This window comes from Grimontia marina, assembly GCF_900060185.1.
GTDB lineage: Bacteria > Pseudomonadota > Gammaproteobacteria > Enterobacterales > Vibrionaceae > Enterovibrio > Enterovibrio marinus.
Genome location: NZ_FIZY01000037.1, coordinates 1 through 54,656 on the forward strand (window position 1 = coordinate 1; position 54,656 = coordinate 54,656).

A 54,656-nucleotide genomic window follows, 5' to 3' on the forward strand; every position below is an offset into this window, starting at 1 on the left:
GTGCCGCCGGTCGTTTGAATGTCCGGAAATGGGCAGTCAGTCTGGGGTGTATTGCGACATGCTCGAAGGGGTATTCAGTGAGTTAACGGGGCTGAATACTAGGCTTTAATCAGTTACGTAACTTATGTAAATGAAGTAAAGGGCATAACTTATGTAAGTTATGCCTGTTTCTTTTAGCTGCCTTTGAAGCCTGGTAAGCCTTCTGAGGCTCTCCATTCCTTCACAATACGAACGATATTCTCAGGGGTGCCGTTTTCTTCTACTTCTGGGTAGTAGATGAGATCAGAGCCGTCAGGGTGTTCAGTTATTTCTTCGAAGTGATCAACCAATGCATCCAGTTCATTTTCTGATGGCGCATCAGCTTTACAAATCTTGATAAGAAGATCTAAGAATTCGTCTTCTGTGTATTCTGTTATCGTCTGCTTTGTCATTTAGAACCTCTATGAATTTCAATATGATGCTTTGGAGTAATGACCCGCAAATTATCAACATTGTAAACTTCACCGCCGTATTGGATCTCTTTTATATGGTGCAGTTCGAAGGCTTTTCTGCCTTTTTTACCACCACTGTGATCTGCTTTTCTGGCCCTTGGTGCGTAACCTTTACTCATTCTTTCTTTGTTTGAATCTATAAACTGGCTTGAAAGTCGTTCATCTTTAGACACCTCAATCCAAAACGCTTCTCTGAATTTATCAAAGCTAGAGAACTCGCGCCCCCGCATTTTGTCTGCAATTTGTGAAGGGATGGGAGAGCCGAGCTCTTTACCCGCATTTTCTAACCAGATGCCTGTAATGTCTTCGCCTTGTCCCGTCACGCCACCTGGCTTATTCCTCGGTGAACTAAACACCAGGTAAAGCGGCGGTATGCCGCTGTCTGCCGGAAAGGTAACGATCAGCTCTATGTGTTCGGCTTCTGGGTTGGGGTAGACAAGGGTAGTCAGCTCCTGCCCGTCATCTTCTATCGGGCGCACCAGAATGTTGCTGATTTCCAGCCCGCTGGTATCGGGGAAGGAGGTGCCAGCAGTGAGCACGTTGTCGCTGTCGTCGGGGAACCAGGTCAGCGTGATCTCTTCATCAACCTTGGCTTCGAACCTGTCTTCGACGGCTTCTGCAGAAATCCGTCTGACGGTATCGCCGTAAGGGTTCCCTTCGCCGGTGTGAATGCCTATCGCCTGCGGGTTGCCGTGCTCGTCTTGGTAGAGCCGGAACCGCACTCGGGTGGCCGCTTCTGGCAGTTGTGCCAGCTCTTCGTCTGTGTAGAGGGTCCCGTCTCCCAGTTGTGAAGGCCAGAACGCGAGGGCAAGAAAGTTGGCGCGTTTGGCGGCGCTTTTGGCTATCTCGCCCGTCAGTCCCCAGTTCAGCGGCATCCGTGTTGTGTTGCCGGTGAGTTTTGTCAGGGGCAGTCGCCCGCTGGCGTCTAATGCCTGGGCGGGCACCATGGCCGCCATCATGCCGAAGTTGGGCGCTTTCAGTGCTTCTTCGCATGCCTGTGTGTCGCCATAAGGGCGGGTGCAGGATTTGGCGAACACTTTATCGGCCTGTGCCGGTTTGCCAAAGTTCTCTGAAATCTTGGTCGGGGCGATGGGCTCAGGCGGGGGATCCGCGACGACGGCCTCGGGCGTATATGGCGGCTATGGTAATGGCGGGTTCAGTGAACCGCCGCCGGAAGCGGGTGCACCTTGGACTTTGGTGCGGGACACCATGGCTTGTTGTGCCTGTGGCGAAAGGTGATTGCTGGCTTCTGGGTTGACGCGCCAGGTGGTGTTGCCCATGGCGCCTTTCTGGGCTTGCAGGGCGGGTACATTGGGGGCGTCGTTGAGCAGCACGAGTTGCCCGTCGTAGAGCTTGTTTTTGAACACATCGATGGCCATGCCGTCGGGGATGACGCGCTCTAGATCGCGTGCGCTCATCTGCTGAAAACCGCCTTCGACTTTGCCAAATTCATACGCCATTAAATCGGTGGCTTTCACTACCCGTAAACTCACAGTCTTCCTTTTCTCTCTCTCCCTGAGTGCTGGTTGTTATCTTAAAGGAGCGTCCACGGCGCACACAGGTAACTATGCATTTTTTCAGATTGTTATCTAACTATTGAGACAGTCTGGGTGGGGGAACAGGTCGGTGAAATAACGGGCTATAGCCCGCATCCTAGCCAGAAATCGGCGAGTAACTGACTGACACGGTCAATATCAGCGCCACGGTGTGTCGCAGCAATGGCTGCAATAAAAGGGTCCGGTTTATCGTGAACCGTTGTGACAGCGTCAAGCGTCGACGTCGTGAGTAACGGTTTCAAGTCAAAGCCCAGCAAGTAAGCGCCTTGTCTTTCAACATCGTAGCCGAGTGCTTCACCAGGAACGTAATCCTCCCATAAACGCCCGTCATGAATTTCGTGGTAGCGGCTAAGTACCGTGAAAAAATCCGTCGCATCTTTACGGTTTTCTGCCCCGCGTTCGAGCCAGGCAATCAGCTTCAAAAGCGCGATCCCAGGCAGGGAAGCTACCTGAAAAGTGAGATCGTTCCAGACCACGGTCAGGGAGGAGTCATAGGCTTCCTGAAATCCGGCCACCGACATGGTGATATCAAAATGCGGTGGCCAGGTGATATCACCTTGTGGATCTGCCACTGCGCCGAACGGAATAATATCAATCGGTAGCTGCGTCTTAGGCTCAGTTAAGCGGTGTTCAACACGGGAGGATTTTAAGCCAGCTGCCAGCAGCTTCTCTCTGGTTGCATGAAAAGCGTCCCAGCTGTCGACCAAAATGGCGGTATCAATATCCCGGGTGGCGCGGATTGGCGGGTAGCCATGAATACCGTGCAACACGACATCACGGGCGGTGGCACCGGCAATGAAATAAGGGACGCCAAGCCCGTTGATGATCCGTACCAGGCTATCAAGCGCATACTCAAACTGCGGGTTAAGGGAGTGAGTGAAGGTGTAGGTATTGATCATTTAAGATCTCTGCGGCTTCGCGGTTGCGACTGTCGTTGCTGGCCAGCAGCTCTGCCACGGTGAGCAGAGCCTGAGTGGCCGTGTTTACACTCAGGCTTTTTCCCCAAAAAGGAGCAGCAATCAGGAGCTGCCCGTCAGCTGAGGGCCTAGCCTCAAGCTCGCGCATTTTTTTCTGTATCGGATCGCGGGTAAACAACCAGTACTCTTCTGGCTCAAGGTAATTTGTCAGCATTGCTGCAGCGACTTCTCCCCCCCAGATCTCTCCCTCTTCCAGCGTCATGGCTTGCCAGTGCAGCGGCGTTTTTACCCGAAAGGGGGCCAGTTTTTTTCTGAGTACTTGAGGGTATGCCGCCAGCCATTGCTGAATAAGGGGAGATCTATCCAAAAAGCGTCGGGACTTTTTGTCTTTGGGGATAGCCTGAATATCGATAAGGTACTTCAGCGTTTTACTGACCATCCCCAATGAAACACCGGACTTTTCGGCTATCACTTCATAGGGTTGATTGAGGAGCGTATCGTCAGCCAGCAGGGCAAACAGGCATTTCATGATCCCCACACTCAAGGTGGGGCGCGTGTCCTGAATCTTTTCCTGCTTCTTTCCTTCTATATGGAGGAAAAATCCGGGCTGAACAATATGGGCGTTACCGGCTTCATCTATATAGTTGATGCGTTTCTCTTCACTGTACTGTCGCAAGAAAGCGCTGAGTGGATTGCAGATCAGCAGGGTTTCACGCTGGCGTTGTGTTTGTAGAAACGCATCCAGTGTTGCTTTGCGGTGAATACGTTTGATATCGGCATCAAATGTCCGTGCTTCCCCTGCTATTTTCAGGGTCAAGGTGGCATCTACGCCACTGTCTCGCGCATCATCATCATCCTGGTATTGGATGTCGGTGATCTCGATGTGCTCAGGCAGTGCATCCAATGCCTGACTCAATATCTGCTGTTCCATTTTTTCACGATAAGAAAGTTTTCATGATTCATGAAATATATCATTGGGGTGATATATTTTCCAGTTGGATATAGCCTCCTTCGAGGCTTTAAGCAGTGCTGTCAGTGGGTTGAATGTCTGGAAATGGGTAGTGAGGATGTTCAGGTATAGGACGGAAAATTATCTGACTAAAAGGTCAATCAGTGAAAATAGCATCGTTAGCAGAAATCAAAGCCGCAATTTTCTTATATCGTGAGGGCATGGTTCACAACTAAGGAGAAAGCCATGTTAAACATGTTCAGCAAGAACGAAGTCATTGTGATTGCAGCAGTCGTCGTCGTATTTTTATACCTGCCCATCTTGTTAGAGTTTTTAGCAAGATAACTTTGAAAGCCGGAGAGATTCCGGCTTTTTTCTCCACAACCCAACCTTTCTACTCTGTCTTTTCAGACACTCTGATTTGCTCGATTTTCCAGCTGTCAGAAAAGCTGGATCTTGCCAGTGAGACAGAAAGAGATAGAATAAATACTGTATATATAAACAGTATTTTTAAATGAACGTTATCCCTATTTTTGCCAGTGCCGGTATCACCGGCTTTGAATCTCCGGCGAGCGATTATCGCCAGCTACCGCTGAGCTTGGATGAGCTGTTGGTCGAGCATCCCAGCGCGACCTTTATTGGCCGCGCGTCGGGGGAGTCGATGCAGGGCGTCGGTATTTTTGATGGCGATATCCTAATCGTTGATAGGCACGTCACCGCGAGGGACGGGGACGTCATTGTGGCCAACTTTAACGGGGAGTTTGTCTGTAAGCTTCTCGATGTGTCCCGCCGTTTGTTACTGTCGGCCAATGACACTTACGCCTCTGTGCAAATCACGAAACACGATACGTTCTCTATTGAGGGTGTCGTCGTCCGCTCTATCCGCTGTCACCGTGAGAGTCCTTTGTTATGTTCGCGCTAGTCGATGCCAATGCGTTTTACTGCAGTGCTGAGCAGGTGTTTAGGCCAGACTGGCGGGGAAAGCCGGTGATTGTGCTGTCGAATAATGATGGTTGTGTGGTAGCAGCAAACCGTCAGGCCAGGGAACTAGGGGTAGAGAAGTTTAAGCCGTTTTTTCAAATGCGGACCCTGTGTGAAATGAAGGGGGTGATCGTCTGTTCATCGAACTATGAGCTCTATGGCGATCTGTCCGACAAGATGATGCAGGTGATAGGGCGTTTTGCGCCTGAGCAGCATGTGTATTCGATTGATGAATCCTTTCTGTCTTTTCACCGCTGCGCAGCTATTCCGGATTTACGTGTGCATGCTGAATCTTTGCGTCGGGCGGTATGGAAAGAGTGCCGGCTGGCGGTCGGGGTCGGTATGGGGGAAACCCTGACCTTGGCCAAGGCGGCAAATCATGCGGCGAAGAAGTTAGCCGGTTATGCCGGTGTCTGTGTGTTGGACTCGGAGGCTGAGCGTTTCGATGTGTTGGGGCGCATGGCCGTTGGGGATGTCTGGGGTGTCGGTCGGCGGATTTCTGAAAGGCTGAAACGTCAGGGCATTGAAACCGCGCTGCAGCTGTCGCGCCAGAAACCAGCGTTGATGCGTCGTGAGTTTAATGTGGAAATGGAGCGCACGGTGCGGGAGCTAAACGGCGAGGTGTGTAAAGGCTGGGATGTGGCCAGGGCCGATAAGCAGCAAATCTTTTCTACCCGCTCGATGGGTGAGCGGATTGTGGAGCAGGAAGCCCTTCACCAGGCATTGTGTAAGCATGCAGGGATTGCGGCGGCGAAGCTTCGGGCACAAGGGTCGGTGTGTTCGGTGTTGATGGTGTTTGCGGGGAATTCGCCGTATGACGAGAAGCCAAGAAGTTTTAAACAGCTACACCGCTTTGCGTTTCCGGTGGACGATACCACGGTGATCACTGCGGCGGTGTCGGCCTTGGTGCCGTTGTTGTATGAGCTGGGCGTGCAGTATTACAAGGTCGGGGTGGGGCTATTGGATCTAGCCAGGGCCGAGCATGTACAGCCAGATTTGTTTGACACCCAGTCAGGGAACCCAGCGTTAATGAAGGCGTTTGATGGGCTGAATCAGCGATATGGTGCCGGCACGGTGTTTCTGGCGGCGGAGGGGATTGAGCAGAAGTGGGGTATGCGACGGGAGTTTTTGTCACCGCAGTATACGACTCGGTGGGGAGATGTGCCGAGGGTGAGGTGTTGAGGGAGTTTTGGACAGAAGCACGTTAGAGTATGGATACTAACGTGCCAAAATTGGATTAGAAAAAGTATCTTGAAGCCTTAAATTGCTTGTAGGTTTATATTTCATTGCTATTGATTAATCAAGACAGAGCCCCCATATGGTATAAGGATAAGAACACGCCTTACCACTCAGAGCATACATTCACTAACTGAGACAACTGGAGCGTGAAAATAAATATTCCAGATTTCTCAAGGAATGATCTAATGATTGCTTATCTTATTCTCGTTCACCGCTATCCAGATCAATTTAAACGGTTATTTCATGCCATATACCATCCAAATAATCACTACGTTATCCATGTTGACAAAACTTCTGGCAAAGAAATTTTAGATGAAATATCTTTGTTTATAGGTGATTACAAAAATGCAGAAATTCTTGAATCAGAAGATGCGCTATGGGGTGGGTATAGCCTAGTTAATATTGAACTTCGTGGTATGGCTAAGTTATTAAAAATGAATAAAAGCTGGACTCATTTTATAAACCTAAGTGGACAAGATTTTCCATTGAAAACTCAGCCATATATTCATGACTTTTTGTCAAATAATCCAGACAAGGAATTCATTCGAGCACTAGACCAAAATGAAGCTAGGCCCGAAACGATGAATCGCATAGAAAATATGTGTTTTGAATATAAAGGACATATTTACCGACCTAAAATAGCCAGAAAATTCATGTCAGGAATAACACCGTTTATAGGCACTCAATGGATGATTGTGTCGCGACAGTTCTGTGATTTTGTCTGTAATTCGGATGCATCTCAGCCCTATAAAGAATTTTATAAAAATACTTTTATTGCTGATGAGGGATTTTTCCAAACGGTTATGATGAATAACGATTGTCATGGTGAAATAGTTCAAGATGATTTGCGTTTTATCGATTGGGTACCAGATGGAGACATAAAGCTAAGGCCAAGGACATTTACAATGGCCGATATTTCCAACTTAATATCGAGCCCTAATCTTTTCGCTCGAAAATTTGATCTGTTAGAGGATGCTAAAGTGGTGGATAGAATTGAACACCACCTCGGTGCAACTGTCTAGTCTTTAATTAACCACCCTGTATTTACGGGGTGGCTCAAAGAAACCTAACGCTTATTAGACCACAAATTGTCGTCTTTCATCTTTCGGTAATGCCATCGTTTTCATATTAACTCAACTTATAATCAATAAGTTATGGCACATGACGAGACTGCAAGATGTCGCCTAATGACGAGAATGAACAGTTATCAACTCAATCGAATAAGTTTTAGTAGGGTAAACGCACGTCCTCTCAATTGTGCAGAGTATTTAATCTAAATGTTTTTGGGGCATATGTGTTATAACGATTTCTTCAAGCCTTGATGAACATTTCCTACAACTTCAAATTGGCTCTGTTCAAACTCTATTGACGGAATATCAGCATGTCCGTTTAACCATGGCCAAACCTCGTTGGTTTTACCGTTATTCTGATGAGCCACATATACGCTTGTTATATTTTTTTGAATTCAATGCTGTAATAATCCATATTTCTTGTCGCTTTCCAGATATCTAAGTAACCAGTAGAGAGAGCATGACTACCTTGCACATCAGCTTTAGTCGTTTCCGATTTTAAACCGATTAGACAATTGTTTATTGCGCTCGATGATAATTTCATCTGATATATAACCTGGGGATTTTGGCTAAGCTTAGCCAGTGCCATTGCAACAGATATTCTCTCAGCATCATCAGTAATTTCATAAAGATTTACAGTACATGAACTATTCTCAGAATTTACCACTGAGTATGATGAAATCACTATTTTATTTTTGATGCGTTCGTCGCGGATGGCATTAAGATCTGGAATTATTACCCTATCAGATTGCTCCAACCTAAGAATAACTCGATGTTCTTGTTCATAAATCCACTCATCACTCTTTTGTAAAAACACCTCGTAAAGAACTCTGTCAGCGCCTTCCGCCGATATATTTGAATAGTCATAGTCAAATTTATCATTCCGATATCGTAGCCCTTTTCTATAAGAAATAGGTTTCGGTACGCCATCGAACTGCGACCATTCTTCGCCCCAAGCGGAGTTTATCAGAGAGTCAGCTCTAAATAACTTTTCAAAAATTGAACCATGTTGTGGGAAATGTGCCACACCTGCGACTATTCCCTTATGCTCATTTGCGTAGTGCGCCCACATTAGAAGGTTTTCTTTATTTTCGGTAAAGCTTATGACGCCTATATGGTGCATTCTAAAATCGACGTACTGCGAGAATTTCAACTCACCAAATTCTGGATCCCAAGAAGTTGACTCGTCAAATTCGCTAGCCAATTCATCTAAACTATTTCGGCAAAAAGCAGCTTCAAAAGGGGCATTTAGCGCACTTAGTTGTGAAAGACGAATAAAACCCTCTTCGAAGAAGTTTCGTGGTTTACTCATGTATTTAAAGAGCTGCTTCAAACGGTGCCTCTACTTAGGGTGTAAAAATATAACAATTTATTAGATCTCAAAGTGGGGTGATTAAACATCCCACTTTAGGGTTTTCTATGCGTGTGACGGATATGTAGCGTAACGCGTTCACCTTGATGTTTTATGCTTTTGCCTGTGACTTACGTCTAAAGTGGTGATTAGGCGTACAGATCGTATTAGTGTTCGAACTAATTTTATGAGTAACCGCATACACTGAGTTTAACTGCGTCAAAACACCAGTAATAGCGGTATAGAGCTGAAATAAAGACACTTGCTCTGAAATCGACTGATTAATAACACTCAACTTTTTACGCTTATCAACGTCTGAATGAAAAAAGTCAGAATTAAACCAAAGATTAATTATTTCTCGGTTGCTTACAGGGTGCCCCATTGAGTCACTCATATCACAACGGTTCATCATTTCATTGTACTGCTTGCGCACTAAATCGAGGTAATTGCGTGCCCATTCATCTTTAGCTCGTCTTCTCAAAAGGCCAATAACCGATTCAAGCTTTGTTGGCTCTTTTTCGGCATAGAAAAATCGAAATTTGAGTGCAAGATTTTGAATATGATCTAGTTCTGGAGTATTGGCTTCAAACGTTGCTTTTTTTACTTCTGGATCGTCTGATATTGCATGTTTCGCGATGGCTCCAACGTAATAACGTTTCACTGCGCTTTCGAAGCTTTCCACTCTTCGTCTAAACTCATCAATGCGAAACAACTCTTCTTTAGAAAGTTGTTCTAGTTCACTTTCTCGATTTATCAAATGATTAGAAATGTTCATCTTTTTCCTTGAGGAGTAACGCTTTACAAACGGTGCTTTTCCGTGTGTGCATTCCGTCTATGTTGCTGCAATTTATTATGAAACTCAATCAGTATCCGTTTATTGCCGTGAATTGAAGATAGATTTCACAAAGAAAAAACCAGAACTTTCCGTATAGTTCCCAGAACATGGATTAGAAAAATTTTACCTGCCTGAGCATGTGTCTTTAGTCAAGAGTATCTACTCTAAATGATTTTGGGGCATTTTCTAGTAACACCAGGTTTCGCGCTTTCCTCCCTGATATGGCCTCGCTATTCCTGCTTTGATGAGTTTATCCGCAAGTAGCTGGCCATCAATTTCAACGTCTGCCAATAGGCGAAAATACTTTCCGCGCTCGATGTTTGTCAGGCGTATCTCTTTGGCGGTGCGCAGCTGTTCAACGGTGAACTGTTTGGCCACTCTGGCCAAGTGCTTTTCAGTTTTGCACTTCCCGCGAATTTCGGGGGCATCTACTCCTTTCACTCGGACGGGGACATGTTGACCGACAATAGCTGGCCAGCCATCGATATTGACCCGAAAGGTATCAGCATCATAAATCGAAGTGACCTTACTGACAGTAGCGATGCCATACTGTTTTTTCGCGTGGGTATGTGCTGGGAGTATGAGTAGTAATGTGGCTAATACCGCCAGTGGCCAACGCTTATTCAAGCTCAAAATACCTGTAGTTCACCTTCGCTGTGAATGTCTTGTTTCCTACCTGAGCCTCCAGAAAACTGATGTGATTTTCTTTCCTGTCGCCGCCTAAAAACATCGAGTAGCTGTTGTTGTCGAACATGAATTTTGTCTGTGTGGTGAGTCGTTTTAAGGCTATGTCGGGGTGTTTGTTACCAAACACGGTAGCTATCCGCTTCTCGTTGGCAATCTCTGCGGCGGTGTCTTCATCATCTGAGCATTTGGTAACGGTGCTGTAAGGCGAGGCAACCAGGCACCAGGTTGTGTCTTCGGTGGTTGCATCATTGGGTATGTTGATAAGGTGAATGTAGGCTGGCTTCCATCGCCTATCGGCGTAAGCACCGGCAAAGTCAACGAGCTGTTGAATATCCATGGCCAGCTTCTCTGCTTTGGCATTGGCGACTTGGGTTGTGTACACCGGAACAGCCACGGCAGTGACTACGGCGAGCACTGAAATGGTGACGATCATTTCTATCAGTGAAATCCCTTTGGCTGTTTTCATGTGATAACTCCTTTATATCAATCTGAATCGGTTGGCTTTCCATTCCAGCCCATCAATCAGGCCACGGTCGTACATGCCACCCCAATCGTAGAAAAACGGCGCAAACCCTTCGCTGCCGGTTAAGTGTGAAAGGCCAATGCAGGCGATCACTACGGCACCGGCTATCGCGTATTCAATCGGGTCGCCGGTGCGGAATCTGCCGCCAAAGAGGTGAAAGCGCCGGTCGCTGTAAGGCGAGAACGGCACACCAGAAACCGTCATGGCATCGGTGACAATGTGACTCACTCCGCCCCAGGCAAAGGCGGCTAACAGGCCGTGCCAGTCCCACACGAAAGTGGCCGCAAGGGCGAAGATCAGCCAGTGGGTGAAGATGTGGGTCGGTCCACGGTGTTTGATGCGCTTGCCGGTGACTTTAACCACCCATTCCATCCAGTCCGGAGCTGTGGCACCGGCAATGCAGGCAGCGACGTGCGGCGGGGATATCACGGCGCACATGGCACCGGCGATCAGGGTGTGGCTGAACCAGCGCACTAGTTTTCCTGTTTTCCTGCCGGTGGTAACCAGGCAAGTTGTTTGAGGTAGGTGTTGATGTCAGGCGCTTTACCATCATCGCACATGGCGGCGAGTGCTAAGCGGTGTTCGGTGACTTTGGCTTCAAACTTCAGTATGTCGCGCTGCGTAGTGGCCACACTTTCAAGGTACGCCACCTGTTCGCTGATGTTGGCCACACCCTCTTTCACCCTTGCCTGTGAACGGGCTTCGAGAGAAAGGTAAAGTCCCATCATGCGGTAGGCATGGTTACGGTTGGCCATGGAGTCCACAAACTCAGCCACGGCGGTCGCCGTTGCTGTTCTGCGCTGATATTCCCACTGGCGTTCGCGGGAAAGTTCGGTAGAGCTGTAAAGCGGCATTTTGCCGACAATCCCGACATAGTGTTCGCTGATCTCTGGCCAGCCTTCGGTATCGTATTGGTCATAGCTTGATTTCATGCCAGCAACGAGGTCGATATCGAGCTTGAATTTGCTCTTCTCTGGATAGCAGTTGAGCACGGCCTGATAGATGGCTCGGCACTTTTGATGGTATCGAAATGATTAAGTCGCTACTGAGAAAGATAGAATATGGAGAACTCTCTTAGTAACGCTATCAAAACTCCGGCGGTCAAAAATCGTCAGGGAGTGAGCGGGAGCCGAAGCCGCCAGCTGTTTGGCATAAGAGACCTCACCTGTCGAGCTGGGCCCAAAGACAACATCATGTAATAAACGACTTCGCAGCGATGTGAGGGCACATAATCGAACAATCGGGTATTCAGTATGGTGGTTTTCATTGTACTTGATGTATTGGAAGTGCTCCGCAAGACAGGCGGTATCATGGGTGCGGAACTGAGTGCCGTCGACTGAAAGTAAACTTAGGCCAAACCATTTGTCATCGCTATCTTCCTGCTGGGTCCAATGGGCTGCTGTCAGTTTAAAAAGCGCTTCCAAAGGTTGGGCGGTGAGGCGCTTTCTCGCTTGAGGGATAGCACTTGGTGCAACAGAATCCCCTAAGTGGTTGGAAAGCTTGAGGTCTAATTTATCTAAAACTTCCGTGATGGGTTTATCCCGATACAAGCCAATACCGACAATCAACCAAACGACAAGTTCGGCGGGTAACTTACGCCGTCTCATACTGGCTTTGTTGGTCGAATCAAGGGCTTGCTCTATCCATTCGAGCGGGAGTTCTTTTTAGAAGAGGGCCATTGATTCGGGTGCAGCAAACGTATCGACATCAATCAGCCAGTGAGCCAACATAAAAAATACCCTCAGCAATTAGTGTACTGAGAGTATTGTTAACCATCTGTAGGATCGTTCAACTGATCAATGCCTTAACTGATCGGTGTTACGCTCAGAGAGCGGGCTTTTTCGTTTCTTTCAGTATTGATTTCGACCTTATCACTTAGCGATACAGAAACAGCTTCTTGCTCGCGATGGTAAGTTGCGCCAACTGTCTCGCGAGTTCGCGATTCAACCAAAGGTAACCGTAATAACTGATGTCACTGGCGTCATCATCGTCGGACAATTGATGTTTGGGTTTGAGGCTCATCAGGAGCAAGGAATCCGTATCCAAGATATCGACTTCACGGTTCACCAAGCCGTTTCTCAACCCATCAAATTGTGATGCTAACTCTTCTTTAGCGGCTTCCAATCCATGAAGATCGCCAATCTTCTCTTTGCCCTGTTGGCTATCCCAGTGTGTGCTGATTAGGGTTTCCAAGTCGGTATAAATACGTTTTTCTATAGCAAGAATAGAGGCTAAAACAGGTTTTAAGGGACCCGATTCTCTTGCAGCATGTGGAAGTAAGCCTTGTTGTTTCTCAATCATGTCAGACAGGGTATTCGCATTTTGCGGGACAAATGTGTTGTTTGACATGGCTTCATTGTGTTGATGGTAAAACTGACCGCATTGGAGACAAAACGATTCAAGTAGATAGATGAATTGATCGGTAGCTCTGGCTGGAAAAACATAAAGACTGGCGAGAATCGATAATACTGCAGCCCAAACAACGTTGAGAATACGCCAGCCAGCTGCTTCAAAATCGGCTGGGCCGCCACCCGCAACTATCACTATGGTTATCGCCGCCATGAGCGCAGCGTAAGCGTATTTCTCTTGTGTGAAGTACATAGTGCCAATGAGTAGGCCAAAAAAAGCGAGGTGATGTGTCCAATGATATTGTGGAGGAATGAGGAAAAGGGCTAAACCTACAGATGCTCCAGCGACCGTGCCCCAAATCCTTTGGTTTGCTTTGGATATCACACCTCCGACAAAGGGAATTGCACCAAGTATGGTGACGGCGGTGATCAGTGCCCAGTAACCATAAGGAAGATTGAATTGCCTGACAATCATGAGGATCAATCCCATTACCAAGGCGACCCTCAGCATATAAAGTAGCCGTGAATGTTGAATAGCAAAACTGTGGTAATGGGACATAGCATAGGGCGTTGGAAGAATGGTGCTGAAAGCTTATTCACAGACGTGCAAATTTGCTTTTCTAATAGTGCGACAGTCAGGAATAGAAAAATCCCCGCATGAAGCGGGGATTGTGTTAACCGATGAACGTCAGTGTGGTTTGTAGAATGATCAGGTTGACGATATCAATAAAGAACGCGCCCACAATCGGCACCACCATAAAGGCCTGTGGAGATGGGCCGAAGCGGTTTACCACCGAACCCATATTCATCACCGCCGTCGGTGTCGCACCAAGACCAAAACCACAATGTCCACTGGAGATAACCGCGGCATCATAGTTTCTACCCATCACACGATACGTGACAAAGTAAGAAAACAGCGCCAGCATCAATGACTGCACCATGAGAATCGCCAGAAATGGCAGCGCCAGATCGAGAATGTTCCAAAGCTTCAGGCTCATTAGCGCCATGGCAAGGAACAGTGCCAGCGAAACCGCACCTAGTATATCGACGGTTTCCACATCCAGTTTTTCTACTTTAGTCACTTCGAGAACGTTGGTAATGACCACGCCGATAAACAGGGCATAAACGAAATCTGGGATCATCAGCCAGCTGATTTCAAAACTGCTGACCCATTGCTCGAGATACTTTGCACCCGTCACACAGATCAACAACACAAACAGGGTTTCGATGACCTTCTTCGCAGTGACTTTGTCCTGCTCATTCTCGTTATATGTGACCAGTTCAGGGAATTGCTCATGCGTATTGTTGGTGTTGCCGTACTGGGATTTGAGTTTGTTCTTTTCAACCAGACGTTGAGCAACAGGGCTGCCAATAATACCGCCCATCACCAAGCCAAAAGTGGCGGATGCCATGGCAATCTCAAGGACATTCTCCAAGCCATAAGCATCCTGAAAAGTCTGAGACCAAGCTGCACCGGTACCATGACCACCCGATAGGGTAATGGAACCAGCAATCAAACCCATCAGCGGGTCGAGCCCCAGCGCTGTTGCCATGGAAATACCAATGCCGTTTTGCAGCACGATATACAGCGATGCAACACCGAGGAAAATAAAGACCTTTGCGCCGCCTTTCAGTAGCTGAGTATAGTTCGCCGCCAGTCCGACCGTTGCAAAGAACATCAGCATAAAGGTGTGTTGTAGCGGAAGGTGAAATTCCAGCTCAATGCCATTTAAGTGCAGCGCAGTAATTGCGCCAGCCACCACCAAGCCACCGACAATGGGTTCAGGGATGTTGAACTTCTTAAAGACGGATACGCGGGCGTTAATAAAGTGTCCAAGGAAGAGCACGAAAATCGCAATCAGGAAGGATTCGAGTGCGCCCACGGAAATGAGTTGATTCATAAAGCCTCTGTGTTCTCATCATCTTCCGTAATGAGTGAGAGTCTTCGTTCTAGCGCGCTTTGGAGAGAGTATTTAACTAAATCTGGTGACGGTATCCATAACCGCAAGCGCTAGCCAGCTTAAAACAGGGCGACGTTATCTCATATTGTTGAATAGAATGACAAGTCTATCCGAGAAAATATTCACACACCTCCACAAGCGATGAGAACGTGCCGCTACGCCATGTTGACGTTGTCAGAAAAAGCCGGGCGATGTTGAAATTTGAGCCCGGCTTAATAAGGTCTTGAGTCAATTAATGTTTATGAGGAATAAGACCTGCGATCATCATGGTGTGGGATGCGAGCTTTTGGCATTTGATCGAGCTGGCGCAGCTTTCTAGGGCTGTTTTGTCACTGGCTTTGGTGTAGATAATTTTGCCGTTTTTAATGGTCGTCACCACAGAGATGTTTGCCAATTTCATCGGGTCGATGGTTAGCGGGTTATCTGAAAGGAAAACCAGATCGGCGATTTTTCCAACTTCAATCGATCCCTTAGTATCTTCTTCGAAATGTTGATACGCAGACCAGATGGTTTGTGCTTTGAGCGCTGTCATGGCGGATACGCGCTGATCTTTACCCAGTATACGGCCACTGCGGGTTATTCGGTTGACCGTGGCTGAATATACGCGCATCGAGTCGGGAAAGGCGACAGGGGCATCATGATGCGAGGTGAAAATCATACCTCTATCCAGTGCCCAACCCGTTGGGGAAATGTTCTCAGCACGTTCATCACCCAAAACGGATTGCGCATGCCAGTCTCCCCAATAGAAGGTGTGCATAGGGAAAAACGAGGGAATCACGTTGAGGTCTTTGAAGGCTTGAACCTGATCTTCACGAGCAGTTTGCGCGTGAATAGCCACGAATCGGCGTTCTTTTGCGCCGTATTTGGCCGTTGCATTCTTCACAGCGCGGATGTATTGGTCAATCGATGCATCACCATTCGCGTGGGTTAGCAGTTGCCAGCCATTTTCCATCGCCATGCCGACATATTTCTCCGCTTCTTCGTCAGACATGATGGGATAGCCGCGGTATTCAGCACTTTGGCCTTCAGGGGGGATTAGGTATGGCTTGGTCAACCAAGCCGTCTTTCCTTGCGGAGAGCCATCCAGTGTCAGTTTCACGCCACCGAGGCGAAAACCGTTGGTGTAGCTATTGCTGAGGTAAGGTGCTGTGAGGGTGTCAGTGCCGAGTTGAATGTCGGTGTAGGCCACTACATCAATAGGAAGCGGCTCTTGCTGGGCAATCTCGTACATGGTTTTGACACTGTCAGACATAGAACGGCCTTCCTGCGCCGTGGTGTACCCATACTTGGCGTACAAATCCATCCCTGCGCGGAATAGCATCTCATTTTCGTCTGGGCTGATTTGCGTGAACAGTGGTATCAGAGCGCCAAAGAAAGCGGACTCTTCCAGCACACCATTGGGTTCATCACTGTCTTTCACACGTCGAATCACGCCACCTGGTGGGTTCTTGCTGGTCGCCGTCAGTTTCATCATCTCCAGCGCTTTGCTGTTCATGACACCGATATGACCGGATTGGTGAATGATCAGGATGGGAACGTCGGTCGATACTTTATCCAGGTCAAAGCGGGTTGGATGAATTTGCTCTTTGAGCTGGGAATCGTCGTAGCCAAAGCCGATGATAAAGTCCTGCGCTTTGTTGACGGGGACTTCTGCCCATTTTCTTAGTGCTTGTTGTAGCGAGGCGATGTCAGTCACAGGACCATCTGGTGGCGACAACAGGTTCGCAGAAACTGCCTGTAACCCGGTATTCATGACGTGGCCGTGAGCATCAATAAAGCCGGGGATCATGGTCAAACCTTTTAAATCCACCACTTTGGTTTTGTCACCCTTCAGCCTGAGAATTTCTTCTGCTTCCCCTACGGCAAGTATTTTTCCGTTTAGGATGGCAACAGCCTCGGCCTCGGGTTGTTTGTCATTGACCGTGATGACCTGAGCATTGTGGTAAATGGTGTCAGCAAAAGGTTTTGGTGGGCTGGTGGCGAAGACTGGAGCGGAGACAAACAGCGCTGAAAGGGCAGCGATTGAAGCTTTCATAGAGACTCCTCAGAAAAGACAAGACGGGCATAGCCCGTCTGTCATTCAGTGCGTTATGAACCTGATTGGAATCAGTGTATGCCGTGTTTATCCCAAAAGTCGTCCAGATTTTGCATCATTTCCTTCTTACGTTCTTCGGAGACGAAAGAAGCTTCAATGGCATTGCGGGTAAATTGTGCCAGCTGCTGAGGGCTTGGAGATAAAGCATTATTAAGGGCAATAAAATTGTCCGTCATATATCCACCGAAAAAGGCGGGATCATCGGAATTGACGGTCACGCAGAGCCCCTGATTCAGTAGGTTGAGGATGTTGTGGTCTGCCATCTTGTCAAACACGCGAAGCTTAATGTTCGAGAGTGGGCAGACAGTGAGAGGCATTCTAGATATCGCCAACTCTTTTGCCAGTTCGGGGTCCTCGCTGCATTTCACGCCATGATCAATGCGGCTAACATGCAAAAGGTTAATTGCATCTCTGATGTTACTCGGAGGGCCTTCTTCCCCTGCATGCGCGACAGTTTTCAACCCAAGCGCTCGCGCTTCAGCAAATACACGTTGGAATTTCTCTGGTGGATGACCAAGCTCTGAGGAGTCCAAACCCACTCCGACTAGACGATTTAAGTGAGGCTTCGCCTTTTCCAAAGTTTCAAAGGCCGCATCTTCGGAAAGGTGGCGAAGAAAACACATGATCAGCTGGCTTGTAATGCCAAGCTCTTTTTCCCCTTGGCGAAGAGCGTGGTAGATGCCATTTATGGCCGTATCGAATGCGATCCCGCGGTCAGTGTGAGTTTGAGGGTCAAAGAAGATTTCTGTGTGCATGACGTTGTCGGCTTTACAGCGCAGCATATACGCCCAAGTCAGGTCAAAGAAATCACGCTCAGTAATAAGGACATTGGCACCTTGATAGTAAATATCGAGAAATGATTGAAGGTTATGGAAGTGATAGGCGCTTCTGGCCTCATCAACGCTGGAATAGGGCGTTGAAATACCGTTTCTTTCTGCTAACTCAAACATCAATTCTGGCTCTAAGGAGCCTTCGATATGAAGATGTAACTCGACCTTGGGTAAACACCGGATAAACTTTTCCATCGTCTTCTCCCTGTTCGTAACTTATTGAAAGGTATATGTAGGTAGGGCAAATTTTGAGAATGGAATGCTGTATGGATAAAAGCTAGTTGGTGTTGACCCATCGGTCAAATTTTGGAATTCGCAATACGGTAGCTTGTCATAAGTTAACAAAAATGCCGCCAATGTCAGACGGCATTTTTGCAGGGAAAGGAAGCTTAACCGATGAACTTAGTCATAAAGTTCTGCACATTGCTCAGGCTCGAAATTGCCATGATGACAACAATCGCCGCACCTGTCAGGGTCAGGTAAACCGGGTGTTTGTAATCACCCACGATGTCTTTACGTCGCGTCGCAGCCAACACAAACCCCAGTACCACAGGCAGGATGATGCTGTTTACCAAGCCAGCAAGCATCAGTAGCAGGATTGGCATGTTCATCAGCACAGTACCAACGCTGGTAATGATGATGAAGCCACAGCACCAGGCTTTTTCGTTGCGTGCAACCACAGGGAACAGTGTTTTGATCAGTGAGATAGCCATGTAGGAGTTACCCACCACCGACGTGATAGACGCAACGAACAGCACCAGACCAAAGATAAAGTAACCTACTTCGCCCGCGCCTTGACGAAACGCGTCTGCGGCAGGGTTTGCGGTGTCCAGTACAGCGCCAGCAGCAATCACGCCAAACACGGCCATGAAAAGCAGAATGCGTATAACCACAGCAATGGAGATCCCTGCCCAGGCTGCTTTGTTGATGTGCTCAACGTTCTCTTTTCCTTGCAGACCGATATCAACCAAACGTTGTGCGCCTGTGTAATAACCTCCCACAGCGCCACCAACAATCGTCAGTGTCGGAAGCAAAAGGCTGCCCATGTCTGTTGGCATCACTGCTGCGGATAAGGTTTCCCCCATAGGTGGAAGGCTGGTCATGGCGACATAGGCGATCAATACAATCATAAACAGGCCGAGGTAGCGCGCCATCTGATCCATACGCTTTGATGCGTTATGAACGACAAACAACAGACAGCCTACAACACCGGTAAACAATGCACCCCAAGTGGTATCCACACCAGTCAGCACATTGATGCCAAGCGCAGCACCACTGACGTTACCGAAGTTGAATGCCACTGCACCCAATGCCAGCAGAATACCGATGAAGTAGCCTGCACCCGGCGCGATTTTGTTCGCGATATCTTGGATACGAAGGCCTGAAACGCCCACGATTCGCCACAGGTTCATCACGATACCGAAGGTGATAAACATGGAAGCAAACACAGGGAAAGCCATGTCGATTTTATAGATGTTGGTGAAAACAGCGGTTTGGGTCAGAAAGCCGGGGCCAACTGAAGTGGTAGCCATTAAGAATGCGACGCTGAAAATGGCTTTGGATTGCCAGTTGGCGTTGAGTTGGGTGTGTGCTTTTGCGGTCATGCCGGGTTCCGATTTTGTTGTCTTCCTATTTATTAAAAAAAGAAAAACAACTGACCGGGATCAGCTGATAGAGAGCCGTTAAACTCTTGAAAAGAAAAGCCTTGGTAAGCTGTCTTTTTGCTGGGCGCGGATGTTAATGGCAACCTACTTTTAAGTCAATCATTAAACCGCAAATAGTTTGTGGTTTTTTCATCTCGGTTTTCAATGGTGACTTTTGTGACCAGAAATGGATTCGGGCATACCTAATTCTTTATGCATATGGTACCTTAATGAAAAATGACGAATCGTCAAAAACCATGAAAGAGGATAAATCATGGATGGAATACCCAGTTTCACTGAGCTTTATCGTTATTCGGATAATGCCTACTTTGCAGATAACTACACCAAAGAAATAGATTATCAGGGCGAATCTGCCATGGAGGTTTATCTCCGGGTAATGAACAGCACACCGGATTGGGTGAACAAGCTGATGAAAATCCGCAACGAAGTGGTTTCGAGAATGGGCTTAAAACACCTTGGTAATCTCGATGATTTTTACCCGAAGAAAACGGCTGATGACTATCAAGTGGGCGATAAAGTCGGCATTTTCGAAATGATCTACAAGTCTCACTCGGAAGTGATCATGGAAGACAGAGATAAACATCTGGATGTGAAGTTGTCATTCTTTGTTGAACCTCACGGTGATAAAGCCTTGGTGACGGCGAGCTCTGTTGTTCACGTTAAAAATACCTTTGGCAAGGTATATATGTTTTTCGTGGGTCCGGTACATAAAATCATCGTGCCCGCGACATTGAGAAAGCTCTGAAGCTTGTTACAAGGTGATGGGAAAATATGGTGTGTGCGACTTTGGCTGTGCTGAAGAGTTCTTCGATAAAACGCCGGGGCTTGCCAAGCAACTTAAGTTGCCTCCCAATAAGTCTAATGCAAAAAAGCGATCCGTTAGATGCGTGATAACCCCCTGATTTGAAAGAATCTTGGCTGTATCAAAGCCCACATGAATTTGGTATCTGCTTTAACAAAGCGTTCAACCTGATATCTTGCCCGCGAAAACACTAAGTCGGCTTCTTGGCGGTATCGTTTTCTTCAGGCTTTTTGTTAGCCTTAGCGATGTCGTCAAGCAAGTCATTAATCTTCGCTACTTCTTCATCAGAAGCTGCGTCCAACAGAGCTTCTTGCAACAGGCTATTTATTCGCTCCTTCCTCAAAATCAAGAGATCATGAAGCGAGTAGGCAATTTCTAATCGCCGTTTTGGGAACTGCTCAATCAAGTGACGCAACATGTTTCCGCTTCGTTTTGGATAAGCGAGAACAATGTTCTTTGCCACGTCATTCGCGTTAAGCGAGGAGCCTTGGAGAGCAAGTTTAATCAGGATGCCTGGGTCTGACGGATTCTGACCAAGCGCTGCAATCAGAAGTTTTAGCTCTGGGTTAGCTTTGTCGATATCCTCGAAGTCCATCATGGGGTCATAGTCGCTGGCGCTACCCAGTGGTTGAACGTTAACTTTGAAGGTGGAAGCTGCAGGCAAGGTTTCCGTCCGAACAAAAAGCTTGCGTGCCATCAGGAACAAAAACACAAAAATATGCACGGTGATGATGTAGTAATACAGCCAAACCACGCTGAATTCATTCATCAAAAAACTCGCCACGATGGGCCCAATAACACCGCCGATACCTAGTAAGATTTGCATTGTGCTAGTGGCTGGCATGGCCTCTTTTGAATCAATGTGGTCAAACACCTGCGTGACGGCGAGCGGAAACAAGGCCACACCTGAGCCGCCAGAAATCCAGAACAGCACGGCGAGAATTTCAATTGGGTAGGGATAAAAGTTATCCAAAACAATTAGGCTGTTGCTGATGATCCCCATAAACATCAGACCTGATGCCACGACACGCTTATCGTAGCGATCTGCCAACCAACCCGTTGGAAACTGGGTCAACAAGCCGCCCATTTGGTAAGAGCCTAGGATTATTGACAGCCAGATACCGGAGATCCCTTTGCTGTAGGCGTAAAGAGAGATAAGTGAAACGCTGGCGGCGTTAATCAACCCAGCACAGAAACAAGCGAGCGTACCTGAAGGAGAGTATTGCCATAGCCTTTTCAGCGATATCGGAGCGGCTTTTTGGGGCAATTCGGGTGCAGGTAAGCGGCTCATCGACATGATGATAAGGGAAACACAAAGGAATACCGAAATCACCCCAAACAGCCGTGGGTCGTTTTCGTTAAACGCACTGAAGAGAAAGGGAGCGGTACCGAATCCAATCGCAAAACAGATCTGGTAGGTGCCGTAAACACGGCCTCGGTTACTTCGGTCACTCAGTACATTGAGCCAACTTTCCAGTGTGATAAATGACGTGACATAGCAGAAGCCTGCAATTGCGCGCAGGGCGGCGGTAACAACAATGTCGGTAGTGTAGCTATGAACAACAGACACAATCGACAGGGTTGCCGCCATGGAGGCGAATGCGCGGATGTGTCCGGCTCGGAGCACTGCCCGGGAACCAAACAACCCGGCACAAATTGCGCCTACAGCAAACATACTCATTGCCAGACCGATATCGGCTGTCGGGTAGCCGTTTTCCTTCATGCGGATAGGTAGCATGACAAAAAAGAGGTTGTGGCTGATAGCAAACCCAAATATCGTGAAGAGTATGGGTCGTATCCGTATGAATATATTCGCTTTCATGTCCGTATATGCCGAGTAGTGCCAGCTCCGAAAAAGAATGAATTGGAGCTTTGTTATGCATGGTTTAAAGAGCAAGAAAATGAAGTTTTTATGAGGGTTTTCTATCAAACCGGCTCTGAGCTTCAAAAATGCGTGTTAGCCTAAAAATGTTACCACTGAGAGAACATGGAAATGAGAGAACTCAAAGGCTTTCACTGCTGGCTCTCGTAAATCCGACATGTTTCTTATTCATGAATGAGTATGGTCTAGTTTTGCTAAAATTGAGGAAATGAATCATGGAAAGCTTTCGCGTATCCAACCAATTAGAACACATGAATATCGACCTCATTCATCAGATGATATCAGAGTCCTATTGGGCAAAAGGCATTCCAAAAGCGACGTTAGAAAAGGCGTTGGTACATTCTCTCTGTTTTGGCGTGTTTGACGAAAACAACACTCAGGTAGCGTTTGCCAGGATGATCACTGACCGGGCAACATTTGCCTATCTGGGAGATGTTTTTGTGGTAGAAGAGCGTCAAGGTGAGGGGATAGCTAAAGTATTGATGGATAGCATTGTGGCACATCCTGACCTACAAGGTCTTCGTCGAACCATGCTGGCAACCCGTGATGCACATGGGTTATATGAAAAGTATGGTTTTACGCCGATTGCCAATCCTGACTCATTAATGCAGATATGGCACCCAGACATATATAAATGAAACGCGATCAGAGGTTACTAATATTCTGAAGTGCACGAGTTTAAAGGAATAGGAATGACAGCGATAAGAAAATTCAAACGGGAAGATGAAAGTGACGTGCTTGAAATAATATTGGTGGAAGAACAAGTCAAATTTACAGCGTCACCAGAACATTTCATCAGTGATGTTGATGAAAACATCATTCGCTTTCTGATTGTCCAAGATGATCTCATTGTTGGCTACTTCAAAATTGATACTGCTTTTAATTCCGAAATAGTTGGCACTGGAAATAGAGGGGTAGGACTTCGAAGTTTTGCTATTGATCGTCGCTACCAAAGAAAGGGGATCGGTAAAAAGGCGGTCTCATTATTGGCAGATTCTATCGCCCTTGAGTTCCCTGACGTCTCTTGGCTCTATCTGACGGTGAATTGTAAAAACGCGGCTGCTTATCAGACATACCTTAAAGGGGGCTTTGAAGATACAGGATCGCTGTATCAAGGTGGTCCTGTGGGACCTCAACATGTGATGAGGATGAGGTTGCATAAATAAAGCCACTGAAACAGACATCCATTCAGTCTTTGTCCGAATGGGTAGGCGACAATAAACTGAATACATTTATTGATAGTTTGAATTTAAATGCTCTCGTATGTTTATCTATTCTGTTGAACTTGTCAGTTAATACTATTGGATGCTGTTTCTTGTTTAAATAAATAACTAAAATTACTCGCTAATTTTATTTCTTTACAGTCCTATCTCATTTTACAAACTTTGACTGTGGAATGAGTATTATATTTTTATTGTTGGCCATATTTCTTCTTGTTAATAAATTGTGACGTTCCTTCCTTTAATAAAGTTTAAATAAAATGAATTTCTGGAAGATTAATGAACTGGGTGTTTGACTGAACTCGTCAACTAAAAAGGACGACAAAATGAAAACATTCAACGTTAGTACAAAGAAAGTGTTAGTGGTGGCAATGAGTGCCGCATTACTGACGGGCTTTGCAGGCTGTGAAGACCCAAGATGGGTAGCGAACAAAGTCAGCAAAGCAATGAAAGAGAAAAACTTGTTTGACCATCTTGAGGCGCTCGAAGCAGCTGCCATTCCAACACCGGATGGTAATTCGATTACCCGTGCGGCGGGTACTGATGGTTATGCAAATTCTGCTGACTACATTAAGCAGACGCTAGAAGAACATGGCTATGAGGTGACACTGCAGGAATTTGATTTCCGCAGTTGGGTTGAACTTGATGGCACGACCCTTAGCGTCAATGGGCAACAACTTGTACATGTCCGTGAAGCGACAGACGACATTCCCGCAGACTATGCCGCAATGTCTTACTCAGGCAGTTCTGATGGCGCTATTAGCGCTGACATTGCTTTTGTAACCCCCGATTTTGATTTTGACTCGCCTGATTATGATGACACTGATGGCTGTGAAGCATCAGACTTTGATGGCGTCGATGTGACAGGCAAAGTTGCTGTTATTCAACGTGGTGGCTGTACGTTTGATTCCAAGGTCGTTAATGCTGAAAACGCGGGTGCTGTTGGTGTAATCGTATTTAACCAAGGAAACAACGATGGTCGTAAGAGCGTGGTGAATGGTACCTTGGGTAGCGACTCAGAAGCCACCATTCCGGCATTTGGTGCACGTTATGACCTCGGTAAAGAGTGGTATGACGCTTTGGAGTCAGGTGCGATTACCGCTGCACTTTCTGTTCAAACCGAGGACGAAATTGTGGTGACGGAAAACTTACTGGCTGAAACGAAAGCAGGCGACCCAGATCAGATTGTCATGGTTGGTGCGCATTTAGACTCAGTACAAGAAGGGCCAGGTATTCAAGACAATGGTTCAGGCTCAGCTGCGATTCTTGAATACGCTATCCGCCTCAAGAAGAAAATGAAGCGATTGTCAGTCACGCAGAAAAACAAGGTGCGTTTTGCTTGGTGGGCAGCGGAAGAAGCCGGCCTTGTGGGTTCTGAATATTACACAGGAGAGGTGTTTGGTGCTTATTACGCGGATGCGCAAGCTCAAATCATGGAAGAGTTGGGAATTACGGACCCAAGCGAGCTAACCGCTGAACATCGTGAGTTGATTGAAGCACGCTATCTGGAAATCAATCCAGTTAAGATGTATCTGAACTTCGATATGATTGGTTCACCTAACTACATCTACGGTGTCATGGATGGTGACCTGTCAGATACTAAAGACAGCCCGGACAACGCTTATCCTGGTGACTTTGAGCCACCGGAAGGTACGGGGCATATTGAAGGTTTGTTTAACGAGTTCTTTAATGACAAAGGTGAAGTGACGATTCCTCAGGCGTTGTCGAAGCGTTCAGACTACTCTGGCTTTGCTGATTGGGGTATAGCATTTGGTGGTTTGTTCACTGGTGCAGAGAAAACTAAGTCAGCAGAGGAAGTGGAACAATTTGGCGGTGAAGTAGATGTTGCCTACGACAAGTGTTACCACCAGGCGTGTGATGACATCAATAACGTGAACAGTGAAGCGATGACAATGAATTCGCGCGCGCTCGCATACGTAGCAACCTTCTACGCGATGAGTGAAGATCTTTATGCTGATGATAAGAACCAACAGGACTCAGCGCCGGAGATACGTACGCGTAGAGCGCTGGCGGTTAATGACGGACATGAGCATGAGCACCGTATTGGTGAGAAAATCAAGTCAGCCTCACGTGAAGTGGCTGATCACGGACACTTCCATGGTGACTTCGACCAAGACCGCAAGTAATAGAAAGAGTTAGACAAAAAAGGAGCCGCCAGGCTCCTTTTTTGTCTTCAATTTAAGACGCTGAGGTGTCAAGTTTTAAGCTACCCTTGCTTTGTTAATGCAAGGAGCAAAAAAATAAAAGTACTTAGGGTGATACTCTTTTCGTCAGTGGCCATGAGTGTAATTGGTTGTTCAGGGATACCAAAAACCGCAGAAAATTTGCCGCTTGCAAATGGAACAGGAGCTGTTGTCATTCCCGTTAACATGGAAAACACATCGGAAAGTAAAAAATATCCGTGTCGGTCTATATCGTTTGAAGTTAAGAAGGTATTCCGCACTCCAGATGAGCTCGATAAAAGCGAACCACGAGAGATTTATCTTTACGATAAACCCGCTTACGGTTTAATCACTGATTTAGAGCCTGGAGAGTACATGTTTGATGAATTCAAATGTCATGCTAACTATCGTCGGGTTTTCAACGGTGGCCAGTCTTATATTGTAAAACGCGCTAATGTTTATTTTGATGTGGAGCCAAACACAGTCACAGTGTCAAGCCAGACATTCGTGGGTAAAAGTGAGTATGACGCATCAGGCTCATCATCGTTTAGTGCTCGTTTCAACTATGTCACTGAACAGGACAAGCAAAAAGCTCTCAAGGCGCTAGAGGAAAAAGGAATTCCGTCTGGTTGGAGCTTAAATTTTTAGTCCGAAGCGTAACTGGAAGGGCACGCTATTCATCGTGTGCCCTGATTTCAGTAGGCGTCATCCCCAATTCCCTCACCAGTGCCCTGCTGAGAGTTCTTCCAGAAGTAAACCCTAACGACAGTGCAATTTTGTCTATAGGATCTTTGGTATATCTCAGCGCATTATATGCTTTTAAGCGACGCCAGTGGCTAAGGTAGGCGATGGGTGCCATACCTAACGCATCCTGAAAATGGCGAACCAGTGTCGCTTTCGACATGCCAACCTGACGCCCAATCTCTTCAAGCGTCCAGTCTTTTCCAGGTTCATGATGCATTAGCATGAGAGCTTGATGAATGCGTTTGTCTTTTACAGCTCTCAGAAAACTGAAGTTTTTTCACTTTCGATTAAGAAATGAGACATTATCTTCAAAAATAGCACTTCCGTAAGTTTGTCGACGATAGCATTTTTACGATATCCATGCTCCGCTATTTCCTTGTTAATCAAGATGACGACCTGCCAGATAGTGCTGTCGTGTGCGATGTTGTTTAGGTGAATAATCGGTGGTAACGCATCAATAATTGGATGGCTTAAACCGGCATCGAACATGATAAGACCGCACATTAGCGTGTGAGTGGTTGGCCCTTCCTGAAATAGCGGCATACCCAGTTCGCATGCGTCTTCAGCAACGCTGCTCAAGGTTCTTTCGTTCTCCGGACAATCCGCTAACCAATGTGCATCTCCGCTGGGGAGCAGGAAGATATCCATCTCATTAGCATGTAGAGGTTCAGCATTATCCAGCCCCACGAAGCAACTGCCTTTCAGTGCGATGTGAAACCTCGGGAAACCTCGCTCCTCCAACGTTATTCCCCATGGCGCGCTCAGGTCAGAACTGAAAAAGATATTCCCTCTAAATCTAAGATTTTCAAAAACATCTGAGAGATAACTAAAGGTTTCTTCGCTTTTGATTCCCTGAGGCACTGATCTGATTCCCTACGAGATAATGGTGATTGCTAATTTAGCCTAGACTGATGCTCAATGCTCTCCTATTGAGAGTTTTAACTGTAATTAAGGTGAGAAAATGGAAGTAAAAAACATTGCAAATGCAAATTCGTACATACCTCTAATCCTAGCATCGGTAATGGGTATAAGTGGGTTCGTTTCAACAGCTGCTATCGCCAAGGACTACTTCACTGTTAAAGATGGAGAGCTACAACGCCCTAAGGGATATCGCGAGTGGGTATATGTAGGTACACCAGTTACGCCTAACGACATGAATAATGGCAAAGCTGCATTCCCTGAGCATCACAATGTGTATATCGACCCAGAAAGCTGGGCAGTTTGGAAGGAAAAGGGAGAGTTCAGAGATGGGACTATCATCATCAAAGAACTTGTGAGTGTTGGTAGTAAAGCGGCTGTGAGTGGCAATGGCTATTTTCAGGGGGATTACATAGGTCTTGAAGCCACTATTAAGAGTAAAAGTTTGAACCCGGATGAGCCAGGTAATTGGTCTTACTACAGCTTTTCAACGCCAGATCATAGCTCATTGACCGATACGGCAAAGGCTTTTCCTACCGCAGCCTGTAACGCTTGTCACCAAGCATCAGCAGCCGATGACTTTGTTTTCACCCAGTATTACCCTGTGTTACGTGCTGGTAAAGCGAAAGGTGAGGTTGCCACTGGTGGATATAGCTCTAGCCTCAAATAACTCGATCGTATAGAGGAGTGATTATATGAAGAAGGCGTTTCTTGTCTGCTTGCTCGCCGCAAGTGCATCATTTGCCGTAGTAGCAAATGATACGTTTTCACCTTACGTAGATGATAAAGGAAATATCGCTTTCCCCAAAGATTTCAGAACGAACATGGTCCATTTAGGATCTTGGTTTGTTCCTGAAGGCGGTGCAAGCGGTTTCCATGGTGTTTACACTGAAAAAGAAGCAGTGGAAGCATTTCGCAAAAACGGTAAATTCCCAGACGGTGCGACCATCGTTAAGGAGTTGCGTGCTCATAATACGGGTAACTACACAACCGGTACTGGTGTTAGTCATGAAACCGCTGATCTCAAACAATGGTTTGTCATGGTGAAAGACGGCGAAGGCCGCTTTTCCGACAATGGTTCGTGGGGTGATGGCTGGGGCTGGGCTCTGTTCAAAACGGACGACTTGAACAAGAATGCTTCTGCTGATTATAAGACGGATTGTCTTGGTTGCCATTTACCGGCAAAAGCTAACGACTGGATTTATACGGAAGCTTATCCAATCCTGAGCGAATAGCAAAACAGGTTAATTGATAAACAAACCCCGTAAGAACAAGTCAGCCAAAAGGCTGGCTTTTTTGAATCCTATGAATTCTTTTTAACTTCCTCGATATGTTGAATACCCATAAGGGGAAACAAGTAGTGGGACGTGATAATGCTGATTGTGGTCAGAAACGCCAAACCGAATCACGATTTCGTCAAGAAAAGGCACGGTTTCCAACAGCGTATTGGTATTTCTGAAGTAGGCAGCGGTAGCGAAGACAAGCTGATATTGACCGGAAGTGAGTAACCCTTCATCAATAAGCGGGGAATCAGTTCTTCCATCATTATTCGTGATGGTCGTAGCCAGTGGCTGAAGGCCTTCATCGTCTATTCGGTAGAGCGATATTTTTACACCATTTGCAGGTTTCCCACTCGCGGTGTCCAGAACATGCGTCGTCAGTTTTCCCATTTATTCACCCCAGTGTGAGACGTCGACTTTCTGCAGTTGTATGTGAGAGTGACATAAGCCAGTCTTAACAAAAACTTAGCATTTGCTGCGTCAATATCCCAACGCAAAGTGACAAAAGTTTGAGCAAGCGCGAAATGCATTTGAATTTTCGATACTTTTAAGGGGGCAGCCGGGCCTTAATGACCCGGCTTTGAGTTAAGCGTGTTGCAATACAGGGCGGACAACAGGTTTGTCATTAATCGGCAAGTGGATCAGCGCAGCGGCGAACGCAAGAACGATAGTTGCCCACCAGATTGGCTCATAAGAACCGTAGTAGTCGAACACACGTCCGCCAACCCATGCGCCAATGAAACTGCCGATTTGGTGAGTGAAAAATACCATCCCATATAGCGTCGACATATAACGTGGACCGAAGATCTGGCGCACCAAACCGGATGTCAGTGGCACTGTGCCTAACCAACAAAAGCCAATTGCCGCGCCGAAGATTGTCGCTGTATGTGTCGTCAAAGGTACGGTAATAAAAAGTGTCAGAACGACAGAGCGCACAAGGTAAAGCAATGTCATCACATAGCGCTTGTTAAATCGGTCACCCATTAGGCCCCAGAAATAAGAGCCAAAGATGTTGAAGATACCGACATAGGCTAATGCCATCGCAGCGGTATTTCCCGGCAAACCCTTGTCTGCGATATAGCTCGGTAGGTGAGTCGCGATAAACATCACTTGGAAGCCACAGACGAAGAAACCAGCATGGATCAGCCAATAACCGGGATGACGAAATGCTTCAGCCATTGCTTCTTTCAGCGTTTGTTCTGGTTCCGCCTGTCCGCCTGTTAATGAAGAAGGGTTCGCGGTTTTCATGAAAACTGCAAAAGCGATCATCAGCGTACAGAACATCGCAAACACCTGCATGGCAGTTTGCCAATCGTAGTATGCGAGCAGCGACTGAGCGCCTGGGATAACGGCGAACATACCGAAAGATCCCATGGCTGTTGTTAGACCAAAGGCTTTTGCGGTGTGCTCTGCTGGCACTACTTTGGCAACTGCACCTAACACAATGACATAACTTGTGGCACTTAGGCCTAAACCAATCATCACACCCATTGAGACGTACAGCACACCGGTTCCGGTTGCAACGGAAGTCAGGTAAAGACCCAGTGCGTATGCAACACCACCCAGAGTGATGATACGCTTAGCGCCGAATCTGTCCGCAGCCATGCCCACGAAAGGCTGGAAAAGTCCAAACAAAAGGTTTTGAAGGGCAATAGCAAGGCTGAAAAATTCTCTGCCTGATTGGAAAGTGTCTGTGATAGGCATCATAAAGATACCAAAAGATTGCCTGATCCCTAGGCTGATAATCAAAATCCCTATCCCCAGCCATATGAGCGGCGGGAAACGGAAGATACTCATTAATATACCTTTGTTTATTTTATTGAGTGAGACCTGTGGGTCTGGTGTTCGTTATTCATTTGATGGTGTTGATGGCATCCGCCATCTACGGCGTAATCCGTAAGAGCGCGTTGTAAAGGCGTGCAATATTGAACGCTCACCAGAGTGACTGTCAGTACCAGTAACCACCTGACAAGCTGGGCAAAAAGCGATTGTGAAAACATAGTGCCTCAAAGCTAAACGCAAAGGGCGTGTAGGGTAGGGATATTCAAGACATGAAGCAAATGAATTCGATGCAACCTAGCCATGCATGAAACGCATTGGCGACCTCTGCTTGCGAGCATCTTCAGGGTGTTTGGTTATATGTTCCCGGACACCATGTATACACGGTGTTGACGTCGGTAGCTGGCATTTTTAGGACTTTGTTACTGCATCTGATTTCTCTCTGTTTTAGTGCAGCATCGATCATTTCATTGGTAGGAAGCTCAGCGAAATCAAGAATTTTATCGACAATCCGCTCTGGCGTAGCCACAAAATCCTCATAATTTACAGATAACATATTTAAATCTAGTTCTGTTGCTTCGGCCATGGTGGTTTGAATGAGTTTGTTGAGCTGGAATGCCGTTCCTGCCACAGCATGACCGCGCAGGCGGTCGTATTGAGCAAGTTCCTGCAATGAGTAAGCGCCGCGCCACCACAGGAGGTTTTTACCTTGATACTCCCACTCCTCTGTTGAAATCATGGAATGCACTGTCGAGGCTGGGTCACGGCAAATATGTACAAATTTAGCATCCGGGAAAAGACTGTTCAGATAACAAAGGCGCGAGGGGCCTGTAAATCGCAATGCAAGGCGGCTTCGGCCAGAGAGCTCAATGCGACGGCTGAGAATCTCCCTGATGGAGGATATTTCTACTGGCGTGGCGTGTTTACCTCTGGCAAAGCCACGATAAAAATCGACTTCTTCTCGGGTATAGTCATCCCAGAAATTCATAACCTCTGACGGCGCAGGAGAGAACTCTCGTGCCAGCGAGCCCAAAAATGAGTTGTCTTGCAACGCCTTGTTTCGGAAAGCACATTTACGTTTAAAAAGGCGGTGTTGGAAATCAGATTTGGGATGCTTTTCAAAGCTATCATCAAGCCAACAGATTTCATCATGATGCATCACGATATCTGATATCAATGTCACCCCTGAACGTGGTGGCCCTACAAAGATAAGCGGTTGATTTAGCGTTGAGGCTCTGTTCATATCAACACTCCTTTTGATTGATATGCATCAAGGAGCAATTAAGATGCCAGAATAAATAACTTATTAATTCATAGAGATAAAACGGTATGAGGTACGGAGTATCATCTTGGGTTGCAGAATGAGAATACGAAATGGCGATTCCTGCGCGCATCGCCACAACTGCTTCTGATTTTAGGATATTTTTGAAGAACCTATTCTTGTTGGATACGGCAGAAATTAAAGATCAACGAAATTGCCTGCTTTCGGTCTCCTTCCCCCAAGTTTTCCAGTGAGTTGAGCGCCTTGTTGACGACCTCGTCACCGGCCTTATCGCGAAGACGTTCAATCAACTGAGTAAGAAAATCCGGCGTGAATTCAGGGTGGCATTGCATTGTCAGGGTTGTTTTTGATTTTTGAGTGATGGCGATAGGACAAAAGTCTGAGCCCGCGACTACCTCGAATCCGTTTGCCGGAGCAATAACCTGATCCTGATGACACGCAATCAAGTTTAATGTGCCAGTAAACTTGGTGTTCAAAGTGGTTGGTTGGTTTAGTGTTTCTATGGCATAGACACCCATTCCCCAGCCTTTTTCGGACTTTTCTACACATCCACCCAGTGCGTAATGGATAAGCTGGTGGCCGAAACATATGCCAATCATTGGCTGATTGGCGTCATCACAATCCCGGACAAACTGGGCGACCACCTGAATCCACGGGTCAGTATCGTAAACTCCCCACTTACTACCTGTCACTAGCCAAATGTCGCAATCGCCAATGGAGGAAGGGTATTCTTCCTCGTGACAACGGTAACTTTTGAATGCTGAAATACTGCTCCTCTGAAACATACGCTTGAATGCATCATCATAATGTCCGTACTTCGCGATAGAGTCGGGGTAGTGATCGTCGCAGAGTAAAATGCCTAGCTTCATGTTTAGAATATACTCCTTACCACGTTGCAGTAACAATAGTGAGTTAGGGAAAACTTGGCTTCAAAAGCAAGATTTCACTAACTAAACGTGTGGGTAAACGATAATGGATGAACTAAAAAGCATAAAGTATGCCGATAAAGAATATCTGTGTGTCACGCTTTTTAGATATTCGGAAAGAAAAGTGAAAACTGGTTGTAGATAGTAACGTTTTGTACTTAATGGAAAATTTTCTGCCGAATCGTCAACAAACGTTAATTTAAGATACCATGCTGTTTAAAATATGACTGATTAGCTATAAAAACATGCTCTCTTACACAGAATCAATGTGTTCGCTCTTTTATTGTTAGGTTAAACTCAAGTAATATGCATCGAAAGTCGAGCGCCATCCCGGCGCATGGCGAGCCAAAATCATAGTGGAGAAACAAGCTTGATTAGTGTTTTCCTTGTAGATGATCACGAGCTGGTTCGCACAGGGATACGCCGTCTTCTTGAAGACGAGCGTGGTGTTAAAGTGGTAGGGGAAGCCGAAAGCGGTGAGGAAGCAGTCAAGTGGTGTCGCAGCAATCATGCGGACATTATCTTGATGGATATGAATATGCCTGGAATTGGTGGTTTGGAAGCGACACGAAAGCTCCTACGATACAACCCAGACGCTAAGATTATTGTTCTGACAATTCATACGGAGAACCCATTTCCAACTAAAGTTATGCAAGCTGGGGCTGCTGGTTACCTAACCAAAGGTGCGGGTGCGAGTGAAATGGTTAACGCAATTCGTGCGGTGAATAGCGGGCAACGCTATATTTCACCAGAGATTGCACAGCAAATGGCGTTGAGTCAGTTTTCTCCTGCACAGGAGAACCCTTTTAAAAACCTTTCTGAGCGTGAGCTCCAAATCATGATGATGATTACGAAAGGCCAGAAAGTGACTGACATTTCAGAGCAGCTCAATCTGAGCCCGAAGACAGTCAACAGCTATCGCTACCGTCTTTTTAGTAAGTTAGGTATCAATGGTGACGTTGAACTGACCCATCTTGCGATTCGTCATGGTATGCTAGACACAGAAACGCTTTAATAACTTCTGTTTGCTGTGTTTGATGCCAAAAATTTCCTAAAAACAGTCTCTGACAAACCCGGCGTCTATCGAATGATGGATGCTTCGGGTGAGATCATTTACGTCGGTAAAGCCAAATCTCTCAAGAAGCGGCTTTCCAGCTATTTCCGTTCCAATGTGTCTGGAGAGAAAACCCGTGCATTGGTGAAAAATATCGCCAATGTCGAAGTCACGATCACGCACAGTGAAACGGAAGCGTTGATCCTCGAGCACAATCTTATCAAGCAGCATTTACCGCGTTATAACGTGCTACTGCGAGATGACAAGTCTTATCCGTACATCTTCCTCTCTGCGAGCAAACATCCGAGAATTGCCGTACATCGTGGTGCGAAAAAACGTAAAGGTGAGTATTTTGGTCCGTTTCCTGACGCGGGCGCGGTACGCCAAAGTTTGTATTTACTGCAGAAAATTTTCCCGATCCGCCAGTGCGAAGATTCCGTTTACGCCAACCGTACCCGTCCATGTTTGATGTACCAAATTAAGCGCTGTGCAGGCCCTTGTGTTAAAGGCATTATTGCGGATGAAGATTATGATGAGCTGGTTAACTTCACCCGCTTGTTCCTGCAAGGCAAAGACCGTCAGGTTATCGCTTCGCTGGTGGAGAAAATGGAAGGTGCGAGTCAGTCGCTACAGTTTGAGAAAGCGGCAGAATATCGCGACCAAATACAGGCTCTTCGCCGTGTTCAGGAACAACAGTTTGTTTCGCAAGACAGCGATGACGATCTGGATGCTATCGGGGTTTCAATAGAAAATGGCGTGGCATGCATCCATGTACTTTTCCTTCGTCAGGGTAAGGTGCTGGGGAGCCGCAGTTACTTCCCGAAAATGCCGGTTGATACCGATGTGAATGAGCTGGTATCGAGCTTTATCGGGCAGTTTTACGTGAAGCAAGCTGAGGGAAACACCATTCCAACCAGCATTCTGATTGGCCAGGATTTGGGTGATGAGTTGGCCGATCTGGCTACCGCTCTGTCAGACATTGCCGGTCGTAAAGTGAACTTGCAGTGCAAGCCTCGCGGCGCACGTGCACGTTTCCTCAAACTCGCACAAACTAACGCTGCAACAGCACTCACCAGCAAAATTAATCACAAAATGACCATTCATAACCGGTTTAGTGTGCTGTCAGAAGCACTTGAACTTGAATCGGTTAAGCGTATGGAATGTTTTGATATCAGCCACACCATGGGTGAGCAAACCGTCGCGTCGTGTGTGGTGTTCAACCAAGATGGCCCAGTGAAACTGGAATACCGTCGTTACAATATCACGGGCATTACCGGAGGTGACGACTATGCGGCAATGGCACAAGTGTTGGAGCGCCGCTATAGCAAGCAAGTTGATCCGGACAAGATCCCAGACATTATTTTGATTGATGGTGGCAAAGGGCAACTGAACCGCGCCTGGGAAGTCGTCAAGCCACTTCTGGCTGATTGGCCGAAACATCCCCTGATGCTGGGTGTGGCAAAAGGCACCACACGACGCCCGGGTTTGGAGACTTTAATCAAAGTGACGGGCGAAGAGTTTTCTATGCCGTCTGATTCACCGGCGCTTCACCTTATTCAACACATCCGCGATGAGAGCCATAACCACGCGATTTCCGGTCACAGAGCGAAACGTGCTAAAGCACGAAAAAGTAGTGTGTTGCAGGAAATCGAGGGCGTAGGGCCAAAGCGTCGTCAGGCTTTGCTGAAATACATGGGTGGAATCCAGGAACTTAAGCGGGCATCTGTTGAAGAAATCGCCAAAGTACCGGGCATAAGCCGTGTTTTGGCCGAGAAAATTCATTCATCATTGCAACAGCAATGACTTTCAAGCAACATAAGCCGTCACTCACAAAGTATTATAAGTATGCGACTGAATATCCCCATTATCCTGACCCTTATACGTATCGCATTAATCCCTGTTTTTGTTATCGCGTTTTACCTACCTTATGAATGGTCAGCTTTCGCTGCTGCTCTGATTTTTGTTATCGCTGGGGCGACTGACTGGTTGGACGGATATCTCGCACGAACTCTGGGCCAAACCACGCTCTTTGGTGCTTTCCTAGATCCTGTTGCTGATAAAGTGATGGTTGCGATTGCCCTCGTACTTATTGTCGAGCACTACAATTCGATATGGGTGACGATTCCAGCGGCAACTATGATTGCCCGTGAAGTGATCATTTCTGCCTTACGTGAGTGGATGGCGGAACTGGGTAAGCGTGCGAGCGTGGCAGTCTCTTGGGTGGGTAAATTCAAAACTGCTGCGCAAATGTTTGCTCTAACCATGTTACTTTGGCGTGACAGCGAGTGGATTATTTATGTGGGTTATACAGCGCTTTATATTGCTACCGCGCTGACTTACTGGTCTATGTACCAGTATCTGCTGGCTGCAAAAGATGATTTGTTGAACGCCGATAACTAAACCCGAATCCAATGAAAAGGCCGCAAACGCGGCCTTTTTTGTTTCTGTTGTCTTTATAAAAAGCGGCGCTCAAGGCCGTTGTTCCCATGAATACGCTAGCTGACTTTCGGGAAAACCATCACAAAGGCAGCACCTTCCAGTTCGGAGCCAATAACACGGATTGAGCCGCCATAACTTTCGACGATTTCGTCACATACCGCCAATCCGATGCCAGTGCCCGGGTTAAGTTGGTCAGCCCGCACCCCGCGTTGGAAAATAGACTCCCGCAAAGACTCTTCTACGCCCAATCCATCGTCTTCGATGGTCAGCACATAATGATCTGTGGTCTCGCTGCTTGAGATTCGCACCTCGCTGATACAAAAACGGAATGCGTTTTCCAGAAGGTTGCCGAGTACCTCGGTTAAATCCGCCTTGTTGAGCGGCAGAGAAGGCAATGCTTCCAAACGGGTTGTAATATTTACTGGCTTATCACTGTAGACCTTGGCGAACATCCCCGTGAGACTGTCTAACACAGGTTTGAGCTCGGTTTTTTCGCGAACCAGACCTCGTTGACCCACCAAAGCGCGTTTCAGTTGATACTGCACCATGTCATCCATTTGGCTGACTTGCTCAATGATGCGTTTGCTCATGGCTTTGCGGCTTAACGTGTTGTCGTCCAATAGCGCATTGGTAGCGGCAAGGCGGCTTTTGAGACTATGAGCGAGATCATCCATCGCATGACGATAGCGTTGAGTTTGCTCTTTTCTGAGGGTGATCATCCGGTTCAGCGCGTCCGTGACATCTCCCAATTCTTTAGGGTAATCCGAATCCAGTTTTTCTCGGCGGGATTCCGCAATTTCATTCAATTCCCCCGCGAGTTTTCTTAGCGGACTGAAGCTCCAGTATGACGCGGCATAAAGTAAACCTGTGGCAATCGAAAACAATAGCCCCATGTAAAACCAAGTCTTACGTCTTATCTGAGACAAACTTTCCAGTTGGGCACTGACTTCACGAAGTACGAAGAATGCTTCTTCTGTCGAGTAAGTCGCTTCAGAGATAACGTGGACGACATACGGCAGTTCGTTGTAGTAGATAAGGTCTGGGCCAGAGAGAGAGTAGGGAATATGGCGGCAAACATTTTTCATGCCGTTATCGCGTGCGCCGTAAGACATCCAGGAAGCATTGCCGTCACGTTCACAGATAAACGCCAGATAGTTGGTTTGCTTGGAGGTAGGAGTGGGAATGGGTTGATCGCGATGTGGGGCATTCTCACCGAGTTGTAGCATGTTGTCTTGTCTCAGCTCGCCGATGATATGTGGGACTTCTGTCACCAAGTCGGCAGAATACATGGCAATGTAGCTTTTGACATAAATTTGGTTAATCACCACACCAAGCCCTAACGAGAAGGCAAGGATGATGGCAATGGACGTGACCATCACCCTTTTGTGGATTTCGGGCATCATGTTCCGCGTCATATCAGGTCACCTGAAGTTCAAAAATGTAGCCCTGTCCGCGTACGGTAGAAATCGGATTATCTTGCCCGGACTGAGTGAGCTTTTTGCGAAGGCGGCTCATCATGACTTCAATGGTATTCGGGTCACCTTCCTGATCTTGATAAAGCACATCCAGCAGTCGTTGCTTGGAAACCACCTGACGGTTGTGGCGCACTATGTATTCCAGTAAATCGTACTCAAAGGCGGTGAGATCAACAGGAGCATCATCAACGGTGACTTTCTTCGCCAGCAAATCCATGGTGATTTTATCGGCTTTGATTTCTGGCTTCACAAACCCGGCGCTGCGACGAACTAATGCATTAAGACGGGCGACCAGCTCTTCTTTCTGAAACGGTTTTACCAGATAGTCATCCGCACCGGCATCTAATCCAGACACTTTGTCTTGCCAATTCGCGCGGCCAGTCAGAATGAGGATGGGCATACGGATTTCGGCGCGGCGAATATCGCGGATAAGGCTAAGGCCGTCTCGATCAGGCAGGCCGAGGTCAACAATAGCAATGTCGTTGGGATAATCTTTGGCAACGAAAAGGCCTTCAGATGCGGTTTTGGCGCAGTGCACCTGATTACCTAGTTCAGACAGTTCAGTTTTTAGATGATGGCTCAATAGAGGATCGTCTTCGACGATAAGAATGCGCATAAACCGTTACCTTTACTTTGTTTTCCGAATACCAGCTTAATGATGATAACGCGCAAAACGTTGCGCTGATGCAAACAACCCGCGGGTTTGTTCCCAACCCCTAGAGTAAGAAAAACTGAGTATTAGATGATTCAGCAAACAGTGTAACGTCTGTTCGCTGAATCATTGCTGACTGCTTTGCCGGATATGCGACGAGACAGGGATGATTGGGGCTACGAGCCCCTAAGATCATCCGCCCCTATGTCAGAATGACGAGAAGGGTGCCAGCAAACGTCAGTAAAACGTTGGCGATAGCATAGGTACCTGCATAGCCCAAGGCGGGAATGGTACTGCGTGCGTGTTGGTTGATCATGTCCATGGCTGGCGCACAAGTTCGCGCACCAATAATAGCGCCAAACAGTAGTGCTCTGTTCATGTTCAGGATGTACGCACCAACCAGATACGCCAGTATCACTGGCACCACGCTTACCGCCAATGCGCCAAACATGATGGTGAACCCCATAAGCTGCAGGTATTCAACCAAATTGCCACCTGCGCTCAGACCAACACCGACCATAAAGGTCATCAGCCCTAGCTCTTTCAACATGTTGATAGCACCTTGAGGAACATAACCGAAGGTCGGGTGATTCGCACGCAGGAAGCCCAGTAAAATCCCAGCTATCAAGAGCCCCGATGCATTACCCAAGCCCAGTGTCATTTGGCCAAAAGTCATGGTGATCAAGCCGAAGATCAGGCCAAAGATAAAGAAAGAGCAGAATGCCAACATATCTGAAACCTGGCTGTGAATTGAGATAAAACCGATTCGCTCTGCCAGCCCCATGACTCGACGTTTTTCGCCACTTACCTGGAGTACATCTCCTTTAGACAGCAGGATATTGTGATCCATTGGCATTTCAATCTGAGCACGAACGACACGGCTCAAGAAACAGCCGTACTCAGACAGATTCAAATCTGACAAACGCTTACCGATGATGGCATCGTTCTTTACCACGATTTCTTCTTCAACCACACGTAGGTCCAGCAGGTCACGATCGAATACCTCTTTCCCGTTTCGGAAAGAAGGGTCGAGGCGGGCGTGGCTGTCTGGGTAACCTACCAGTGCGATTTCATCGCCTTCCTGCAAAATGGCGTCACCATCTGGATTTGCAAGAATGCCGTTACGGCGGATACGTTCGATATAGCAACCCGTCTGGCGATAAATACCCAGTTCACGAAGGTTGCGACCATCCACCCAGTTAATCAGCTCTGGACCAACACGGTAAGCGCGGATAATGGGTAGATAAACCTTGCGCTGGGAAGAGTTGCCCAAGCCTCGCTCCATTGCAATCTTCTGCGCAGAATGTTCAAGGTTTTCCTTTTGCAGCTTAGGCATAAAGTTCGCAAGTACGATCAGGCTAACTAAACCCACCAGATATGCCAATGCATAGCCCACGCTCAGGTTATCAATCATCCCCGCTAGTTGATCTGGTGTGAAGCTACCAGCAAGTCCTGCATTAAGCGCATCCTTCGCCCCCACAAGAACTGGCGTTGCCGTCATGGCACCTGCCATCATGCCAGTTGCGATACTGCCATCTACGCCGAATTGATAACGCATTAGCAAGGTAATGCCAACGGATGCAGCCAGCACGATAAGTGCCAATAGTAGATAAGATTTACCGTCGCGGAAGAAGATACCAAAGAAATTTGGGCCAGCTTCGATACCTACACAGAAAATGAACAGCATAAAGCCAATGTTCAAGGCTTCTGGGCTGAATGAAAAGCCAGCATGTCCGAAAGACAGCGCCGTCACAAGAACACCAATAGAATTACCAAACTGGAAGCTGCCGATTCTGATTTTGCCAATGGTAAGGCCGATAGCCAAGACAACGAAAAGGAGGAGTATGTCGTTATTAACAAGCAGGTTGTAAACGTCTATGTTCACTGAACAGTAATCCGCGCATGGGTCAAAGGGAAATTCTGGGGCGCCATTATACGCATTTGCAATGAAATGTAATGGAAACTCGCATGAAAAATAGTATTAAATTTTGCCTGCTTTCCTAATGGAAAATATTAAAGCCTACATTGTTGTCAGCTATCTGTTTTTTAACGATAAAAGAGCCAGAAAGTTTGCCGGCTCTTTCAAGGAAATCTAAAAGAAATTACTGGTACAGACCCAGATTTTCTTTTGCGTAAGCTTCGAAGTCTGTGAAACCACCAACGTGCATTTGGTTGGCAAAGATTTGTGGCACGGTTTCAACTGGCTTACCTACGGTTTTCTCAAGATCCGCTTTGCTGATACCTTCGGCGTGAATATCTACATAACGGTAGTTGAAATCGTCACGTTCTTCTTTAAGTCTGTCAGCAAGATCCTTTGCACGAACACAAAATGGACAACCAGGTCGTCCAAAAATAACCACGAACATAATCATTTCCTTTCTTATTAATTTTGATTGGATGGTGCCTTGTGCAAGAGGGGCTGTCCCGCGGCTTCATCATCTGACTGGCGATAACTATGCCTTAAGCTCTTGGCAGTTAAAAGAAGGTTTTGTCTCTTAATTCAATCGAAATTATCTATCAATCGGAAAATGAACAGAGCGCGCATTTTTGAAAGGGTGTGATAACGGCTGCACATGTTTAAAACGAAGCAGTTTTAACCACAGAGTCTCTGCTTTGTATCAATTTTATATTCACTTAAGTGCGTAAATTGAGTGTTGAGTTTTTTCGGTTTGAGGATCTGCTTTTCGTTTCTGACCAGATCCAGGGAGGTGCCATGTTTCAGTTTATGACCGCAACGCGGATTATTTTTGGTGAAGGCGCGCTCAACAACTCCTTCTCTATCTTCAATAACTACGGATACAGCGCGCTTGTTGTGACAGGGCGTAATGACCAACGTGCCGATTCATTACTCGCTTATCTTTCCCAGCAAAATATTCGTTATCAACGCCTCGCTGTGCACGACGAACCCCTTATTGCCATGGTGGAAGAAATGGCCGCTGCCGGGCGTTTGTTCAAACCTGATATGGTGATAGCGATAGGCGGTGGCAGCGTGATGGATGTCGGCAAGGCGTTGTCAGCTCTTATCCCTAACCAGGGCAGTGTCTACGACTACGTGGAAGTCGTTGGGCGTGCATTACCACTCACTGCCAAGCCACTACCTTGTATTGCAATACCTACCACAGCCGGGACGGGTTCGGAAGTGACCCGCAATGCAGTGATGATTTCTGCCCAAGAGAATGTCAAAGCAGCAATTCGAAGTCCGGACCTTATTCCTGACGTCGCGATCATTGACCCCACGTTAACCTACGGCACTGAAAAATCGCTTTCGGCAAGATGCGGTATGGATGCATTTACACACCTAATGGAAGCCTACGTGTGCGGTGAGCCGAACCCGCTGACCGATATGATATGCGAGGAAGGTTTACGCCGTCTGGCACCAGCGATAATTCATGCCTGCGAAGATGACGACCCGAAAGCCCGCGCTGATATGGCATTCTCTTCCATGCTGGGTGGTATGGCGCAATCAAACACCAAATTGGGCGCAGCGCATGGCTTGGCAGCAGCACTGGGCGCAGTATTGGATGCGCCACATGGAGCAATCACGGCGCAACTTGCCCCATATGTCATGGCCGAAAATATTCTTGCAGCACGCGAAGCAGGGCGCATCAGCCTGCTAAACCGCTACCGCCAGTTGGCCTGCATTCTGACCGGGCGAATGAATGCCGAGCCAAGTGATGGCATTGTGTGGGTGCAGCGGATTCTGCGAAGGTTAGATCTTGAAACGCTTCCCCAGCTCGGTCTTTGCGACACCATGTTTGAAGAGGTCGCCGTGTCTGCACTGCGATCAAGTTCGATTAAAGGTAACCCGTTGCCATTGAGTGAAAGTCGGCTCATTCATATTCTTCAACAGGTTTGCCAATCTTCGAATCTTAAGGAAAGCTCAGATCCGGCTTAACCCAAAGACATAACGCAGCGGACACTTTAGGGTGTCCGCTTTGCAATTGGTTCTTGGCAGTTTGATAATGGTGTTATACCCAAACAACCTGAAGATGCAGGATTCAGCGAGATTGACTGACGTTGTGATCGCGGCGTTCCTTTGCCGGTGTAGTCACCTCCATCAAAAAGGAACAACAAAGAGCACGGCGTCAGTCAATCTCGCCCGAAGGGAGGCCCTCAATTCACCCACTTCTTCGTTAAATTCCACGGAAATAGAACCACTATTCTTCGTGGAATTTGCCTCAAATTGGAAGCATTGATGACCTCTGAATGCGAGCATCTTCAGGTCGTTTGGGTATATTCAGGAAGGCACAAAACAGGAAGCGACAATGACGCCAGCTATTGAAACCATTCTCTCTCACCGTTCGATAAGAAAGTTCACCGACCAGCCCATTACGGATGAGCAGCGCAATGCCATCATTGATAGTGCACGTGCTGCGTCTACTTCTAGCTTTATTCAATGCACCAGCATTGTTCGGGTTATCGACAAAGAGAAAAGGCAACTTCTGGCTGAATACGCTGGCAATCAGGCTTATGTTGCCGATGCTGCAGAGTTCTTTGTGTTCTGTGCTGATTTCAACCGCCATTTACAAATCAAGCCGGATGCGCAAGTAGGCTTTGCCGAACAAACTTTGATTGGTGCGGTAGACGGCGCATTGATGGCACAAAATGCCCTGATAGCGGCAGAATCTTTAGGCTTGGGTGGCGTGTATATCGGTGGACTTAGAAACAACCCTGACAAAGTTGCCAACCTCCTAAAATTGCCTGAGCAGGTGATTCCATTGTTCGGGCTTTGTCTTGGCTATCCAGCCCAAGATCCGGAAGTGAAACCACGCTTGCCATCAGAGTTGATCGTTCACACTGATGAGTATTCAGCAATGGATAAAGCTGTTTTGGAAAACTATGACAGTGAGGTGCGCGAGTATTACCGAACCCGCACTGGCGGCAACAAAGAGATGAGCTGGAGTGAGCAAATTTCCGGGACTCTCAGCAAAGAAGCGCGTCCGTTTTTGAAAGATTTCCTCGAGAGTAAAGGGTTCAGCACCAAGTAGTCTTTTCTAAGAAGGTGTCAGTGACCTTGATTTGGTCAGCAAGGCATCAGCCTATCGAAGTCTCATGATAAACCTATCTATCGCCCCAATCCTTGATTGCAAAGGGATTCGGGGCAATTGCCTTTCTATACTTCTACACGTTTTGTTACACCCATTGACTAATAAATCACCGCAGAAAAAACTTTTTTCGCGATAAATAAAAGTAGATGGTGATCACGCTCTCATTCCCTGATAGACTCCGCGCGCTTCTGTCATTCTCATCAAATTTGAAGAATGCCAAAAATAATTTATATCTTCGCAGTTTTGACTATTAATTCATTAATTTAGTTAATGAGTTACGCGGGGATATTGGGTTGGGTGGCGCAGTAGGGGGCTAATGCCGGCGACACCTTTTATTAGTGAATTTATTGAGTCGTAACATGAACAAACTGAACAAAGCTACGGGCGTACTAGCAGCCGGTTTCTTTATCAATATGTGTATCGGCATCCTGTACGCGTGGTCTGTATTCAAGCAGTCACTGGTAGAGCAGGGTTGGTCGAACGCAGATGCATCTATGCCTTACACCGTTGCAACCATCTGTTTTGCACTTTCTCTGCTGGTGGCGGGTAACCTGCAAGACCGTATGGGTCCACGTAAAGTTTTGATCCTGGGTACCATCATGGTGGGTATTGGCATGATCGTATCTAGTTTTGCTTCATCTCCTATGACTCTGCTGCTGAGCTTCGGCGTGATCACTGGCTGTGGTATCGGTTTCGGCTACGCGTGTCTGTCTCCAGCAGCAATGAAGTGGTTCCACCCATCTAAGAAGGGCATGGTTAACGGTCTGATCGCAGCAGGCTTCGGCCTGGCGGCGGTATACCTGGCACCACTGACTTCTATGCTGATTGAAGGTTACGGCGTTCAGCAAAGTTTTATGATCCTCGGTGTCGGTATTCTGGCCATCGCTGTACCACTGGCGTGCACCATTAACAACCCACCTGCGGACTACACGCCAGAAGCACCTGCTGGCTACGTAGCGAAAGCAGGCGCTGGCGACAGCAACATGGGTTGGCGTGAAATGGTTAAGACTCCACAGTTCTATTCACTGTGGTTGATGTACGCGCTGGCGTCTTCAGCAGGTCTGATGGTGATCGGTAACATCACTTCTATCGCGATCAACCAGTCTGACCTGACTCAAGTTGCGTTCCTGGTTGTTGTTCTGTCTATCTTCAACTCAGGCGGTCGTGTTGCTGCAGGTATCCTGTCTGACAAGATTGGCGGCCTGAAAACTCTGATGCTGGCGTTTATCATGCAAGGCATCAATATGATGATGTTCGCTACCTACAACACTGAGTTCACCCTGATGGTTGGTGCGGCTGTTGCAGGCGTAGGTTACGGTACACTGTTGGCAGTATTCCCATCTATCACTGCTGACTACTACGGCCTGAAAAACTACGGGGGTAACTACGGCGTGCTTTACACCGCATGGGGTGTGAGTGGTTTCATTGGTCCTGTTGTTGCTGCAACCGCAGTAGACATGACCGGCAACTACGTGATGGCATACACCATCTGTGCAGCAATGCTGGCTGTAGCAGTTGTTCTATCTTTCATTACGAAACCAGTGAAAGCAGAAGCAGCAAACGCTCAGAAAGTTGCAGCGTAATTGCTAGGGTCAGCAGCCCCTAACGACAAAATATTTCAAAGCCCGCTTCATGCGGGCTTTTTCATATCCAGAACTTTTAAATCTCTTCTTTTTTCCCTCTTTTTCGCGTTGGTCATCTCAGTGTTTGATATGAAAATCAGAGGTCTGACCTTTGAGCAGAGTTGATAATCTGTTCCATAGGTGAGATTTTCTGAGACATTCTAAAGTCGCAACTTTTTAAGGTTAATTGAACGCTGTTCTAAATCTGTATCAATAAGTGATTGATAATAAAACGCTGTTCAATAACGTTGATGAATAACTGGTCAGATTTATTGGTATATTTAGGTACCTTTGAATAGAAAACACTGTTTGATTGTTCGGTTTTCATTGGCTAGGTTGTGTTCACCACTCGAATACCAGGAGGGTATTAACATGCATTCAGTGGATTCAACCTGTATTAAAAACAGTGAGCGTGAACAGATAGCTAGGATTCAGGCGGGGCACCCGTTAGCCCGCAACTACTTCGACCAACTGGTCGCGAGCTACCTGTCACCATTACATCGTCGATGCATGGCATGGTTAGGTTGTCCTTATGACGCGGATGACGTGTTGCAAGAAACCTTAGTGCGGAGTTTCCGCTACATCCACGCCTATCGCGGCGAAGCTGCATTCAGAAGCTGGTTATATGCGATCGCAGACAATCAGTGCAGAAGCTATTTGAAGAAGCGTGCGACACACTCGCAACGTTTTGTCTCTGACGAGTTGCAAGAGGAAGTTGGTGTTGAAGAGAAGTGCCCAGTGACATCTGATCAGGGTATTTCAGACTCAGTGCAATCATTGGCGAAAACAGCACAGGAAATTCTGGTGCTGCGTTTCGAACATGACCTCTCGCTCGACGAAATCAGTAACGTGCTTGGCCTTGGCCTGAGTGCGACGAAAATGCGTCTTTACCGTGCAATCGATGCGGCAGAGAAGCATGTACTGAAGAACGAGGAGGCCATGCTTGCAACAGCTTGAAGTTCAAATAACAAATCGTGAATAAAAGAAAACCGCCAACTTGGGCGGTTTTCTTTTTTATGTCTTAAGGTCAGCAGACCCGAGGCACCATACGCGATTAGCAAATCACTTTGATTGCCAGACCACCTTGAGAGGTTTCACGGTACTTGGCATTCATGTCTTTACCGGTTTCCAGCATGGTTTCGATAACCTTGTCCAGAGAAACACGTGGCTCAGAAGAGCGGCGCAGCGCCATACGGGTAGAGTTTATGGCTTTCATAGCAGCAATACCGTTACGCTCGATACATGGAACCTGTACTTGCCCCGCAACAGGGTCACACGTCAGACCCAGGTTGTGCTCCATGCCGATTTCCGCAGCGATACATACCTGCTGTGGACTACCGCCCATCAGCTCAGCCAGACCTGCTGCAGCCATTGAACAGGCAACACCGACTTCACCCTGACAACCTACTTCCGCGCCAGAGATGGATGCATTTTGTTTGTATAGACCGCCAATCGCGCCAGAAACCGCAAAGTAGCGGGTGTATTCACGTGGGCTCACGGTTTGGATGAACTTGTCATAGTAGGCCAGAACCGCTGGGATGATGCCACACGCGCCATTAGTCGGTGCGGTTACAACACGTCCGCCAGCTGCGTTTTCTTCGTTAACGGCAAACGCGAACATGTTTACCCAGTCAACCACTGCCATTGGGTCGTTTGAGAACTTCTCAGTGGACAGAAGCTGTTGGCGGAGCGCTGCCGCACGACGTGGAACACGCAGTGGACCAGGCAGTACACCTTCGTTGTTCATGCCGCGATCCAGACACTCACGCATGGTGCGCCAGACGTTACCGAAGTAGGTTTCGATTTCATCTTCCGTGTGCATCGCACGCATGTTTGCCATCACAACCGCACTGATTGACAGGCCAGTCTCTTTACAATGGTTCAGCAGTTCTTCCGCGCTGTTGAATTCATAAGGAACAGCGACTTTATTTTCGTCTTCTTTGCCGAAGTTCTCTTCATCAACAATGAAACCACCGCCGATAGAATAGTAAGTCTTGGCGTAGGCTTTCTCTTCACCAGACCAAGCAGTAATGGTCATGCCGTTCTCGTGCAGAGGCAGGTTAGTGGTGTGGAAGTTCATACCACCTTCACGCGGGAAGTCGACAGTGTGAAGCTGGATACCTACTGGTAGACGTTCAGTTTCTTCAACACGCGCGATGAAGCCAGGAATGCTGTCGATATCAACATTCTCTGGAGAGTTACCCGCCAGACCCATGATGATAGCCACATCAGTGTGGTGACCTTTACCGGTCAGAGACAGAGAACCATAGACATCCACGGTGATCTTGGTGATGTCCTGCAGTTTCTCCATGCGGGTCAGATCGTCGATGAATGATTTACCGGCTTTCATAGGGCCAACAGTGTGGGAGCTGGAAGGACCTACGCCGATTTTGTAGATATCAAAAACGCTGATCATGTGTCATACCTCAGTCAATGCCCGTGGTTTACGTGGACGGGCATTTGGATTAATTCGTTTATATCCATCCGTGGAGGTGACATATTGCTGAGCCGATATACCCTAGGTTTTGTTGACCTTAAATGTTAGGTATTTACCTTTCCATGGCTCAGTGAAAAAAGCAAAAAAGAGCAAGGAATTGAAGCATCCTTGCTCTTTTGGGGCTGTGCATTCTACACGATTTATTAGGCGATGAAACCGTACATAATCGCTGAAATCGCTACCATACCCATGAAAGTGACGAAGATGTTGCTCGCCTTACCGCCGTACTTCTGCATAGACGGTACTTTCTTGATGGCGTACATCGGCATGATGAACAGAATGGTCGCGATGATAGGGCCACCCAGTGATTCAATCATACCCAGAATGCTTGGGTTGATGGTTGCAACAATCCAGCTGGTGATGATAACGAATGCCACGGTGAACATATCGATTTTCTTCATGTTCACTTGCTTACCGCGAGAGCGCAGTTGCTTGATGATGATACCGTTCAGACCTTCACGTGCACCCATGTAGTGACCGAAGAAAGAAGACACGATAGCAACGAAGGCAACAACTGGACCCAGGTAAGAGATGAATGGGCTTTCGTGTTTGTTCGCCAGGTAAGACAGAACCGCCAGGTTTTGCGCTTTTGCTTCTGCCAGATCAGCAGGCGTCAGGCTCAGAACGCAAGAGAACACGAACAGCATAACGAAACCAAGCAGCATGCCCGAGGTGCGGAACAGGATTTGGTTTGATTTACGCTCAGCGTTGTCACCGTAGTCGCGGGTCTGTGCCATAGAGAACGCAGAGATCGCAGGGCTGTGGTTGAACGCGAAAACCAGAACTGGGATAGAGATCCACAGGGTTGTCATGAAATCACCCGCTGTAGGAATTTGCTGCAGTGCAGACATGTTCCAATCAGGGATCAGGTAGATAGACATGAACAGCAGGATCGCTACCAGAGGGTAAACCAGGAACTGAGTCACTTTCAGCATCAGTTTCTCACCCGCCAGCATGACTGACATCATACCCATGATAAGGATGATAGACAGAACAGCGCGTGGCAGAGATTCCATGCCAAGTTGGTTAACCATGAAAGAGTCAACAGTGTTGGTGATACCAACGCCGTAAATCAAAACGATTGGGTAAATCGCGAAAAAGTAGAGCAGCGTAATGAGTTTACCCGCAGTCGCGCCGAAGTGCTCCTCAACGACTTCGGTGATATCGCTACCTGGCTTCTTAGAAGACAGAACGAAACGTGCAAGGCCGCGGTGAGCCAGATAAGTCATAGGACCAACCAAGATCGCCAAGGCAACCAGAGGCCAAAAACCGTTTAGGCCAGCGTTAATCGGAAGGAACAAAATACCTGCACCTACTGCTGTACCAAACAGAGATAGCATCCAGGTGGTATCTTGAGCAGACCACTTCATTTTGTCTGCGCTCGAAGTCGTGTTTGACTGAGTTTGCATTGTTTAATCACCAAAAATATACGGAACAGGTCGGGAACTGATGCGTATTGTTTACATTTTTTCACTGCAAACCGTGATGAAGATCATTTTTGTGGCAACAATATTTCGTGCGACGAATTTATTTGATCTCACTACATTCACATTTTTTATGGTTTAAAAACGTTGTTTAAAGACCTTAAAATAGTTGATGTATTAAAAATTAGTTGAGGGAAAGTTGCTGGCTGAGGGCATGAAGTATCTGAGCCGTAACACCCCAGATAAGGCGGTTTTCATAGCTCATGGCGTAGATGTGATAAGTGTTACCACGAACATGGAAAGGTTGTTTGGTGATGGCGTCGCGTCTCAAAAATTGAGCGAGTGGCACTTCAAAAAGGCTGTGAACCTCATTGGCATCCAGTACGGGTGTGTAGTCGGCATCCACAAAAGCGATAACAGGCGTAACAAGATAGCCGCTGACGGTCGGAAGAGGCGCTAAACAGCCAAGAAGATGCGCTCTGTCAGTGGTGACACCAATTTCTTCTTCCATCTCACGGATTGCCGTTTCGACGATATCAGTATCTGACTCTTCCGCTTTACCGCCGGGGAAGCTAATTTGGCCTGGATGATGTTTCAAATGCGTTGCGCGTTTGGTCAACAAGACATGCAGTTCGCCATCACGTTCTGCAAGGGCAATCATCACAGCAGCGGGACGAAGATCTGTTGATCCTTCCCGACGCATGGCATCGGTCGCACGTTGAATCACGCGCTTGTCGTAATGGTAACTGGGGCTTAGGCTAAAACGTTGTACTAACCAATGGCGGGAGAGGGGACGCATCGGGCTTTGGCGAGTCTGATGCGCCAGAATTGCCGGTTGCTGTAGCGAGGTGTTATCCATCCATGGTGTTTTTAACATGCGTCCTACCTACTTCTGAATGCGCGGTACCGCCTGTTATGAAGACAGCACAGGAAGAATCCGACTGAGCTTGTCGAGTGTTTCCTGATACTCCGATGCCGCCTCACTGTCTGCGACCACGCCGCCGCCAGCCCAGGCATAAATGTGCTGCTGATGACAGACCAGCGTACGAATCGTAATGCTGGTGTCCATGGTGCCACAACGACTCAAGTAGCCAATGCTGCCACAGTAAATGCTGCGTCGATGAGGCTCCAGTTCCTCGATGATTTCCATCGCGCGTACTTTAGGCGCGCCGGTTATGGAACCACCGGGGAAACAGGCCCGGAGCAAATCTTCACCGTGCTTATCATCAGAAAGCGTTCCCGTTACGGTACTGACCATGTGATGGACGGCTGGAAATGTCTCAATATCAAAAAGTTTAGGTACATTTACCGAACCTGGCGAGGCGACTCGGCCAATATCATTGCGAAGAAGGTCAACAATCATCAGGTTTTCGGCGCGATCTTTCTGTGCGTTCTTCAGGCAATGGATGTTTGCCGCATCCACTGCCGCGTCGTGGTGACGAGGGCGGGTGCCTTTAATCGGCTTGGTTTCAATCTCTCTGCCGTGCAGTTGCAAGAAGCGCTCTGGAGAGACGGAAAGAATGGCAGAATCTTCCAAACGAATGAAGCCGGAGAAGGGTGCGCCATTGGTTTTCGCCAGCTTTTGGTAAGCTTCCCACTCGCTACCCTGATAAGGCGCTTCAAAGCGTTGGGCAAGATTGATTTGGTAACAATCACCCGACTTGAGATACGCCTGCACTCGGTCGAACTTCTCTTCATAGGTTTCCGGCGTCATGTTCGCCTGCCATTCACCCTTCAATGAGAATGCTGACGCTTCAGCTGTCTGATGACCTTCCAGCCATGCCAGTCTGTTTTCACCTTCAGGTTGGATCAGCACCAGCTTTTTCTCTTTATGGTCTGCAATCACTGCCCAGTCATAAATACCCACAGCCATATCTGGAATGTCGATATCACGGGTCGCCAGCTCAGGCAAAGTTTCTACCTGACGGCCAAGGTCATAAGCGAAATAACCCAAAGCTCCGCCAAGGAATGGCCAAGGTGCGATAGGCTCAGTGCGAGGTAAAAGGGAAAGCTGAAGTGCGTGCAACTCCTCGAACGGATCCGTCTCGCTGGATGCAGTGCGACCGTCACGATACCAAATGCGGTTGATGCCGTTTTCACTGCAAAGCGTCGCGATGGGGTCGGCCACAAGAATATCAAAGCGGTTATCCGGATGTTTTTCCGCTGCAGACTGCAGCAGCATTGCCCAAGGTTGGGATTCAATACGGGAAAAAAGCGACGTGAGTGCTGATGGCGAGTACTCAAGAAACTGCAGAGTGATAGGCATTCGTCTCGATTCGGTCATTTTCGTGTTTTTGTGATCGGCATTGAAGCGTCGGTTGGCGCTAAATCGGCCGTAAGAGTATCATAATCGTGGCTTTTAAAGCTAAGTTTGGAAAGTGAAAAATCAAGCGGCGAAAAGTCATTCGCCCAATCAAGGACGCGAGAGGGTCGCTTCTCTGGCAAAGCTGCCGAATAAGAGAAAGCGGCCTACTATTTTGTAATACCTATTCGTAATACAAAGCTCGACTGGAAGCACTGTTTAGCCCGCATTGATAAGTGAGCGAACAGCGCCAAGGAATCATAAAAATTAAAGAGGCAACTATGACTGTCATTCGTAAGGAAGATGTCATCGACAGTGTCGCTGACGCCCTACAGTACATCTCCTATTATCACCCTATCGATTTTGTTCAAGCCCTCGAAAAGGCGTACGAAAAAGAGCAAAGCCAAGCGGCTAAAGACGCCATCGCCCAAATTCTGATCAACTCCCGCATGTCGGCAGAAGGCAAACGCCCAATCTGTCAGGATACTGGCATTGTCACCTGCTTCGTGAATATCGGCATGGATGTTCAGTGGGAAAGCGACCTCACCGTACAACAAATGGTCGATGAAGGCGTACGCCGCGCATACAACAACCCAGACAACCCACTACGCGCCTCAGTGGTTGCAGACCCAGCGGGTGCCCGTAAGAACACCAAAGACAACACCCCAGCGGTAGTTCACATCAACATGGTGCCGGGCGACAAAGTGGAAATTCAAATCGCGGCGAAAGGCGGCGGTTCTGAAAACAAAACCAAGATGGTAATGCTCAACCCATCTGACGATGTGGCAGCGTGGGTTGAGAAAACCCTGCCAACCATGGGCGCAGGCTGGTGTCCACCGGGTATGCTGGGCATTGGTATCGGCGGTACGGCAGAAAAAGCGGCCGTGCTGGCAAAAGAATCCCTGATGGAACACATCGACATTCAAGAGCTGATTGACCGTGGCCCAGAAAACGCAGAAGAAGAACTTCGCCTTGATATCTTCAACCGCGTGAACAAACTGGGTATCGGTGCTCAAGGCCTTGGCGGCTTAACCACGGTTGTTGATGTGAAAATCAAAACCGCGCCAACGCATGCAGCGTCTAAGCCTGTTTGTTTGATCCCTAACTGTGCCGCGACTCGCCACGTTCATTTCACCCTTGATGGTTCAGGCCCAGCTGATCTTCAGCCGCCAAAACTCGAAGAGTGGCCAGAAGTCACCTGGGAAGTGGGCGAAAACGTTCGCCGTGCAAACCTGGATGAAGTGACTAAAGAAGACATCCAAGAGTGGAAGACAGGTGAAACGGTTCTGCTTTCAGGCAAAATCCTGACCGGTCGCGATGCCGCACACAAACGTATTCAGGAAATGCTGAACAGCGGTCAAGGTCTGCCAGACGGCGTGGACTTCAACGGACGCTTTATCTACTACGTAGGCCCTGTTGATGCAGTGGGTGACGAAGCTGTTGGCCCTGCAGGCCCAACCACTTCAACCCGTATGGATAAGTTCACTGACATGATGCTCAGCGAAACCGGTCTTATCGGCATGATTGGTAAAGCAGAGCGTGGCCCTGCGACGGTTGAATCCATCAAAGAACATAAAGCGGTATACCTGATGGCCGTTGGCGGTGCAGCTTACCTTGTTGCAAAAGCCATCAAGAAAGCGCGCGTTGTAGCGTTTGAAGATTTGGGTATGGAAGCGATTTACGAATTTGACGTCGTTGATATGCCTGTGACTGTTGCCGTCGATTCGCGCGGTGACAACGCCCACCAAATCGGCCCAGACACCTGGAAGGTTAAAATCGCCGAAATGGAAGGCTAAGCCCACAAACGGCATCAGCTTGAAAACCAACAAAACCGCGGCCTAGACCGCGGTTTTTGTTTGCCGATTGCTTGAGGTTGATCGTAGAAGTATTGCCACAATTTCTATTGGCGTGCCCAGTTTATTAGTATTTCAATCAATACGATTGCTGGGCTGCACGCTCAGGGGCGGTAGCGTGGCTAAATGGAAGAGAGGGGACTCTTCACTCCGTTGGCTCCATTCTGAAGAATATGTGTATAAATTGTAGCCCGCCGCGAAAACTGAAAAATGAAACCGCTTATTTTGGAAAGTGTCTGGTATCCCATTTTAAGCGGTTTCTTTGTGCAGTGTGAGAGGTTCTGTGGACACTGCTTAAACGGTCTGTTGCCCGACTTTAAACGCTAACACCGCTTCAAAGCTTTCCAGTTTATCCACTTCCTGCTTCATCTTTCGTTGTTTGTCATGGAGAGTGAACCCTTGCAGGTTTATTGCTGCTTTCACCTGCTTTAGTTCTTCTATGCTCATCCCATGGTGGTCTTGGTTATTGGCGTCAGTCCAATAAGGCGGCATCACTCCTGCAAGAATAGTGGAGTCTATTCTCATGCGGGCTTCGGGCCCAGCATCCCAGACGGTATCATTGGCGACGACGGTTGCTCTGACGTCGTTCTCAGTTTCAACCCTCCAGGCATTTATCTCTTTTCGTTTTGCTTTTTTTGCTCTGTCAGTGCTTGGTTGCCAGGTACCGTTTTTGTACTCATGAAAAGGCGTTGGTGGGGCAGTCAATGTCCATCCGTCTTTGATTGGGCCCAGCTCTTCAACTAATTCGACCTGTAAACATTCTGCTTTGTTGAAGATCTCCTTACCCCTATGGTCTTCGACTTCCTCCCATTTTCCCTGAACCAATCTGACGGCATAGTTCTCTCTGGCTGCTGGTGGACGCTCCCAGGTGCATTCATTAGGAAGTGCAAAGTAGTCATCAGAAACGACATACTCACGGCCTGATTTATCCCAGTAAGACTGGCCAACTTTGATGTCAAAAACCTGCCATTTCTCACCATCATGAAGGACTGCCTGGGTATTCGGATCATGGTCTGGTGGCGGGGTAACCAGCATAGCTTCTGGCACCGCGCTATCAGGGGAGGCTAGACGATACTCCCGTCCTTCAATGGAATAGTAAGGGGTGGCGGTTCTATTTATTATTTCTTCCGACCAGGTTTGAGTTTCTCGATCAAAGCGCGAAGTCAGCCCTTCTGCCGTTGGTGTATAGAGCGTTTCAGTATAGTCAGCGCCGAGAGCTGTTCCCTTGGCGACGTGTTGTTTTTCATTGCCTAACCACCATCCGTCGGGCGATAAGTGGGAAACGTCTACAACAACCGAAGTCTGTTTGATTTCATTCATTAGGCAAGCCTTACGATCCAGTTACATTTGAGATGGTCGATGGTGTTTTTTGATGCACCAAAGGTGGCAATAGTGACACTGTGACCATGCGTTCCTATAGCGACAGAGTGATTGTGATTGCCTGTTGTATTGCCATAGAGGACGTTGCCATGGCTACCGCCAGCGGCATCAGCGTTGTGATAGCTACTTGTGTAGCCGCCTTGATAGCCCCCTCGTGTGTAGTGCCTGTGATTACCGTTGGTTGAGGTGTATTTTGTGCCCAAATTGGTGCTGCTGACGGTTGAGCCAGCATGGCCATGGGATTTCACTTGCCCTTCAGCAAATGAGGCTACAATCTCACCGTCTTCTTTCCCTATTAAGCCACGGCCCCTCATGTCGGGAAGCGTCCCATCTGGGTAAATAGCGGCTGTCTGTGGGTATAGGTCAGTATCAAATGCCTGGCCTTTCATGATGGCCC

50 protein-coding genes and 2 pseudogenes are annotated in these 54,656 nt (G+C 47.5%); 18 read left to right on the top strand and 34 right to left on the bottom strand.

Going from position 1 to position 54,656, the window contains the following annotated elements:
* Positions 1-173 precede the first annotated feature (173 nt).
* The 5 genes from GMA8713_RS17275 to GMA8713_RS17295 form a co-directional block, all read right to left on the bottom strand.
* Positions 174-431, bottom strand: coding sequence for a bacteriocin immunity protein (locus GMA8713_RS17275; protein ID WP_062712654.1), 258 nt, complete (start codon positions 429-431; stop codon positions 174-176).
* Positions 428-1,528, bottom strand: coding sequence for a pyocin-S2/colicin E7-DNase domain-containing protein (locus tag GMA8713_RS17280; protein ID WP_062712656.1), 1,101 nt, complete (start codon positions 1,526-1,528; stop codon positions 428-430). The genes GMA8713_RS17275 and GMA8713_RS17280 overlap by 4 nt, the downstream gene beginning before the upstream one ends.
* 102 nt (positions 1,529-1,630) lie before the next feature.
* A complete protein-coding gene (locus GMA8713_RS27410; protein ID WP_157515666.1) occupies positions 1,631-1,984 on the bottom strand; it encodes a hypothetical protein in 354 nt (117 codons plus the stop codon).
* 146 nt (positions 1,985-2,130) lie between these two features.
* Positions 2,131-2,946 (bottom strand): nucleotidyl transferase AbiEii/AbiGii toxin family protein, encoded by an 816-nt coding sequence (locus GMA8713_RS17290; RefSeq protein ID WP_062712659.1) that lies wholly within the window; start codon positions 2,944-2,946, stop codon positions 2,131-2,133.
* On the bottom strand, positions 2,912-3,895 hold the full coding sequence (locus tag GMA8713_RS17295) for a type IV toxin-antitoxin system AbiEi family antitoxin (RefSeq protein WP_062712661.1): 984 nt from the start codon (positions 3,893-3,895) through the stop codon (positions 2,912-2,914). The genes GMA8713_RS17290 and GMA8713_RS17295 overlap by 35 nt, the downstream gene beginning before the upstream one ends.
* Positions 3,896-4,427: 532 nt before the next feature.
* Here GMA8713_RS17295 and GMA8713_RS17300 point away from each other — a divergent pair.
* From GMA8713_RS17300 to GMA8713_RS17310, 3 genes are all read left to right on the top strand, one after another.
* Positions 4,428-4,835: a LexA family protein gene (locus GMA8713_RS17300; protein ID WP_002537669.1), complete on the top strand. Its 408-nt coding sequence runs from the start codon at positions 4,428-4,430 to the stop codon at positions 4,833-4,835.
* A complete protein-coding gene (locus GMA8713_RS17305; RefSeq protein ID WP_062712663.1) occupies positions 4,823-6,076 on the top strand; it encodes a Y-family DNA polymerase in 1,254 nt (417 codons plus the stop codon). Before GMA8713_RS17300 ends, GMA8713_RS17305 begins: the two co-directional genes overlap by 13 nt.
* A 242-nt stretch (positions 6,077-6,318) precedes the next feature.
* Positions 6,319-7,155 (top strand): beta-1,6-N-acetylglucosaminyltransferase, encoded by an 837-nt coding sequence (locus GMA8713_RS17310; RefSeq protein WP_062712666.1) that lies wholly within the window; start codon positions 6,319-6,321, stop codon positions 7,153-7,155.
* Between the two features lie 427 nt (positions 7,156-7,582).
* On the opposite strand, the gene GMA8713_RS17315 is transcribed toward GMA8713_RS17310, so the two are convergent.
* The 12 genes and pseudogenes from GMA8713_RS17315 to GMA8713_RS17370 form a co-directional block, all read right to left on the bottom strand.
* Entirely contained in the window at positions 7,583-8,515 is a 933-nt protein-coding gene (locus tag GMA8713_RS17315; protein ID WP_232314469.1) for a DUF2971 domain-containing protein, read from the bottom strand.
* A gap of 151 nt (positions 8,516-8,666) precedes the next feature.
* Positions 8,667-9,329, bottom strand: coding sequence for a hypothetical protein (locus tag GMA8713_RS17320; protein ID WP_062712670.1), 663 nt, complete (start codon positions 9,327-9,329; stop codon positions 8,667-8,669).
* 246 nt (positions 9,330-9,575) lie between these two features.
* Entirely contained in the window at positions 9,576-10,016 is a 441-nt protein-coding gene (locus GMA8713_RS17325) for a thermonuclease family protein (RefSeq protein WP_062712672.1), read from the bottom strand.
* On the bottom strand, positions 10,009-10,542 hold the full coding sequence (locus tag GMA8713_RS17330; RefSeq protein ID WP_062712674.1) for a prepilin-type N-terminal cleavage/methylation domain-containing protein: 534 nt from the start codon (positions 10,540-10,542) through the stop codon (positions 10,009-10,011). The genes GMA8713_RS17325 and GMA8713_RS17330 overlap by 8 nt, the downstream gene beginning before the upstream one ends.
* 12 nt (positions 10,543-10,554) lie before the next feature.
* Positions 10,555-11,073 carry a metal-dependent hydrolase gene (locus GMA8713_RS17335; RefSeq protein WP_005500661.1) on the bottom strand — a complete coding sequence of 173 codons (519 nt, stop codon included), beginning with the start codon at positions 11,071-11,073 and terminating at the stop codon, positions 10,555-10,557.
* A pseudogene (locus tag GMA8713_RS17340) lies at positions 11,073-11,606 on the bottom strand (hypothetical protein); the annotation flags it as partial. The pseudogene GMA8713_RS17340 and the gene GMA8713_RS17335, both read right to left, overlap by 1 nt.
* Before the next feature lie 90 nt (positions 11,607-11,696).
* Positions 11,697-12,329 (bottom strand): annotated as a pseudogene (locus tag GMA8713_RS17345) (IS4 family transposase); the annotation flags it as partial.
* A 145-nt stretch (positions 12,330-12,474) separates the two neighbouring features.
* Positions 12,475-13,506 (bottom strand): FUSC family protein, encoded by a 1,032-nt coding sequence (locus tag GMA8713_RS17350; protein WP_062712676.1) that lies wholly within the window; start codon positions 13,504-13,506, stop codon positions 12,475-12,477.
* A 115-nt stretch (positions 13,507-13,621) separates the two neighbouring features.
* Positions 13,622-14,848: a sodium/glutamate symporter gene (gene gltS / locus GMA8713_RS17355; RefSeq protein ID WP_062712677.1), complete on the bottom strand. Its 1,227-nt coding sequence runs from the start codon at positions 14,846-14,848 to the stop codon at positions 13,622-13,624.
* A gap of 292 nt (positions 14,849-15,140) precedes the next feature.
* Positions 15,141-16,943 (bottom strand): amidohydrolase, encoded by a 1,803-nt coding sequence (locus GMA8713_RS17360; protein WP_062712679.1) that lies wholly within the window; start codon positions 16,941-16,943, stop codon positions 15,141-15,143.
* Positions 16,944-17,014: 71 nt separating this feature from the next.
* A complete protein-coding gene (locus tag GMA8713_RS17365) occupies positions 17,015-18,028 on the bottom strand; it encodes an adenosine deaminase (protein ID WP_062712681.1) in 1,014 nt (337 codons plus the stop codon).
* 194 nt (positions 18,029-18,222) lie between these two features.
* Positions 18,223-19,437: an NRAMP family divalent metal transporter gene (locus GMA8713_RS17370; RefSeq protein WP_062712683.1), complete on the bottom strand. Its 1,215-nt coding sequence runs from the start codon at positions 19,435-19,437 to the stop codon at positions 18,223-18,225.
* Between the two features lie 313 nt (positions 19,438-19,750).
* Between GMA8713_RS17370 and GMA8713_RS17375 the strand changes: the two genes are divergently transcribed.
* On the top strand, positions 19,751-20,242 hold the full coding sequence (locus GMA8713_RS17375; RefSeq protein WP_062712685.1) for a DUF2867 domain-containing protein: 492 nt from the start codon (positions 19,751-19,753) through the stop codon (positions 20,240-20,242).
* A 247-nt stretch (positions 20,243-20,489) separates the two neighbouring features.
* Here the strand turns inward: GMA8713_RS17375 and GMA8713_RS17380 are convergent, their stop codons facing one another.
* A complete protein-coding gene (locus tag GMA8713_RS17380; RefSeq protein WP_062712687.1) occupies positions 20,490-22,121 on the bottom strand; it encodes an MFS transporter in 1,632 nt (543 codons plus the stop codon).
* A gap of 275 nt (positions 22,122-22,396) precedes the next feature.
* On the opposite strand from GMA8713_RS17380, the gene GMA8713_RS17385 reads away from it, so the two are divergent.
* The 4 genes from GMA8713_RS17385 to GMA8713_RS17400 all read left to right on the top strand — a co-directional run bounded on the left by GMA8713_RS17385 (position 22,397) and on the right by GMA8713_RS17400 (position 26,232).
* On the top strand, positions 22,397-22,819 hold the full coding sequence (locus tag GMA8713_RS17385; protein ID WP_062712688.1) for a GNAT family N-acetyltransferase: 423 nt from the start codon (positions 22,397-22,399) through the stop codon (positions 22,817-22,819).
* 54 nt (positions 22,820-22,873) lie between these two features.
* Positions 22,874-23,347, top strand: a complete 474-nt coding sequence (locus GMA8713_RS17390; protein WP_062712689.1) for a GNAT family N-acetyltransferase — start codon at positions 22,874-22,876, stop codon at positions 23,345-23,347.
* A gap of 380 nt (positions 23,348-23,727) precedes the next feature.
* The gene (locus GMA8713_RS17395) at positions 23,728-25,548 is read left to right on the top strand and encodes a M28 family metallopeptidase (protein WP_062712690.1); all 1,821 of its coding nucleotides are present in this window, start codon (positions 23,728-23,730) and stop codon (positions 25,546-25,548) included.
* A 153-nt stretch (positions 25,549-25,701) separates the two neighbouring features.
* On the top strand, positions 25,702-26,232 hold the full coding sequence (locus GMA8713_RS17400; RefSeq protein WP_157515668.1) for a hypothetical protein: 531 nt from the start codon (positions 25,702-25,704) through the stop codon (positions 26,230-26,232).
* Positions 26,233-26,257: 25 nt separating this feature from the next.
* Here the strand turns inward: GMA8713_RS17400 and GMA8713_RS28155 are convergent, their stop codons facing one another.
* Together GMA8713_RS28155 and GMA8713_RS28160 are read right to left on the bottom strand one after the other, a co-directional pair.
* Positions 26,258-26,545, bottom strand: coding sequence for a helix-turn-helix transcriptional regulator (locus GMA8713_RS28155; protein ID WP_232314471.1), 288 nt, complete (start codon positions 26,543-26,545; stop codon positions 26,258-26,260).
* 41 nt (positions 26,546-26,586) lie between these two features.
* Positions 26,587-27,189, bottom strand: coding sequence for a cupin domain-containing protein (locus GMA8713_RS28160; protein WP_232314472.1), 603 nt, complete (start codon positions 27,187-27,189; stop codon positions 26,587-26,589).
* A gap of 100 nt (positions 27,190-27,289) precedes the next feature.
* Here GMA8713_RS28160 and GMA8713_RS17410 point away from each other — a divergent pair, with 100 nt between their 5' ends.
* Both GMA8713_RS17410 and GMA8713_RS17415 read left to right on the top strand, forming a co-directional pair.
* Positions 27,290-27,916, top strand: coding sequence for a cytochrome P460 family protein (locus GMA8713_RS17410; protein ID WP_062712692.1), 627 nt, complete (start codon positions 27,290-27,292; stop codon positions 27,914-27,916).
* 25 nt (positions 27,917-27,941) lie between these two features.
* Positions 27,942-28,481 (top strand): cytochrome P460 family protein, encoded by a 540-nt coding sequence (locus tag GMA8713_RS17415; RefSeq protein WP_062712693.1) that lies wholly within the window; start codon positions 27,942-27,944, stop codon positions 28,479-28,481.
* An 81-nt stretch (positions 28,482-28,562) separates the two neighbouring features.
* Here the strand turns inward: GMA8713_RS17415 and uraH are convergent, their stop codons facing one another.
* The 4 genes from uraH to GMA8713_RS17435 all read right to left on the bottom strand — a co-directional run bounded on the left by uraH (position 28,563) and on the right by GMA8713_RS17435 (position 32,456).
* Positions 28,563-28,916, bottom strand: coding sequence for a hydroxyisourate hydrolase (gene uraH, locus GMA8713_RS17420; RefSeq protein WP_062712694.1), 354 nt, complete (start codon positions 28,914-28,916; stop codon positions 28,563-28,565).
* Between the two features lie 195 nt (positions 28,917-29,111).
* A complete protein-coding gene (locus GMA8713_RS17425; protein ID WP_062712695.1) occupies positions 29,112-30,323 on the bottom strand; it encodes an MFS transporter in 1,212 nt (403 codons plus the stop codon).
* A gap of 325 nt (positions 30,324-30,648) precedes the next feature.
* Positions 30,649-31,548 carry a sulfotransferase gene (locus GMA8713_RS17430; protein WP_062712696.1) on the bottom strand — a complete coding sequence of 300 codons (900 nt, stop codon included), beginning with the start codon at positions 31,546-31,548 and terminating at the stop codon, positions 30,649-30,651.
* A 191-nt stretch (positions 31,549-31,739) separates the two neighbouring features.
* Positions 31,740-32,456 carry a glutamine amidotransferase-related protein gene (locus GMA8713_RS17435; protein WP_062712698.1) on the bottom strand — a complete coding sequence of 239 codons (717 nt, stop codon included), beginning with the start codon at positions 32,454-32,456 and terminating at the stop codon, positions 31,740-31,742.
* Between the two features lie 427 nt (positions 32,457-32,883).
* On the opposite strand from GMA8713_RS17435, the gene uvrY reads away from it, so the two are divergent.
* Genes uvrY through pgsA form a run of 3 tightly spaced genes read left to right on the top strand, consistent with a single transcriptional unit; the run spans position 32,884 to position 35,967 of the window.
* A complete protein-coding gene (uvrY, locus tag GMA8713_RS17440; protein WP_062663114.1) occupies positions 32,884-33,528 on the top strand; it encodes a UvrY/SirA/GacA family response regulator transcription factor in 645 nt (214 codons plus the stop codon).
* Between the two features lie 15 nt (positions 33,529-33,543).
* Positions 33,544-35,370 (top strand): excinuclease ABC subunit UvrC, encoded by a 1,827-nt coding sequence (gene uvrC / locus GMA8713_RS17445; RefSeq protein WP_084387769.1) that lies wholly within the window; start codon positions 33,544-33,546, stop codon positions 35,368-35,370.
* 42 nt (positions 35,371-35,412) lie between these two features.
* Complete coding sequence (gene pgsA / locus GMA8713_RS17450) at positions 35,413-35,967, top strand: CDP-diacylglycerol--glycerol-3-phosphate 3-phosphatidyltransferase (protein WP_062712702.1); 555 nt, start codon at positions 35,413-35,415, stop codon at positions 35,965-35,967.
* Positions 35,968-36,062: 95 nt separating this feature from the next.
* Here the strand turns inward: pgsA and GMA8713_RS17455 are convergent, their stop codons facing one another.
* The 4 genes from GMA8713_RS17455 to GMA8713_RS17470 all read right to left on the bottom strand — a co-directional run bounded on the left by GMA8713_RS17455 (position 36,063) and on the right by GMA8713_RS17470 (position 40,499).
* Positions 36,063-37,421, bottom strand: a complete 1,359-nt coding sequence (locus GMA8713_RS17455) for an ATP-binding protein (protein WP_062712704.1) — start codon at positions 37,419-37,421, stop codon at positions 36,063-36,065.
* 1 nt (position 37,422) lies between these two features.
* A complete protein-coding gene (locus tag GMA8713_RS17460) occupies positions 37,423-38,097 on the bottom strand; it encodes a response regulator (RefSeq protein WP_062712706.1) in 675 nt (224 codons plus the stop codon).
* 238 nt (positions 38,098-38,335) lie between these two features.
* The gene (locus tag GMA8713_RS17465; RefSeq protein ID WP_062712708.1) at positions 38,336-40,018 is read right to left on the bottom strand and encodes an aspartate:alanine antiporter; all 1,683 of its coding nucleotides are present in this window, start codon (positions 40,016-40,018) and stop codon (positions 38,336-38,338) included.
* A 217-nt stretch (positions 40,019-40,235) separates the two neighbouring features.
* A complete protein-coding gene (locus GMA8713_RS17470) occupies positions 40,236-40,499 on the bottom strand; it encodes a GrxA family glutaredoxin (protein WP_062712710.1) in 264 nt (87 codons plus the stop codon).
* A 347-nt stretch (positions 40,500-40,846) separates the two neighbouring features.
* Here GMA8713_RS17470 and GMA8713_RS17475 point away from each other — a divergent pair, with 347 nt between their 5' ends.
* The 4 genes from GMA8713_RS17475 to GMA8713_RS17490 all read left to right on the top strand — a co-directional run bounded on the left by GMA8713_RS17475 (position 40,847) and on the right by GMA8713_RS17490 (position 45,760).
* On the top strand, positions 40,847-42,028 hold the full coding sequence (locus tag GMA8713_RS17475) for an iron-containing alcohol dehydrogenase (protein WP_062712712.1): 1,182 nt from the start codon (positions 40,847-40,849) through the stop codon (positions 42,026-42,028).
* 370 nt (positions 42,029-42,398) lie between these two features.
* Positions 42,399-43,121, top strand: coding sequence for an oxygen-insensitive NADPH nitroreductase (gene nfsA / locus GMA8713_RS17480; RefSeq protein ID WP_062712714.1), 723 nt, complete (start codon positions 42,399-42,401; stop codon positions 43,119-43,121).
* 419 nt (positions 43,122-43,540) lie between these two features.
* A complete protein-coding gene (locus tag GMA8713_RS17485; RefSeq protein WP_062712716.1) occupies positions 43,541-44,764 on the top strand; it encodes an L-lactate MFS transporter in 1,224 nt (407 codons plus the stop codon).
* A 411-nt stretch (positions 44,765-45,175) separates the two neighbouring features.
* The gene (locus GMA8713_RS17490; protein ID WP_062712717.1) at positions 45,176-45,760 is read left to right on the top strand and encodes an RNA polymerase sigma factor; all 585 of its coding nucleotides are present in this window, start codon (positions 45,176-45,178) and stop codon (positions 45,758-45,760) included.
* Positions 45,761-45,857: 97 nt separating this feature from the next.
* Here the strand turns inward: GMA8713_RS17490 and GMA8713_RS17495 are convergent, their stop codons facing one another.
* The 4 genes from GMA8713_RS17495 to pabB form a co-directional block, all read right to left on the bottom strand.
* Positions 45,858-47,219, bottom strand: coding sequence for an L-serine ammonia-lyase (locus GMA8713_RS17495; protein WP_002541359.1), 1,362 nt, complete (start codon positions 47,217-47,219; stop codon positions 45,858-45,860).
* 224 nt (positions 47,220-47,443) lie between these two features.
* Positions 47,444-48,709: a serine/threonine transporter gene (locus GMA8713_RS17500; protein ID WP_062712720.1), complete on the bottom strand. Its 1,266-nt coding sequence runs from the start codon at positions 48,707-48,709 to the stop codon at positions 47,444-47,446.
* Between the two features lie 199 nt (positions 48,710-48,908).
* The gene (locus GMA8713_RS17505; protein ID WP_062712722.1) at positions 48,909-49,601 is read right to left on the bottom strand and encodes a CoA pyrophosphatase; all 693 of its coding nucleotides are present in this window, start codon (positions 49,599-49,601) and stop codon (positions 48,909-48,911) included.
* A gap of 36 nt (positions 49,602-49,637) precedes the next feature.
* Entirely contained in the window at positions 49,638-50,990 is a 1,353-nt protein-coding gene (pabB, locus tag GMA8713_RS17510) for an aminodeoxychorismate synthase component I (protein ID WP_062712723.1), read from the bottom strand.
* 317 nt (positions 50,991-51,307) lie between these two features.
* Between pabB and GMA8713_RS17515 the strand changes: the two genes are divergently transcribed.
* Positions 51,308-52,822, top strand: coding sequence for a fumarate hydratase (locus tag GMA8713_RS17515; RefSeq protein WP_062712726.1), 1,515 nt, complete (start codon positions 51,308-51,310; stop codon positions 52,820-52,822).
* 351 nt (positions 52,823-53,173) lie between these two features.
* On the opposite strand, the gene GMA8713_RS17520 is transcribed toward GMA8713_RS17515, so the two are convergent.
* Together GMA8713_RS17520 and GMA8713_RS27765 are read right to left on the bottom strand one after the other, a co-directional pair.
* Positions 53,174-54,199: a DUF4376 domain-containing protein gene (locus GMA8713_RS17520; protein ID WP_062712727.1), complete on the bottom strand. Its 1,026-nt coding sequence runs from the start codon at positions 54,197-54,199 to the stop codon at positions 53,174-53,176.
* Positions 54,199-54,656, bottom strand: a 458-nt coding sequence (locus GMA8713_RS27765) for a tail fiber protein (RefSeq protein ID WP_198159533.1), incomplete at its 5' end; no start/stop codon positions are given. The genes GMA8713_RS27765 and GMA8713_RS17520, both read right to left, overlap by 1 nt.

Excerpts from the sequence above, each read along its gene's own strand:
- GMA8713_RS17275 (WP_062712654.1), bottom strand. The coding sequence starts at position 431 with ATGACAAAGCAGACGATAACAGAATACACAGAAGACGAATTCTTAGAT.
- GMA8713_RS17290 (WP_062712659.1), bottom strand. The coding sequence starts at position 2,946 with ATGATCAATACCTACACCTTCACTCACTCCCTTAACCCGCAGTTTGAG.
- GMA8713_RS17295 (WP_062712661.1), bottom strand. The coding sequence starts at position 3,895 with ATGGAACAGCAGATATTGAGTCAGGCATTGGATGCACTGCCTGAGCAC.
- GMA8713_RS17300 (WP_002537669.1), top strand. The coding sequence starts at position 4,428 with ATGAACGTTATCCCTATTTTTGCCAGTGCCGGTATCACCGGCTTTGAA.
- GMA8713_RS17305 (WP_062712663.1), top strand. The coding sequence starts at position 4,823 with ATGTTCGCGCTAGTCGATGCCAATGCGTTTTACTGCAGTGCTGAGCAG.
- GMA8713_RS17310 (WP_062712666.1), top strand. The coding sequence starts at position 6,319 with ATGATTGCTTATCTTATTCTCGTTCACCGCTATCCAGATCAATTTAAA.
- GMA8713_RS17315 (WP_232314469.1), bottom strand. The coding sequence starts at position 8,515 with ATGAGTAAACCACGAAACTTCTTCGAAGAGGGTTTTATTCGTCTTTCA.
- GMA8713_RS17320 (WP_062712670.1), bottom strand. The coding sequence starts at position 9,329 with ATGAACATTTCTAATCATTTGATAAATCGAGAAAGTGAACTAGAACAA.
- GMA8713_RS17330 (WP_062712674.1), bottom strand. The coding sequence starts at position 10,542 with ATGAAAACAGCCAAAGGGATTTCACTGATAGAAATGATCGTCACCATT.
- GMA8713_RS17350 (WP_062712676.1), bottom strand. The coding sequence starts at position 13,506 with ATGTCCCATTACCACAGTTTTGCTATTCAACATTCACGGCTACTTTAT.
- gltS (WP_062712677.1), bottom strand. The coding sequence starts at position 14,848 with ATGAATCAACTCATTTCCGTGGGCGCACTCGAATCCTTCCTGATTGCG.
- GMA8713_RS17360 (WP_062712679.1), bottom strand. The coding sequence starts at position 16,943 with ATGAAAGCTTCAATCGCTGCCCTTTCAGCGCTGTTTGTCTCCGCTCCA.
- GMA8713_RS17365 (WP_062712681.1), bottom strand. The coding sequence starts at position 18,028 with ATGGAAAAGTTTATCCGGTGTTTACCCAAGGTCGAGTTACATCTTCAT.
- GMA8713_RS17370 (WP_062712683.1), bottom strand. The coding sequence starts at position 19,437 with ATGACCGCAAAAGCACACACCCAACTCAACGCCAACTGGCAATCCAAA.
- GMA8713_RS17375 (WP_062712685.1), top strand. The coding sequence starts at position 19,751 with ATGGATGGAATACCCAGTTTCACTGAGCTTTATCGTTATTCGGATAAT.
- GMA8713_RS17380 (WP_062712687.1), bottom strand. The coding sequence starts at position 22,121 with ATGAAAGCGAATATATTCATACGGATACGACCCATACTCTTCACGATA.
- GMA8713_RS17385 (WP_062712688.1), top strand. The coding sequence starts at position 22,397 with ATGGAAAGCTTTCGCGTATCCAACCAATTAGAACACATGAATATCGAC.
- GMA8713_RS17390 (WP_062712689.1), top strand. The coding sequence starts at position 22,874 with ATGACAGCGATAAGAAAATTCAAACGGGAAGATGAAAGTGACGTGCTT.
- GMA8713_RS17395 (WP_062712690.1), top strand. The coding sequence starts at position 23,728 with ATGAAAACATTCAACGTTAGTACAAAGAAAGTGTTAGTGGTGGCAATG.
- GMA8713_RS17400 (WP_157515668.1), top strand. The coding sequence starts at position 25,702 with ATGAGTGTAATTGGTTGTTCAGGGATACCAAAAACCGCAGAAAATTTG.
- GMA8713_RS28155 (WP_232314471.1), bottom strand. The coding sequence starts at position 26,545 with ATGCATCATGAACCTGGAAAAGACTGGACGCTTGAAGAGATTGGGCGT.
- GMA8713_RS17410 (WP_062712692.1), top strand. The coding sequence starts at position 27,290 with ATGGAAGTAAAAAACATTGCAAATGCAAATTCGTACATACCTCTAATC.
- GMA8713_RS17415 (WP_062712693.1), top strand. The coding sequence starts at position 27,942 with ATGAAGAAGGCGTTTCTTGTCTGCTTGCTCGCCGCAAGTGCATCATTT.
- uraH (WP_062712694.1), bottom strand. The coding sequence starts at position 28,916 with ATGGGAAAACTGACGACGCATGTTCTGGACACCGCGAGTGGGAAACCT.
- GMA8713_RS17425 (WP_062712695.1), bottom strand. The coding sequence starts at position 30,323 with ATGAGTATCTTCCGTTTCCCGCCGCTCATATGGCTGGGGATAGGGATT.
- GMA8713_RS17430 (WP_062712696.1), bottom strand. The coding sequence starts at position 31,548 with ATGAACAGAGCCTCAACGCTAAATCAACCGCTTATCTTTGTAGGGCCA.
- GMA8713_RS17435 (WP_062712698.1), bottom strand. The coding sequence starts at position 32,456 with ATGAAGCTAGGCATTTTACTCTGCGACGATCACTACCCCGACTCTATC.
- pgsA (WP_062712702.1), top strand. The coding sequence starts at position 35,413 with ATGCGACTGAATATCCCCATTATCCTGACCCTTATACGTATCGCATTA.
- GMA8713_RS17455 (WP_062712704.1), bottom strand. The coding sequence starts at position 37,421 with ATGACGCGGAACATGATGCCCGAAATCCACAAAAGGGTGATGGTCACG.
- GMA8713_RS17460 (WP_062712706.1), bottom strand. The coding sequence starts at position 38,097 with ATGCGCATTCTTATCGTCGAAGACGATCCTCTATTGAGCCATCATCTA.
- GMA8713_RS17470 (WP_062712710.1), bottom strand. The coding sequence starts at position 40,499 with ATGTTCGTGGTTATTTTTGGACGACCTGGTTGTCCATTTTGTGTTCGT.
- GMA8713_RS17475 (WP_062712712.1), top strand. The coding sequence starts at position 40,847 with ATGTTTCAGTTTATGACCGCAACGCGGATTATTTTTGGTGAAGGCGCG.
- nfsA (WP_062712714.1), top strand. The coding sequence starts at position 42,399 with ATGACGCCAGCTATTGAAACCATTCTCTCTCACCGTTCGATAAGAAAG.
- GMA8713_RS17485 (WP_062712716.1), top strand. The coding sequence starts at position 43,541 with ATGAACAAACTGAACAAAGCTACGGGCGTACTAGCAGCCGGTTTCTTT.
- GMA8713_RS17490 (WP_062712717.1), top strand. The coding sequence starts at position 45,176 with ATGCATTCAGTGGATTCAACCTGTATTAAAAACAGTGAGCGTGAACAG.
- GMA8713_RS17495 (WP_002541359.1), bottom strand. The coding sequence starts at position 47,219 with ATGATCAGCGTTTTTGATATCTACAAAATCGGCGTAGGTCCTTCCAGC.
- GMA8713_RS17500 (WP_062712720.1), bottom strand. The coding sequence starts at position 48,709 with ATGCAAACTCAGTCAAACACGACTTCGAGCGCAGACAAAATGAAGTGG.
- GMA8713_RS17505 (WP_062712722.1), bottom strand. The coding sequence starts at position 49,601 with ATGTTAAAAACACCATGGATGGATAACACCTCGCTACAGCAACCGGCA.
- pabB (WP_062712723.1), bottom strand. The coding sequence starts at position 50,990 with ATGCCTATCACTCTGCAGTTTCTTGAGTACTCGCCATCAGCACTCACG.
- GMA8713_RS17515 (WP_062712726.1), top strand. The coding sequence starts at position 51,308 with ATGACTGTCATTCGTAAGGAAGATGTCATCGACAGTGTCGCTGACGCC.
- GMA8713_RS17520 (WP_062712727.1), bottom strand. The coding sequence starts at position 54,199 with ATGAATGAAATCAAACAGACTTCGGTTGTTGTAGACGTTTCCCACTTA.